The sequence below is a fragment of the Aeromonas sp. 97A genome, from assembly GCF_051919185.1.
GTDB classification, from domain to species: Bacteria; Pseudomonadota; Gammaproteobacteria; order Enterobacterales; family Aeromonadaceae; genus Aeromonas; species Aeromonas veronii.
This window is the reverse complement of record NZ_JBQBFF010000001.1, coordinates 3,575,001-3,632,671: the sequence shown is the minus strand read 5'-3', so window position 1 is coordinate 3,632,671 and position 57,671 is coordinate 3,575,001. Positions and strand designations below refer to the sequence as shown.

Sequence of the window (57,671 nt, the reverse complement as noted above, 5' to 3'; positions counted from 1 at the left end):
TCGGTTCTGCCGGCAACCTTGGCAAGAGCAACAAGGCTACCTATCAGATGGACCCGGCCAACAGCAACGAAGCCCTGCACGAAGTGGCGCTGGATATTCAGGAGGGGGCCGACAGCGTGATGGTCAAGCCGGGCATGCCCTATCTGGACGTGGTTCGTCAGGTGAAGGATCAGTTCGGCGTGCCGACTTTCGCCTATCAGGTCAGCGGGTCAGCGGCGAGTACGCCATGCACATGGCGGCGATCCAGAACGGCTGGCTGAAAGAGAAGGAGACCATCATGGAGTCCCTGCTCTGCTTCAAGCGGGCCGGGGCCGATGGCATCCTCACCTACTTCGCCAAGCGCGTGGCGCAGTGGTTGAAGGAAGATGCCCGCTAAGCCGGGTTGAAGAGATAAACGAGAGGGGGAGCCGATGGCTCCCCCTCTGTCGTTATGGCTCTCTTTTGGTCACGAGCGGCTGATTACAGCTTGATCCAGGCATCGCTCCAGTGGCTGCCGGTACCCGGTGCATAGTGGCTGGCCACACCACCGCACCAGCCGCTGTAGGGCCAGGGTTTGCACTCGTAGTCGCCACCGGCATTGCTGACCCGATCACCGGCCTGATAGCTGGTGTTGGGGGCATAGGCCGGGTAGTCACCTTCGCTACCGCCGCTGTTCTCTTCAGCCAGGGTGACCGGGAAGCGCTGTACCACCGGCTGCTGGCCATCTGCCAGACCGGTGATGACCACTTCGTAGCTGCCATCGGTGACATTGCTGCCCTGCAGTACCTGGGTGCTGGTGCCGTTCACCTGGCTGCTGGTGGTACCGTGGCTGTGGCCGCTCTGCTCCAGAGTCGCGGTGATCTGTACCGGGTTGGCGGTGGTCAGGTTGAAGCGGATGCTGACCTGACCGTTGACTATGGTGTACTCGCTCGCCATGGCGCTGACGGTGAAGTCGCTGCTGCCTTCTGCGGGGGGCGTTGTGCCGCCGCAGTCGCTGTCGCCCTGTACGCGCCAGACGCCCCAGTCACCCGTGGTGCCCGGCTCTTCGTTCTGGGTCCACCAGCCTGCCAGCCAGTTCTTGCCGTTGTGGCTGACGATGTCGCCACCCACGTAGACCTTCTTGGCATCCCAGCTGTTTTCACAGACGGCGCCCTGCTCCCTGACGGTCACGTTGCGCTGCTGGGTTACCTGCTGACCGGCGCTGTCGCTCACCTGATAGGTGAGGGTGTAGCGGCCGACCTTGCTGCTGTCGACGTTGCCGCTGACCTTGATTTGGGCGGTCAGGTCGCCATCTTCTTCATCATGGGCACTGACGCCGGTCATCGGATCGAAGGGGGTACCCAGCTCCAGCGTGGTGTCGGTGACGCCGCTGAATACCGGCTTCATGCTGTAGACCTCGATGGTACGTACCTGCTCGGTGACGTTGTTGTCGCGATCGCTCACCTTGTAGGTGAGGGGGTAGAGGCCGATGCGCTGGCTGTCTACCGAGCCTTCCACCTGGATCTGGCCAGTCAGGTCGCCATCTTCCTTGTCGTTGGCGCTGACACCTGCCAGCGGATCAAAGGCGGTACCCTGCTTGATGCGGGTATCGCTCAGGCCGCTGAACACCGGCTTGCCGTTGTCGACCGGGGGCGTGATCTCCTGATCGTGGATGAAGGGGCCGTAGCTCTTGATGAAGGATTCGTTGTAGGACTGACCGGCGGCGTTGCGGCCCATGTCCCAGTTGATGGACCAGGTCATCACGCCACGCAGCGGTTGCCCCTCGCTCTTCAGGCGGTTGAAGGCGTTGTAGAGCTTCTGCGGATCCTGCACATAGCCGGTGGCGGCGGCGTCGATGTTGGTCGGAATGCCGAACACCAGCTTGTCATGGGGGATCTTGTAGAAGCCGCGGGTACCGTTGCTCAGCGAATCCGCCATGTAGTAGATGAACTCTTCTTTTAGGGCATCGTTGTTCTGGGCAATCCAGCCGATCCCATCGATGTAGATACCGTCGCCACCCTGGTTGTAGAACTGGGGGTTGATCCAGTCGTAGTAGCCTTCCAGATTGCGGATATAGGGGATGTAGGCGCCAGTCTGGGTCAGATAGGGGAACTCCGGCGCCATGGTGATGAGGAAGTTTTTCCCCTGGGCGCGGTAGTGATCCTTGACCAGACGCAGGGCCGCCGGGATCACGGTCTGGTTGTCGGCGGCGGTGATGGCGGCCTGCTCCAGATCGATATCCAGCCCGTCGAAGCCATAGGTCTCCACCAGACGGATGATCTCGTCGGTAAAGGCCTGCTCCTGACCCTTGCGTAGCTCGATGTGCGCATCGGCACCGCCCAGCGCCAGCAGCACGGCACGGCCCTGACGGTTCAGCTCGGCAATCTGCTCGATAAACTGGCTTTCGCTCATGCCGATGGCCGGGTCGAGTTTGAAGGTGGGGATGGGATCGCTGCCATAGACCTTCATGAAGGAGACATCGACCACGTTGTATTGCGGGTTGACCTGATCGAGCTTGACGCAGGGGGCGATACCGCCCTTGTAGCCCGAACCGTCACACCAGTTGTGCCAGTAGCCGACCACAACGCCGGACTGGGGGTTGACCATCGCCTGACCGGCACTGGCGGCATATGCCATGGGGGCGCCCATGCCGAGCAGACAGCCCAGCAGGGATAACTTCAATTTGTTCATCTTGATATCTCCATACAGTACAAACGGAGCGAACAGCTATGGCCGAACGCTCCCGGGGGCAACCCCGCTGTCATAGGTGTTTTCCCTTAGACCGGTGGCTTTGCGTCGCGCCCTTTCGGGTCACTTTGCCTTTTTCACCCGATTTCTGTGCAGCACAGAGAATCAAGTGACCTGAGTAACAGGCTGCTTATGATATGCACTTAAAAATAAATTAATCAACTTATGTGCATGATTTGTTTTGGTTATTAATTTGTTGATTAGTTATTTTCCAAGCATGGAAAGGGCCGGTGATAGGCCGCTGTAACCTACTCTTTTGTCGATTGGATTTGCTCTGCTCCCTTGTGGTTCGAGAGTTGAAAAAGCCGCAAAAAGAGCAAAAAAGTACCGATTATTCATGCTGTTGCCGTCCAGTATCTGGCAGAGAGGTGTTTGAGCTCACAAAGAGGGGAAAACAGTGCCGAGAGGTGGATTCCCGCTTGATTATTGCGTGGCTTGGCCACATGTTAGAAAGCCATACAGAGCTGCTAAAGCGGTCTGTTCAAGACCAAACAAGAGGTAACCGGGATGAATAACCCTTTGCTGACAATGGATTCTCTGCCCCCTTTCAGCCAGATCAAGCCGGAGCAGGTTCAGCCTGCCGTGATTCAGGCGATTGCTGACTGCAAGCAGAAGATCAGCGATGTGCTGGCCCAGCGTGATCCCCATACCTGGGATAGCCTGATTGCCCCGCTGGAAGAGGTAAATGACCGCCTGTCACGGATCTGGTCGCCGGTCAGCCACCTCAACTCCGTACTCAACAGCGAAGCGCTGCGCGAGGCCCATGACGCCTGCCTGCCGCTGCTCTCCGAATTCCAGACCTATGTCGGTCAGCATGAAGGGCTCTATCAGGCCTATCTGGCCCTCTCCCAGAGCGATGATTTCCCGCTGCTCAGCGGCGCCCAGCGCAAGGAGATCCAGAACACCCTGCGTGACTTCCGTCTCTCCGGCATCGGTCTGCCTGCCGAGGCGCAGCAGCGTTACGGCGAAATTCAGGCCCGCCTCTCCGAACTGGCCTCCCGTTTCAGCAACAACGTGCTGGATGCCACCCAGGGCTGGCACAAGCTGGTGGCCGATGAAGCCGAACTGGCCGGTCTGCCCGACAGCGTGCGTGCCGCTGCCCGTCAGATGGCTGAACTTAAAGGCAAAGAGGGGTGGCTGTTCACGCTGGATATCCCCTCTTATCTGCCGGTGATGATGTATGCCGACAACCGCGAGCTGCGCGCCGAGATGTATGAGGCCTTCACCACCCGCGCCTCCGATCAGGGCCCCAATGCGGGCAAGTGGGACAACTCCGCCATCATGAGCGAGCTGCTCACCCTGCGTCGCGAACTGGCTCAGTTGCTGGGGTTCGCCAACTATGCCGAGCTCTCCCTGGCCACCAAGATGGCGGACAAGACCGAACAGGTGGTGAGCTTCCTCACCGATCTGGCGGCCAAATCCCTGCCGCAAGGCAAGGCCGAGCTGGAGGAGATCCGCACCTTCGCCGCCGAGCAGCATGGTCAGAGCGAGCTGGCAGCCTGGGATCTCGCCTACTACGCCGAGAAGCTCAAGCAGCACAAGTTCTCCATCTCCGATGAGCAGCTGCGCCCCTACTTCCCCGCCAGAAAGGTGGTGAAGGGGTTGTTCGAAGTGGTGAAGCGGGTGTTCGGCATGAAGGTGCGCGAGCGCCTCGGCATCGACACCTGGCACCCGGACGTGCGCTTCTACGATATCTTCGATGCTGACGACGAGCTGCGCGGCAGCTTCTATCTCGACCTCTACGCCCGCGAGCACAAGCAGGGCGGGGCCTGGATGGATGTCTGTCTGGGTCGTCGCTACCGTCAGGATGGCTCGCTGCAAAAACCGGTGGCCTACCTGACCTGCAACTTCAACGGCCCGGTGGATGGTAAACCGGCGCTGTTCACCCACAACGAAGTGGTCACCCTGTTCCATGAGTTTGGCCACGGCATTCACCACATGCTGACCCGCATCGATGTGGCCGGCGTGGCCGGTATCAACGGCGTGGCCTGGGATGCAGTGGAGCTGCCGAGCCAGTTCCTCGAGAACTGGTGCTGGGAGTCCGAGGCACTGGCCTTTATCTCCGGCCACTACGAGACCGGCGAGCCGCTGCCTGCCGATCTGCTGGAGAAGATGCTGACCGCCCGCAACTTCCAGGCGGCCATGCAGATGCTGCGCCAGCTGGAGTTCGCCCTGTTCGACTTCCGTCTCCATCAGGAGTTTGACCCGGCCAATCCGGCGCAGCTTCCGGCGCTGCTGGATGAGGTGCGCAGTCAGGTGGCTGTGATGACGCCACCGGCGTTCAACCGCTTCCAGCACAGCTTCTCCCACATCTTCGCGGGCGGCTATGCGGCGGGCTACTACAGCTACAAGTGGGCCGAGGTGCTCTCTGCCGATGCCTTCTCCCGCTTCGAGGAGGAGGGGATCTTCAACCCGGCGACCGGCCAATCCTTCCTGAAGAATATTCTGGAGAAGGGGGGCTCGAAGGAGCCGATGGAGCTGTTCCGAGCCTTCCGTGGTCGTGAGCCCAAGGTGGATGCGCTGTTGCGACACAGCGGGATCGCTGCCTGAGATTCCTGACCCGCCGCCTGTGTGAGCTTCAACCAGGTACACTATTTTGCGGCATAGTGGGATCGAGTCGTGATTTCTGCGACAAAAAGGGACCTTTTGGTCCCTTTTTTCAAGGCTTTTTAATATCTTGCTGATTGCATATTTGCACTGCTCACAGCTCTTCAGTAGAGTCGTGTTCTAACCTTCAAGGAGAGAAAGCCACTTGCCATGAGGCGAGCACTCGATTCCGTCTATCAAATCATCTCCAGTCTGGCTCATTCGAGCGGCCAGGGATATTTCGATACCTTTGTGAGTGAAATCGCCGCTGCTGTGATGGCTGATGTCGTCCTGATCGCCAGCAGGGAATCAAATGCTACCCACCTGACGGTTCAGGCTGCCCATCCCTCCTCTCTCGACCCCGATACCCTGACGCTGCCAATCACTGACTCTCCTGATGCCATTACCTGGCAGGAGGGGGAAGCCTGGTTCAGCGATCGTCTGTTGCAGCTGTTCCCCGCGATGCCGCTTGCCGATGCGTGGCAAGCCCAGGCCTACGCCGGGATCGCCCTCAAGGATGCGGATGGCGAGACCATAGGCATCTGCTGCCTGCTCTATCGTCAGCCGCAGGCCAATATGACCAAGGTGATGGGGCTGCTCCGGTTGCTGGGGCCGCTGGCCGGTCGCGAACTGGCGCTGATGCTGCAACGCCAGTTGCCGCAACTCTTGCCTGATACCCCTCATGTGCTGCAGAGCATGCTGTTTCAGGCCCCGGTGGGGATCGGCAAGCTCGATCTCACCGGCCGCATTCTCTGGGCCAACCCGGCCATCGAGAAGATGCTGGGCTATCCCCTCGACGAGCTGCTTCATCGCTCCATCTCCGATATCAATCACCCGGAGGATTGGCAGCGCAGCCTTGAGTGCTACGAAGAGATCCGGCGCGGCGAGCGCAGCAGTTTCACCCAGGAGAAGCGCTACTTCTGCAAGGGGGGCGAGATCCTGTGGGGGCGGGTGACTGTCACCCTGATCCGCGACGAGCAGCAGCAGCCGGACTACCTGATGGTGCTGCTGGAGAATATCGATCCTCTCAAGCGTCATGCGGAGCAGCTCAAGCTCTCTCACCGGGTCTACGACAATCTCTCCGAAGCGATTCTGGTATGCGATGCCGACAGCCGCATCATCTCGGTCAACCCGGCCTTCGAGCAGATCACCGGCTACAGCAGCGACGAGGTGCGGGGCCAGCGTCCCAGCATGCTCAAGTCCGGGCTGCACGATCAGACCTTCTATGCCGACATGTACCATGCGCTGGAGCGGGTGGGGGTGTGGCGTGGCGAGGTGTGGAACAAGCGCAAGAACGGCAAGCTCTATCCGCAGCAGCTGATGATCAGCACCCTGCGCGAAGCCGGCAAAATCCAGCAATATATCGCCATTTTCAGCGATCTTTCCCAGACTAAGGTGGCCGAGCAGAAGATCGCGACCCAGGCCAACTACGACAACCTCACCAGCCTGCCCAACCGCTGGCTGTTTGGCCGCTGCCTCACCCGCTTCTGCGAGCGGGGCGAGCGCTTCGCGCTCATGGTGCTCGACCTCAACAACTTCAAGGCGGTCAACAACAGCATGGATCACCATGCTGGCGATGCCCTGCTGCGAGAGGTGTCGGATCGACTGGTGAGCCGGGTGCGCACCGAAGATCTGGTGGCCCGCATCGGTGGCGATGAGTTCGCGTTCCTGGTGCCCGGCATCGTCACCCGCCGTCAGGCCGAGGTGTTTGCCAAGCAGGTGATCGGCAGTTTCGCCCGCCCCTTTATGCTGGCCAACCAGCACCTCTATGTGACCGCGACCATCGGCATGACCCTCTGCCCGGTCGATGGCAGCGAGAGCGACGAGTTGCTGCGCAACGCCGAACAGGCGCTGTTTGCGGCCAAGCGGCAGGGACGGTTGCTCGGTGCCTACTGCTCATCCATGCGGGAAGAGGTGCGCCAGCGCCACCAGATGCAACAGGATCTGGCCGAAGCGATCAAGCTGGAGCAGCTGACCATGGCCTACCAGCCGATCTGGGACAATCGCAGCGGACGGGTCGCCAAGCTGGAGGCGCTGGTGCGCTGGTATCACCCCCACTGGGGGCAGGTATCCCCTGCCGAGTTTATTCCGCTGGCGGAAGAGGCGGGATTGATTCAGGGGCTGGGTGCGCTGGTATTGTGGCAATCGTGCCGGGATCTGGCGCGGTTGCAGCAATCCGGCTTCCCTGATCTGCAGATGTCGATCAACCGTTCCACCATGGAGTTCCAGACCATCGACCCCGAGGCGAGTGAGTGGCTTAAGGTGATCCAGCACTTCGGGCTCGATCCTGCCGACATCGTCATCGAAATCACCGAATCTCTGCTGATGGAGAGCAGCGATCAGCACAGAGTGCGGATCGATTCCCTGCGCGAGGCGGGCTGCAAGCTGGCCATCGACGATTTCGGTACCGGCTACTCGGCCCTCAACTATCTGCGTACTTTCCCGGTCGATCTGGTCAAGATCGACCGCTCCTTCGTGCGCCATATCCCCTTCAACGAGCAGGATCGGATGCTGCTCGACGGCATCATCAACATAGTGCACAACCTCGGCATGCAGGTGGTGATCGAGGGGGTAGAGACCCGCGAGCAGCTCAACTTCCTCTGCCAGAAAGGGTGCGCCTTCACTCAGGGTTATCTGCTTAGCCGCCCGCTGGCCTATGACGATCTCATTGATTACCTCGCTCTCAACCGTCAGGGGATGAACCTCACTGTCGTGAGCTGATCCACCGCTTCTGTTATCATGGCCGCTTCTGTACGTGCCATGAGTCTGCCTCCTATGCCCCATATTCAGGTTTTCAGTGAAGTCCCCGCCCGTGATGGCGAGCTCGACGCCCTGCGTTTACGCCTTGCCGACGTGGAGTTTCCGGCTCCGTTTGCGCTGGTACTGACTGAAGAGAGACTGGAACTGCGCAAGCTGGACGAGCCCAAGCTGGGGGCCGTCTATGTGGACTTCGTGGAAGGGGCGGTGGCACATCGTCGCAAGTTTGGTGGTGGTCGCGGCCAGTCCATCGCCAAGGCGGTGGGGCTCAAGGCCGGTGCCACACCGACCGTGGTGGATGCCACTGCCGGTCTGGGGCGCGATGCCTTCGTGCTCGCCTCTCTCGGTTGCAAGGTGACCCTGATCGAACGCAGCCCTGTGGTGGCTGCCCTGTTGCAGGACGGGCTGGCGCGGGCGGCACAGGATCCCGAGATTGGCCCCTGGGTCAGCGAGCGGATGCTCCTGCTGCAAGGCCCGGCGGTGGACAACTTGCTGGCGCTGCCGGAGCGGCCCGAGGTGATCTACCTCGACCCCATGTTCCCTCACAAGCAGAAGTCAGCTTTGGTGAAAAAGGAGATGCGGGTGTTCCAGTCGCTGGTAGGTCCGGATCTCGATGCGGATGCCTTGTTGCCTGCCGCGCTCAAGATGGCTGAGAAGCGGGTGGTGGTGAAACGCCCCGACTACGCCGGCTGGCTCAATGAACAGAAGCCCAGCATGGCCATCGAGACCAAGAGCAACCGCTTCGATGTCTATGTGATGGCGGCATTGGCGGCGGGTTAACGGCAGGTGTGATCCGCAGACGCAAAAAGGAGGGCCAACATCATGTTGGCCCTCCTTTTTCGTAATGGATTCAGTTGGTTGGCGAGAAGCGGATCAGCTTTTCTTCCCCTTGCCAGTTCAGGCGCAGGGTCGCTAGTTCTGCCAGACTGAGCCGCTCGCCACTGTGCAGCAACAGATACTCGACCCCTTCGCTGGCTTCGATAGTGCGGATCTTGTCATCCCGCTGGCGACCATCGCGGCTGGTGAGGGTCACCGGCAGTTGCCAGCTGGCAGCAATTTCGAGCCAGTCGTAGAGATCGCAGCTGATGGGTTGATAATCCGGCATGATCGGCTCCAAAACAGGCAGGTTGCTGAGTCAGGCTTCCTGTACGCGGGTCGGCCAGCCCATCTTCTGCTGGCGCTCCACTTCAAAACGCAACTCGCTGGCGCGCAGGTAGTGTTCATCCATCCAGCCCTTGGGCAGGGTCAGGGTCAGTGACTCCTCTTCTGCCTGCAGGGTGAAGCTGGGCACAGTTCCCTGGGTGCGGCGCATGCAGAGGATCAGCGCGATGCGCAGGATACGGGCCAGCCGGATCGCCTGACGACCGGTGACGGCACCCTGTTTCTCCAGCGGTTCCAGCTTGAATTCGTCCCGCTGGTTGAACAGCAGGGCCGACAACAGCTTCTTTTGCGCGGGGGTAAAGCCCGGCATGTCGATGTTGTCGATGATGTAGGCGGCGTGTTGCGGCGCCTTCTTGTATTCGATACAGAGGCCGATCTCGTGCAGCAGGGCGGCATAACGCAAGATTGGGCGACCGTAGCGTTTGGAGAGTCGCCAGGCCGGTTGCAGCTGGTTGAACGCCTCGACGGCGGTATCGCGTACTCGTTCGGCGTGCTCTTTATCCAGCTGATAGCGGCTGATCAGGCTGTCGGCGGTGCGATCCCGGGCATCACAGTCGTGATTGTTGCCAAGCAGACCGTAGATCAGTCCTTCACGCAGGGCGCCCCCCGCGAGGGTCATGCTCTCGATATCGAGGGTTTCGAAGATGGCAATCAGGATGGCGAGGCCGGAGGGGAACACGGTCAGCCGCTCGGCCGCCAGCCCTTCCAGTTGCAGCCGGTCGAGCTTGCCGCAGGCGATGGCCTGACCCATCAGCTCCTGCAGTTTCGGCAGGGTGACCCGCTCGCTCTTCCCTTGCGCCAGCATGATCTCTTGCAGCGCCTGCACCGTGCCGGAGGCGCCAACGCAGGTGCGCCAACCGAGGGCTCGGTAATCTTCCGCCACCTTCTCCAGCACCGCCTTGGCGGCAGCAATCGCCTGCTCGAAACGGGCTTCGGAGAGCTCGCCATCACCAAAGTGATTGTTGAGCCAGGTGACGCAGCCCATGTGCAGGCTGTTGAGCAGTTTTGCTTCGCTGTGCTCGCCAATCACCAGTTCGGTACTGGCACCGCCGATGTCGATCACCAGCCGGTTTCCTTCCCCGGCAGAGGTCCAGGAGACCCCTTCATAGATGGTCTTGGCCTCTTCCTCGCCCGAGATGATCTCGATGCTGTGGTTGAGTACCCGTTCCGCTTCGCTGAGGAACTCATCGACGTTGGTGGCAAGTCGTAAGGTTGCGGTGCCCACCACCCGGATATTGTCGGCCGGAATGTCCTGCAATTGTTCGGAGAAGAGACGCAAACAGTCCCAGCCCCGCTCCATGGCGGCACGGCTGAGACGAAATTCCGGATCAAGCCCTGCTGCGAGGCGAACCTTGCGCTTGACCTTGGCGACGGTGCGCAGGGCACCGGCGACCTCGCGCACCACCAGCATATGAAAGCTGTTGGAGCCGAGGTCGATGGCGGCATAGAGAGGCGAGTTGTGCAACGGGCCTGTCCTTAGCTCTTGCGCGGCGGACGACGACGGTTGTTGCTGTTGCCACCCTGGCGATCCCGCATGTTGCGGTTCACCGGCTGACGGTTGCGGAACACCCGTTTCGGCGGGGTCACGTCATCCAGCAGCGCTTCGCGATCATATTTGCTGACCGGAATGGCGTGGTGGATGTACTCCTCGATGGCCGGCAGGTTGAAGGCATAGTCTTCACAGGCCAGGCTGATGGAGTGACCGCTCTTGCCGGCACGACCGGTACGACCGATACGGTGTACATAGTCTTCGGCGTCGTCGGGCAGGTCATAGTTGAAGACGTGGGTCACGTCAGGGATGTGCAGGCCACGGGCGGCCACGTCGGTGGCGACCAGAATATCGAGCGCACCCTTGGTGAAATCCTCGAGGATCTTCATCCGCTTCTTCTGCGGCACGTCACCGGTCAGCAGACCGACGCGGTGGCCGTCATTCTCCAGCCAGGCATGGACGTCTTCACAGACATGCTTGGTGTTGGCGAAGACGATCGCTTTTTCCGGCCACTCCTCTTCCATCAGGGAGAGCAGCAGCAACATCTTGTCTTCGTTGGAGGGGTAGAACAGCTCCTCCTTGATCCGCACGCCGGTCATCTGCTCCGGCTCTACCTGCACATGTTCCGGGTGGTTCATGTGTTCGTAGGCCAACTCCTGCACGCGCAGGGAGAGGGTGGCGGAGAACAGCATGCTCAGACGCTCGGTCGCGGGCGGCATGCGGCGGAACAGGAAGCGGATGTCCTTGATGAAGCCCAGATCGAACATGCGATCAGCTTCGTCCAGAACCACAACCTGAATGTTGCTCAGATCGATCACCTTGGACTTGAAGTAGTCGATGATGCGGCCGGTGGTGCCGATCAGGATGTCGACGCCCTGCTCCAGCACGGCCAGCTGCTTGTCGTAACCTTCGCCACCGTAGGCGAGGCCGAGTTTCAGGCCGGTAGAGGCGGCGATGCTGTCGGCATCGTTATAGATCTGTACTGCCAGTTCCCGGGTGGGTGCCATGATGATGGCTCTGGGTTGATTAACCAGACGGGGCTTGGTCAGCGGGTGAGTCAGCAAATAGTTGAATGTCGCGGCCAGGAAGGCAATGGTCTTGCCGGTTCCTGTCTGGGCCTGACCGGCGAGGTCATGACCTTCTACCAGCAGTGGCAGAGACAGTGCCTGGATGGGCGTGCAATAGTGAAATCCCTTTGATTCCAGACCAGCCAGAACTTCGGGTTCGAGGCCCATTTGGGCGAATTTGTCGGTCGTTAAGTGTGTTTTGCTCATGGCGGTAGGTTATCAGGTTAGGCTTGCAATAATAAACAGGATCATTTCAAATAGGGCAACTATTGCCTTTGTTGATATGTCAATAAAGCCTTAATTACTGACTGGAGTTGGAGATGAGTGACAAGATTGTTCAGCTGAGCGATGCCAGCTTCGAGGCAGATGTAATCAAAGCCGATGGCGCCGTTCTGGTCGACTTCTGGGCCGAGTGGTGTGGTCCGTGCAAGATGATTGCCCCGATCCTGGAAGAAGTTGCCCAAGAGTACGAAGGTCGCGTGACCGTAGCCAAACTGAACATCGACCATAACTCTGATACTCCGCCCAAGTACGGCATTCGTGGTATCCCGACCCTCTTGCTGTTCAAGAATGGCGAAGTGGCAGCGACCAAGGTCGGTGCACTGTCCAAGACTCAGCTGAAAGAGTTCCTGGACGGCAACCTGTAATAATTAAAGAGGAGCGCATTGCAATAATGCGCTCCTTGTGTTTTATCACCTAGACGCTCATCCCGATTGGTGCTAGTTTATCGCTCGTTTGCTAACCTTTTTGCCTGACTCTTTGCTAACCACAGCCTGGCAATCAAATCCGATCAGCATCAATCCAGCAGACTGTCTCCTCATTTCAATCCTTGCTTACAGACTTTCACCACTATGAATCTGACTGAATTAAAGAACACTCCTGTGTCCGAGCTGGTCAAGCTTGGCGAATCCATGGGGTTGGAAAATCTGGCTCGGGCGCACAAGAAAGATATTATTTTTGCAATCCTCAAGGCGCACGCCAAGGGTGGTGAAGATATCTTTGGCGACGGTGTGCTGGAAATCCTGACCGATGGTTTCGGCTTCCTGCGCAGTGCAGACGGCTCCTATCTGGCAGGCCCTGACGATATCTACGTCTCCCCGAGCCAGATCCGCCGCTTCAACCTGCGTACCGGCGATACCATCTCCGGCAAGATCCGGCCACCGAAAGAGGGCGAACGCTACTTCGCGCTGCTCAAGGTCAACGAGGTCAACTACGACCGTCCGGAAAACTCCCGCAACAAGATCCTGTTTGAAAACCTTACCCCCCTGCATGCCAACGAACGTCTGCGTATGGAACGGGGTAACGGCTCTACCGAAGATATCACCGCTCGTGTACTGGACCTGGCTTCCCCCATCGGTAAAGGCCAGCGTGGCCTGATCGTGGCGCCGCCCAAGGCCGGTAAGACCATGCTGCTGCAGAACATCGCCCAGAGCATCGCCTACAACCACCCGGACTGTGAACTGATCGTTCTGCTGATCGACGAGCGTCCGGAAGAAGTGACCGAGATGCAGCGTATGGTGAAAGGTGAAGTGATCGCTTCCACCTTTGACGAACCTGCTTCCCGTCACGTTCAGGTTGCCGAAATGGTGATCGAGAAGGCCAAGCGTCTGGTCGAGCACAAGAAAGACGTGGTGATCCTGCTGGACTCCATCACCCGTCTGGCCCGTGCCTACAACACCGTTATCCCGTCATCCGGCAAGGTACTGACCGGTGGTGTGGACGCCAACGCCCTGCACCGTCCCAAGCGCTTCTTCGGCGCCGCGCGTAATGTTGAAGAGGGCGGCAGCCTGACCATCATCGCCACCGCGCTGATCGATACCGGCTCCAAGATGGACGAGGTTATCTACGAAGAGTTCAAGGGTACCGGCAACATGGAACTGCACCTCTCGCGCAAGATTGCCGAGAAGCGCGTCTACCCGGCTATCGACATCACCCGCTCAGGCACCCGTAAAGAAGAGCTGCTCACCTCAGGTGACGAGCTGCAGAAGATGTGGATCCTGCGCAAGATTGTCCACCCGATGGGCGAGATCGACGGTATCGAGTTCCTCATCGACAAGTTGGCGATGACCAAGACCAACGACGAGTTCTTCGACGCCATGCGGCGCCAGCAGAAGTAAGTCCGGTCAGAAAATGACGAAACCGCGGCCTTGGTCGCGGTTTTTGTTTATCTGTTTTCCGGTCGCCCTAGTAGTATGAGATCCCGATGTCACATGGATGGAGACGTCATGAAGCCTGTTTTCTGGTTATTGCTGGGGTTGCTGAGTGCAATGCCTGCCTGCGCGCAGAGTGCTCCGGTCGCGGTGACAGCCGAGACGTTGCAGACGCACCAGCGCTATCTGGCGGGCCGTCTGCAGGAGGGGCAATTTGCAGCCATCGACTCTCTGCTGGCGACCCTGAGTCGCGAGCGGCGGGAGTTCCTGCTGTCGCAACTGCTGCGGGATATTCCCGCGACCACCCCTGCATCTCCTGCGTTGCAACAGTGGGTCGAGGCTCAGGCCGATAAGGCCCCCGAGTGGCTCATGGAGCAGCAGGTCGACGGTTTTCTGGTGCAGCAACCGGTTTATGATTTTGCCGCGCGTGCCCGTCAGTTGCTGGGGGAGTGGCAACTGCAATCACTGGTGCAGCGCTATCGGCTGCAGCTTACTCAGGGCAGCTTCCAGCTAAAGTCCGTCTACTACAGCAGTAACCCCGATCTCGCCATGCAGCAGCAAGCCCTGTTGCTGGCCCTCGACACCTTGCCGCAACCGATCTGGATGCGGGAGGCGCAAGCGCTGGCCAGCCAGAATATCTATCTGCCGGACAATCATCTGTTGTTCCATCTGTTGCAGCGCACCGGCGAACCGGCGCTCTATGGCATGCTGTGGCGGCGGCCGGCAGATCAGGATGCGCTGCGTGCACTCTCTACCATCAACCGCTTCCATCACGGCAGCGCTGCCAGCGATCTGCTGATTGCCGCCAGTGGCAACGAAGGGTTGAAGGGGGCCGCCCTGCGTCAGCTGAGCGCGCTCTCGCCCTTGCCACCGCAAGCCCAGAAATACCTGCTGGCGGAACTCTCCAACCGTCAATACGGGGCGCTGGTAGCCGGTCTGTTGATGGAGGTGGACGAGCCCCTGCTGCTCTCTGCACTGGCCAGACGCCTTGGCCAGCGTGACATGCCACCCATTGCACCGAGTCTGCTGCCCGATTCGGGTACACCCGATGGGCAGCCAGGGTTATAATGCGTGACCTCCTGAACCCGGTTGGGAACTTGCATGAAATACAAGGATTTGCGTGATTTCATCGCGCAGCTGGAACAAAACGGACAACTCAAGCGTATCACCCGCGAGATAGATCCCTATCTGGAGATGACCGAGATCAGCGACCGCACCCTGCGTGCGGGTGGCCCGGCTCTGCTGTTCGAAAATCCCAAAGGCTACACCATGCCGGTGCTGACCAACCTGTTCGGTACCCCGGATCGGGTTGCCATGGGCATGGGGCAGCCCGATGTGGGCGCCCTGCGTCAGGTCGGGGTCTGGCTCTCCTATCTCAAGGAGCCCGAGCCGCCCAAGGGATTCAAGGAGCTGATGGAGAAGCTGCCGATCTTCAAGCAGGTGCTCAACATGCCGACTAAACGCCTCTCTTCTGCCCCCTGCCAGCAGGTGGTACAGGAGGGAGATGCGGTCGATCTCGACCAGATCCCGATCCAGCACTGCTGGCCCGGCGATGTGGCGCCGCTGGTCACCTGGGGCCTCACCATCACCCGTGGCCCCTACAAGAAACGCCAGAACCTCGGCATCTATCGCCAGCAGAAGATCGCCAAAAACAAGCTGATCATGCGCTGGCTGGATCATCGCGGCGGAGCCATCGATTTTCGCGAGTGGCAGGAGGCCCATCCGGGCGAGCGCTTCCCGGTGGTGGTAGCGCTTGGCGCCGATCCGGCGACCATCCTTGGTGCCGTGACGCCAGTGCCGGATACTCTCTCCGAATATGCCTTTGCCGGTCTGCTGCGCGGCAGCCGTACCGAAGTGATCAAGGCCATCAGCTGCGATCTGGAGGTGCCCGCCAGTGCCGAGATCGTGCTGGAAGGCTATCTTGAGCCGGGTGAGATGGCGCCGGAAGGCCCCTATGGCGACCACACCGGTTACTACAACGAGGTGGACGAGTTCCCGGTCTTTACCATCACCCACATCACCAAGCGGCGCGATGCCATCTATCACAGCACCTACACCGGCCGTCCGCCCGATGAACCGGCGGTGCTGGGTCTGGCGCTGAACGAGGTGTTTGTGCCGCTGCTGCAGAAGCAGTTCCCCGAGATTGTGGACTTCTATCTGCCGCCGGAGGGGTGCTCCTACCGGATGGCGGTGGTGACCATCAAGAAGCGTTACCCGGGCCACGCCAAGCGGGTGATGCTGGGGGTCTGGTCCTTCCTGCGCCAGTTCATGTACACCAAGTTCGTGGTGGTGTGTGACGACGACGTCAACGCCCGCGACTGGAAGGATGTGATCTGGGCCATCACCACTCGGATGGATCCGGCACGGGACACCACCTTGATCGAGCACACCCCGATCGACTATCTGGACTTCGCCTCGCCGGTCTCCGGCCTCGGCTCCAAGATGGGGCTGGATGCCACCAACAAGTGGCCGGGCGAGACCAATCGGGAGTGGGGTCAGCCCATAGTTCAGGATGAGGCGGTGAAGCAGAAGGTCGATGCCATCTGGGATGAGCTCAATATCCTCGGATGAGGCAAACATGACAGCTTTGCTGCAAAAAGTGATGCGATCCGCACTGATTTGAGTATTCTCGACTAACGGGGCCAGGGCTGCTGGTCGTCACTCCATAGTGAAACAATGAGCGAAGCGGGCCGAGCGAGCCCGCCACAAGGACAAGAATGCAACGTATCAAATGCCGCGTAGAGGAACTGCGCGAATATGTCGACACCATCTGGCATGTGGCCCTGACGCCGCAGCAAGAGGCCAGCTTCAAGCCGGGCCAGTATCTGCTGGTGGTGATGAGCGATTCGGACAAGCGTCCCTTCTCCATCGCCAACTCGCCGACCCGCCCGGGCGTGCTGGAGCTGCAGATTGGTGCGACTCCCGAGAACGCCTATGCCGGTCAGGTGCTGGCCCGCATGCGCGAACAGGGGGAGATCGAGGTCGAGCTGCCCGCCGGCAAGGCATTCCTGCGCAACGAATCCCCCCGCCCGCTGATCCTGATGGCCGGCGGCACCGGTTTCTCCTATGCCAAATCGATTCTGGAGTACCTGATCGACAGCGGCAGCAAGCGGCCGGTCTTCTTCTACTGGGGGGTGCGTCAGGCGCACTGGCTCTACGAGCTGGAGCAGATGCAGCAGTGGGAGCGTGACTACGCGCCGCTCACCTTCATCCCGGTAGTACAGGAGCCGGAGAGCGACTGGAGTGGCCGTACCGGTCTGGTACACAAGGCGATCATGGATGATTTCGTCAGCCTCCATGAGTACGACATCTATGTCGCCGGTCGCTTCGAGATGGCGGGGGCGGCCCGCGAGGAGTTCAAGATCCTCGGCGCCGAGCCGGAGCGCATCTTTGGTGACGCCTACGAATTTATCTGACGGGATCCCCGCTTGGATGACGCAGTCCCCGGTTTTGCCGGGGGCTTTTGTTTTTAGGGCTGCCGCAGTACCTGATCATCCCGAATGAGCGGATTATCGCGGCGTTATCCCATTATTTTTCAATATTTTGGCTATGAGTGGCTACTAATCGAGCCTAGCTGATGGCATCTTTGTGGGGGATTGACAAGAGCATCCATAGAGCAAGCACAAGGAGGCGCAGTGTTGAGTGAAGAGGGCAGGGCATCTGCGGAGGATGACAGGGGAGAGACCGGCTCTGTCGAGCGGGTCGCAACGCTGATCCCGTCCCCTCATGGCGGTGAAATAGCCCGTTTGCAGGCAGAAATCGCCGCTTTGCAGCATGAAAATGGCTTGCTGCAGGAGAAGCTCAATGCCGCCCTCGATGGCACCGGCATCTGTCTCTGGCAGGGCACCATTCCCACCGGCGAACTGCGGGTCTTCAATCTGCAGAACTTTCAGGCCGGTGACATGGCCCCTCATTTCGATCAGTGGAGCGCCAAGCTCCATCCCGACGATCGCGCCCATGCCATGGGCAGCTACTTTGCCCACCTTGAGGGGAAAACCCCCTTCTATGAAGCCGAATACCGCACCATCAACCCGCAAGGCGAGGTTACCTGGCTGTGGGATAGGGGCCGGGTCGTTGATCGGGATGGCGATGGCAAGCCGCTGCGGATCATGGGCTCCCATATCGATATCACCCAGCGCAAGGCTTATGAGCAGCGACTGGCGGAGCGCGCCAACAGCGACGCGCTGACCGGCTTGCTCAACCGGCAGGGGTTTGGCAAGGCGTTTGCCCAGCTACAGCCGCAAGGGGCGGGGGCGCTGCTCTTTATCGATCTGGATGATTTCAAAGGGATCAACGACCAGCTGGGGCACGCCTGCGGCGATCTGGTGTTGCAGCAGATGGCGGACTGGTTGCGCCTCATCATGCCTGGCTCGGCCCTGTGTGGCCGTTACGGCGGCGACGAGTTTGTGGTGCATCTGCACCGGGATGTGTCGAGCCATGGCCTGGCGCAACTGGCTGACGCCCTGATCAGCCGGATGCATGGCTATGTGCCCAAACCCGGTTGCTCGCAACGGGTGGGGCTGAGTATCGGCATCGCCCTTTGGGAGGAGGAGCCATTGAGCTTCCGACAGGCGCTGGAGGTGGCCGACAGGGCCATGTATGAGGCCAAGGCGCGCGGCAAGCGAGCTTGGTATCTGCTTCAGGTGTGATGCTTTTTACAGGTTCAATTCAAAGCAAAAACCCCAGCCGAGCTGGGGTTTTCGTTATTCGCCTTTGGCGCCGAGCTGCTGCTCGAGCTGAGCCAGCTTGCTTTCGAGGGCGGCCAGTTTTTCACGGGTACGCAGCAGCACCTTGGTCTGCACGTCGAACTCTTCGCGGCTGACCAGATCCAGCTTGCCCAACTGGGCTTGCAGTACCTGACGCATCTTCTTCTCGGCCTCTTCACCCATGCTGCGAATGCCGGGCGGCAGGGAGTTGTGCACCTGCTTGGCGATCTCTTCCAGTTTCTTCGGGTCGATCATGATGTCCTCCTTAAGCGTTGGCGGACATTCTACCGACAATTCCCTCACTTTGCCGAGATCGCGGCGGCTTTTTAGTCGTGATGGTGCCCGCTGGCTGGTCGGGTCTGGTGATGGGGCCACAACTGCTACCCTTGCGCCCCTTTGTTAACCTGAAACCATGACATGCACCACAAAGCTGAGCCAGAACTGTCCGGCATGAGTCTTATTTGGTGTTGGTTTTATGTTAACGTTTTGCAGTCGAGGTCGTGATGACCCCGTTGGCTTGTGATGGATAACAACCTTATAAAAAGAGAATAAAAAATGAAGAAGAAGCTAATTTATGCAGCTGTTGTCAGCGCCCTGCTGGCCGGATGTGGTGGAGATGACAACAAGGGAGACACCACCAGCTCCCTCGACTACGTCCTGAGTGGTGCCAACGGGGTGCGCCCGAGCGTGCTGGCCCCCCGTGCCAGCGACGGTACCCTGAAGTTTTCGACAGAAACTGCGGATCTGTCGAACCCGGTATCTGCCCTCTCCACTCTCGATGGCTGGTCAACCACCCAACCGGTCCAGCTGGTACCGGCGACCGTGACCGGTGTCTCTGTGCCGGCACCGGCGGCCAGCGAGTATGCCTCTGCCGTTGCGCCCCTCTACCTGCTCGAGCTCACGCTGGATCCTGATACTCTGCAACCCAACGGAGTCAAGGGCGGCAAGCCACTGGTTTATGGGACCGACTTTGTGGTCACCGGCGGGGACGGCAAGCTTAATCTGGTTCCGCTCAAGCCGCTCAATCCCTCTTCTTACTACATGATCGTGGCGACCGATGCCCTCAAGGACAGTCGTGGCACTCCGCTCAAGGCGGGCGGAGATTACAGCAGCTTCAAATCGACAGCTGGCGCAACCACTCAGGAGCAGACCATCAACAGCCTGATCTCGCTGCAGGAAGGTCTGTTCAAAGCGGCCACCGGGATCACCAGCGATCGGGTGATCTTCTCCGACTGGTTTGCCACCCAATCTGGTGCCGATGTGCTGCTGGCAGTGAAAAGTGCCGCCGCTTCGGTGCTGAAGAGCCCGAGCCTGGACGCCGCGGCGCTGTGGAAACAGGATGCCAAGGGCAGCACCAGCCTGCCAGCAACCTATACCATCAACGGTCTTAATGGCGGGGTGGATTTTCTGACCCAGCTGGCGAATGAGCCATTTTTGCCGCAGAAAGATCGTGATGCGATTGCTGCCGCTGTGGCGGCTAATACCACCCTAAACGGAGTTGCAGCGGTGACCAAGGTGTATACCGGTACCGTCAAGCTCCCTTACTTCCTCTCTACTCCAGCGATAGCCGGCTCCTGGGACAAGGCTAAGACCCAATCCTGGCACGGCGCCATTCCCAGCCTCTATGCCATCGCCAACGCGCTGAAAGCGGGCGATAGCGAGGTGATCGGTGGACTGGTCGGGGCGGGCGTGGACCCGGCATTGCTGGGTGAGCTGATCGCCGACCCGAGCCGTCAGAGTGAACTGCTGACCGAGGCAAGCAAGCTGATCGGGGTGACCCTCACCTCTGGTGGCAAGCCGCTGGATGCCGAGCGCAATATCGGCCGTTTCAACCCGTTGCCGACCCTGAGCGAAGTACAATCGGTACCGCTGCGGATCTTCGCCGCTGCACCGCTCAATACAATTACCGATGTGATCATCTATCAACACGGGGTTACCTCCATTAAGGAGAACGCCTATGCGCTGGCGCTGGGCCAGATTGGTGCTGGTCTGCAAGTCACACCAACAGCCAAAAATGTCGCTGTGGTAGTGATCGATCATCCGCTGCACGGCGAGCGTGGTTATGCCCTGAGCAACAGCATGGCGACGGTGACCACATCGGAGAACCCGCTCCCCTATCTGAACCTCAACTATCTGACGGTGGCGCGGGACAATCTGAAACAGAGCGTGGCGGATCTGCTGGGACTGCGACTGGCTGTCGGTCTGGCCAACACCCAGGGATTGGGTGGCCAATTGGGTGGTGCCGGTCTGAAAGTTCACTTCCTCGGTCACTCACTCGGTGCCATTACCGGGGCCAATCTGCTGGCTGTCGCCAACCAGACCACCGGCAGTGCTCAGGCTGATGCCCTGTTCAAGTTCGATACCGGTGGTCTGGCGATGCCGGGTGGCGGCATCGCGCCGTTGTTGCTCAACTCGCCGAGCTTCGGGCCGACCATCAAGATGAGCGTGCTTACCTCGGGCAGTCCGGCGCTGAAAGCGGGCTTTACCGCCTATGCACCGAATTGCAAAACGGCTGCCGCCACTTGCTTCGTCAACGAGTTCCTGCCCAGTCTGGATGCGGCCACGCAGGCGGGTGCGGCGAGCACCTTGCAGAGCTATACCTTTGCCGCACAGTCAGTGCTGGACTCTGCGGACCCGATCAATCTGGGCAGTGGCGTCCCCAAGAGCTTCCCGCTGTTCGCCACCGAAATTGTGGGTGATGGTGCGCTCAATCTGCCGGATCAGGTGATCCCCAACAGCATCGCCTCTGCGCCGCTGGGTGGCACCGAGCTGCTGTTCCGGGTGCTGGGTTTGCAAGAGCTGAAGGGTTCCGGCGTGCTCCCGGCGGGTCACCATGCTGCGCGCTTCCTGAAAGGGGGCCATAGCTCGCTGCTGGCCCCTGACGAGAACTTCGATCCGGCTGGTGCGGTCACCACCGAGACCCAGACCCAGTTCGCCAGCTTCTTTATGAGTGGCGGTGCGGCGGTCAAGGTGACTGACGACACCCTGATCAAGCAGTAACTGCCCATCGCGTAAAAAACGCCGCCCCTCGGGGCGACGTTCTCGTTTCTGCGGCTGCTGAAAAATCAGGTCGGCTGGTGGTTGCGATCCAGCCAGCCTTGCAGCAGGCCGACCAGCAGACCGGTCAGGTGGGCGATGTTGGCGGTGCTGGTGCCGAGCATGTCGAAGAAGCCGAGCACCATCCAGAACAGCATAAAGCCCATCAGTGCCGGTGGCAGAGTGAGGCCGCAGGCCGGTTGCAGCTTGCTGCGCAGCCAGCAGTAGCCGAGCAGGGCATAGACCACGCCGGAGAGGCCGCCAAACAGCGGGCCGCTGGCAAAGAACTCGGCGATATTGGGCAGGGCGGCGCCCACCAGCAGCAGGATCAGCAGCTTGCCGCTGCCAAGGCGCTGCTCGATCTGGCCGCCGAGATACCACCACCAGAGCAAGTTGAACACCAGATGGAGCACCGAGAAGTGGATCAGGGCGGGGGTGAAATAACGCCACGCCTGCCAGTCGGTGAACTGGGCCAGCGTCGGGTGGAATGCCAGTTGATCAAAAATGGGCAGGCCGATGGCCTCGATCCCGTAGATGGCGAGACAGGCGATGATGACCACCAGCGTCAGTGGCCCCGCCTGATGGAGGAAATCGGTGATGGGGTCCGTCATCCCCTTGCTGTAGTCGATGCGGGCATCGGCGCGGCCGGATTGCCAGGAGGCTTCCATATAGCGCGGGTGGCCCGGCTCGGCCAGAAAGCGCTTCACCTCCAGCTGGGCCTGGGCGAGGCGTAGCTCGTCCGCCAGCCAGATGGTGACCCCCAGCTCGGACTGGGTCAGCTCGCAGGAGATCCCCAGGGTCGCCAGATAGTCCACCAGCGCCTGCGCCATGCGGGCGTTGTCGAGTACCAGCAGCTGGATCATGCCTCGCCTGCCTCGATGGGAAACTCCCGGCGCCACGCCTCGAAGCCGCCATCCAGACTGTAGACCTCGTCATAGCCCTGTTGCAGCAGGTATTGGGCGGCCCCCTGACTGCTGTTGCCGTGATAGCACATCACGATGACCGGGGTATCGAAATCCACTTCATTCATAAAGCGCACCAGGGTGCCGTTGGTGAGGTGGAAGGCGCCGACCGCGTGGGCCGCTTCAAAGGATTGCGGGTCGCGAATATCCACCAGACGGGCTTCACCCGCGCTCAGTTTCTGGTGGGCATCATGGGCATTGATATGGGCAAACTGGTCCATCGGGATGTCCTGCGAATAGGTTGATTACGGGCCAGTGTACCGCAAGCTTGGGCGCAAACTAACCCCACAAAAGATAAGGGAGCCAGCGGCTCCCTTGTCGATATGGCATGCGGGTCAGTGAGTTAACCGCCCAGATAGGCCTGCCGCACCGCCGGGTTGGCCAGCAGGGCGGCGCCCGTGTCTTGCAGCACCACGTGGCCGTTCTCCAGCACATAGCCGCGATCGGCCAGCTTGAGCGCCTGGTTGGCGTTCTGCTCCACCAGAAAGATGGTCATCCCCTTCTGCCGCAACTGTTCGATGGTGTCGAAGATCTGCTGGATGACGATGGGGGCCAGCCCCAGCGAGGGTTCATCCAGCAGCAGCAGGCGCGGTTTGCTCATCAGGGCACGGCCGATGGCCAGCATCTGCTGCTCGCCGCCGGACATGGTTCCTGCGCGCTGCTCCAGTCGCTCATGCAGGCGCGGGAACAGGGTGAACACCTGATCCAGCAGGCCATGCTGCTCGGACTTGTCGACGAAGAAGGCGCCCATCAGCAGGTTCTCCTCCACCGTCAGGCGGGCGAAGATGCGACGCCCCTCCGGCACCACGGCGATATCTTTGCGCATGATGCGGGCTGTGGTGAGGGAGCTGATCTGTTCCCCCTCAAACCAGATGGAGCCGCTGCTGGGCTTGGGTTCGCCGCAGAGGGTCATCAGCAGGGTGGTTTTGCCCGCGCCGTTGGCACCGATCAGGGTGACGATTTCCCCCTCTTTCACCTCGACGCTGACATCGTGCAGTGCCTGAATTTTGCCGTAGTGGGTCGATACGTTGCGAAGTTCTAACATCTTGTTTTCCTTACGACTCGCCCAGATAGGCCTTGATCACTGCCGGGTTGTTACGGATCTCATCCGGCTTGCCATGGGCCAGCGGGGTGCCCTGGCTGACCACGAAGATGCGGTTGGAGATGCCCATCACCAGCTTCATATCGTGCTCGATCAGCAGCACCGAGACCCCGAATTCGTCCCGCAGGCTCATGATGAGCTCGTCCAGCTCGTCGGTCTCCTTCGGGTTGAGGCCGGCGGCCGGTTCGTCCAGCATCAGCAGCTCGGGACGGGTCGCCATGCAGCGGGCGATCTCGAGGCGGCGCTGCTGACCGTAGGCCAGGTTGCCGGCAGCGCGGTTGGCGAGATCTTTTAGCCCCACTTTATCCAGCCAGAAGGCGGCCCGCTCCAGCCCCTCTTGCTCGGCACGGCGGAAGGCCGGGGTCTTGAACAGGCCGGCGATAAAGCTGGTGTTGAGGTGCTGGTGCTGGGCAACCAGCAGGTTTTCCACCGCCGTCATCTCCTTGAACAGCCGCACGTGCTGGAAGGTACGCACAATCCCCTTGCGGGCGATGAGGTGGCCGGGCAGCCCCTGGATCTCTTCACCCTTGTAGCGGATGGTGCCGCCGCTCGGACAGTAGAAACCGGTCAGGCAGTTGAAGATGGTGGTTTTGCCCGCGCCGTTGGGGCCGATGATGGAGATCACCTCGCCCTTGTCGATATCCAGTTTTACCCCGTTGACGGCCAGCAGGCCCCCGAAGCGCATCGACAAATCAGAGACTTCCATTAACTTCTGATGTGTACTCATTTCTTCAACTCCAGATGCGGACGGGTCATCGGCAGCAATCCTTGTGGCCGCCAGATCATCATGAACACCATCAAGAGGCCGAACATCAGCATGCGGTACTCGTTGAATTCGCGGGCCAGCTCCGGCAGCACCGTCATCACGATGGCAGCCAGCACCACCCCGATCTGGGAGCCCATACCACCCAGCACCACAATCGCCAGCACAATGGCCGACTCGATAAAGACGAAGGATTCCGGGCTGATAAAGCCCTGCCGGGAGGCAAAGAAGCTGCCGGCAAAGCCCGCGAAGGTAGCGCCTATGGTGAAGGCGGTCAACTTGATGATGGTGGGGTTGAGCCCCAGCGATTTGCAGGCGATTTCGTCCTCCCGCAGCGCTTCCCAGGCGCGGCCCAGTGGCATCCGCAGCAGGCGGTTGATGACGAACAGGGTCACCACCACCAGCACCAGTGCCATCAGGTAGAGGAAGATCACTTTGTGGTTGGCGTTGTAGGTAATGCCGAAGAAGTTGTGGAAGGTATCAAAGCCCCCATCCTTGACGGTGCGGTTGAACTCCAGACCCCCCAGCGTCGGCTTGGGGATGCCGGATATGCCGTTCGGGCCGCCGGTCAGGGTAGTCATATTGTTGAGCAGGATGCGGATGATCTCGCCAAAACCCAGGGTGACGATGGCCAGATAGTCCCCCCGCAGCCGCAGCACCGGGAAACCGAGCAGGAAGCCGAAGGTCGCGGCCATCAGCCCGGCGATGGGCAGGCACTCCCAAAAGCTCAACCCAAAGTAGGTGTTGAGCAGGGCATAGCTGTAGGCGCCGACCGCGTAGAAGCCGACATAGCCGAGATCGAGCAGACCGGCGAGGCCGACCACCACGTTCAGGCCCAGCCCCAGCATGATGTAAATCAGGGTGAGGGTGGCGAGATCGATGGCGCCGCGAGAGGCCATAAAGGGCCAGCTCACCGCGAACAGCAGCACCAGCACGGCGGTGAGGTTATAGAGCTTGGGCGCCTCTTCCGGACTCGGCAGCACCAGCTTGGTGAAGCCGACCGAGAAGCCGCTGATGGAGGCCTGAAACAGCTTGGCGATCTGGCCGCGCAGCATCTGGAACCAGAAAACGAGGGTGGCGCCCCCCAGTAGCCAGGCCAGCGACACATCGAGGCGGCTCATTACCTGCAGGCTGGAGCCATCGGTCTCCAGCTTGAAGCCGAGCAGCCAGAAGGAGAGTACCAGCAGTACCAGGCTGGCGATACAGGCGTGGATAAATTGATGTTTCATCACACTTTCTCCACTTCCGGACGGCCGAGAATGCTGCGTATGGACATAAACAGCAGCACGAGAGCATGCATAAATTGGCGTTTCATACCTTCTCGACCTCCGGACGACCCAGGATGCCAGTAGGCATAAAGAGCAGCACAAAAATGAGCAGGGCAAACGCCATCACATCCTTGTACTCGGTGCTGAGATAACCGGCGGTGAGCGCTTCAACCACGCCGAGCAGCAGGCCGCCCAGTACGGCTCCCGGAATGCTGCCGATACCGCCCAATACAGCGGCAGTGAAGGCCTTCAGACCGGCCATAAAGCCGAGGTAGGGGTTGATGACACCGTAATACATACCGAGCAGCACCCCGGCGACGGCGGCCAGCGCGGCCCCCAGCACGAAGGTGATGGAGATGACCACGTGGGTGTCGATGCCCAGCAGGTTGGCCATCTTGATATCTTCCGAACAGGCGCGGCAGGCGCGGCCCATGCGGGAGCGGCCGATGAACTGGGTCAGCGCCAGCATGGTGATGAAAGTCACCACGAAGATGATCAGCTGCATATAAGAGAGGCTGGCCTGAAAACCATCCTCACCCCCCAGGGTCCAGCCACCGGAGATCAGGCTGGGCATGGCGATATCCCGTGAGCCCTGAGCCATCCGCATCATGTTCTGCAGGAAGATCGACATGCCGATGGCGGAGATGAGGGGGATCAGCCGGTTGCCACCACGCAGTGGCCGGTAGGCGACCCGCTCGATGCTCCAGCCATAGGTGCCGGTGATGATGATACTGACCAGGAAGGCGCCCCCCAGCAGTAGAAAGGTGCTGTCGATGCCCATCATCATGAGCCCCGCCATCACCATAAAAGCGACATAGGAGCCGATCATGTAAACCTCGCCGTGGGCGAAGTTGATCATGCCGATGATGCCATAGACCATTGTGTAGCCAATGGCGATCAACGCATAGGTGCTGCCTATGGTTAATCCGTTCAGCAGTTGCTGAACCAGATAGAGGAGGTGTTCGGACATACTGCGTTCCCTGTACTTGCCCGCAAAGAGAGGAGGGGGTGAGCGTACTCACCCCCGATCGGCAGATTATTTGACTTGGCTGGAAGTACCGTCAGCGTGCCACTGGAACACACCGAATTCGAAGCCTTTCAGGTCACCGTTCGGTGCCCAGGTCAGGGGGCCCATCACGGTATCGATCGGCGCAGCCTTGATGGCGGCGGCAACGGCGGCCGGGTCATCTTCACCCGCCTTGGCGATACCGGCTGCCAGGCTCTGCACCGCGGCATAGGTAGTCCAGACGAACGGGCCGGAGGAGTCCTGACCCTTGGCCTTGAACGCCGCCACCAGCGGGGCGTTGGCAGGCACCAGATCGTATTTGTTCGGCAGGGTCACCAGCAGGCCTTCGGAAGCCGGGCCACCGATGGCGGAGATATCCTTGTTACCCACTCCTTCCGGGCCCATGAACTTGGCTTTCAGCCCCTTCTCGCCAGCTTGACGCAGGATCAGTCCCAGCTCCGGGTGATAGCCGCCGTAGTAGACGAAATCGACGTTCTCTTTCTGCAGTTTGGCGATCAGGGCGGAGAAGTCCTTGTCACCGGCGGTGATCCCTTCAAAGGCCACCACTTTCACGCCAGCCTTGTCGAGCGCAGCTTTGACGCTGGAAGCGATCCCTTCGCCATACTGCTTCTTGTCGTGGATAACGGCGACGCGCTGGGGTTTGACCTGCTCGATGATGTATTTGGCGGCAGTCGGGCCCTGATCGCTATCCAAGCCGATGGTGCGCAGGGTCAGCTGGTAACCGCGCTCGGTGATCTTGGGGTTGGTGGAGGCGGGGGTGACCATCAGGATCCCCTCGTCTTCATAGATGTCGGAGGCGGGCAGGGTGTTGTCGGAGCAGAGGTGACCGACCACGAACTTGACGCCGTCGTTCACCACCTTGTTGGCAACGGCCACCGCCTGTTTGGGATCGCAGGCATCGTCATAGACGACTGCTTCGATCTGCTTGCCATTGATGCCGCCAGCCTTGTTGATCTGCTCTACCGCCATCTTGCCGCCGGTGAACTGCATGTCCCCGTACTGGGCAACCGGGCCGGTAACCGGGCCTGCGATACCTATCTTGATGGTGTCTGCCGCGTGGGCGATGGAGATCGATCCAAACAGAGCCAAAGAAACCGCTGCGCCAACTGTGATTTTGCTCAACTTATGCATTGATTCGTCCCTTAATCAGTGGATTGTTTCATTTCCGTGTGCCATTCCGGATCTACATCCCGTGCATCCGGCTATAGGTATGGTTCTATCATTCCTCACGGGGCAATAACAAGCTGTTAAAGATACTAACCAGAGGGGGTTGGATGGACGGATTTTGAAATAAATGACCTGTTATTTTCGGCTAATCAGAGCTTAATTTTGATTTGTTGACTTAACATCTTGGTAACGAGAGGCGATTCTGACAAACGCCAGAGGATTAATCTGGCGATATTTTACTCTGACAGCGCTCCCATTTTGACCAGAATCCATTTGCGCAAACAGAAATGAGCGCCTAAATTAGCCGGCATTGACAATTCCGTGGCAGAGCTCGTTAAAACCAAGCCTTTATTCGGGAAATCTGCTAATGTTCCGCCTTTGACAGTCAGGAGACAGAGATGGCCACTATCAAGGATGTCGCCTCGCGCGCAGGCGTATCCATCTCCACCGTCTCACATGTGCTCAACCACACTCGGCGGGTCAGCGAAGACGCGACCCAGAAAGTGATTGAGGCGGTGGCAGAACTCAACTACGCGCCCAACTCGGTAGCGCGCAGTCTTAAAATAAATTCGACCAAGACCATTGGCATGCTGGTTACCACCAGCGTAAACCCCTTCTTCGCAGAAGTGGTGCAAGGGGTTGAAGCGTACTGCTTCGAACAGGGCTACAGCCTGATCCTCTGCAACACCGAAAACCAGCCGCCTCGCCAACAGCATTACCTGAGAATGCTGATGGAAAAACGGGTGGATGGACTGCTGGTATTGGGTACCGATATCGACACCCCGTTGCGTGACATGCTGCGCATCCACAAGAACGTGCCGCAGGTGGTACTGGATTGGGGCACGGAGTGCGATTTCGCCAACGTCATCAACGACAACGCCCGCATCGGCGCCCGCATGGCCGTTCGCCATCTGCTGGAGCTGGGGCACCGCGACATCGTCTGCATCACTGGCCAGCTCTCCAAGCCGACCACCCAGCAGCGACTGGACGGGGTACGTGATGCGCTGGGCGAGCACGGTCTGACCCTCAAAGATGAGCAGGTCTTTGAAGGGGATTACGAGAGCCAGAGCGGCTTCGATGCCATGCAGCGCATCCTGGCCCTGCAGCCTCGTCCGACCGCGGTCTTTGCCTTCGACGATCCCATGGCGATCGGCGCGATTTGCGCTGCCTGGGAAGCCGGAGTCAAGGTGCCGGACGATATCTCCATCATCGGCTACGACGATGTGGAGATGGCGCGCTTCTCCAGCCCGCCGCTGACCACCATCCGTCACCCGAAGGCCGAACTGGGCCAGCTGGCGGTGAAGCATCTGGTCAGTCGGATCCGCAACAAGGAGCTGGAAGTGGAATCGATGACGGTACAGCCCGAGCTGATTGTCCGTCGCTCGGTCAAACCGTTGCGTTAATCCGCACCAGTTGCCAAGACGAAAAACCCCCTCTGTCACGAGGGGGTTTTTGTTTATGGGCGGGTTATTTCAGTTCCGGCCAGTAGGCTTTGTTGGCCTCTATCAAGTCATCCAGAATGGACTTGGCCACCGATGCACTGGGCACTGTCTTGGAGAGGGTGATGGCTTGCCACAGTTTCTGGTAAGAGTGCTCAACCCAGGCTTCGACCACCAGTTTCTCGACCGCGACCTGCTGGCCCATCATGCCCTGCTGGAACAGCGGGATGCTGCCCACTTGCAACGGCTCTGGCCCGCTGCTGCCGACCAGGCAGGGGATCTCGACCATGGCTTCCGGGTCAAAGTTGGGGATGGCGCCGCGATTGGGAACGATCAGCAGCATCCGCTCCTGAGTGTTGAAGGCGATGGCGGTTGCCAGGTCAACGATATAGGAGGCGTGTTCATCGATCTCCAGCTCGCCCGCTGCTGAATTGCCTGCCTTGGCGATGTCGGTACAGGCGGTGAAGACCTGCTTCTCGCGGTGCTCCATCACCTCGTTGGCGCGGGTGTGTTCCGGGTTGGAGTGGGCCACCACATAGTCCGGGTAGAGGTAGTACTTCAGATAGGTGTTGGGCAGGGTATCCGGGTCGAGCGCCCATACATCCTTCCTTGGCGAAGGTATCGTTCCAGCTTGCTTCGGCATGGCTGGCGCTATTGGGCACATAGCCGTGGCGGGCGACGTGCTCCTTGATCTTCGGCATCAGGTCGTTACCTTCCAGATCCTCGATGCGGGTCCACCAGCCAAAGTGGTTGAGGCCGTAGTAGCGTACTCGCATCTCTTTGCGGGATTTGAGACCGGCAATCTGGGCCATGCGTCCCTCGATCCCGATCGGCATGTCGCAGATGTTGAGGATTTTGGCGTTGGGACGCAGGCGACGGGTCGCTTCGGCCACAATGGCGGCCGGGTTGGAGTAGTTGAGCATCCAGGCATTGGGTGAGTACTGCTCCATATAGTCGACCAGCTCCAGCACTCCGCCGATGGAGCGCATGCCATAGGCGATACCGCCCGGGCCGCAGGTCTCCTGACCGACCACGCCATGACGCAGCGGGATCTTCTCGTCCAGCTCGCGCATCGGATATTTGCCAACCCGGATATGGGCCATGACGAAATCTACATCGCTAAACGCTGCTTTGGGGTCGGTGCCATAGCTGAAGGCGATCTCGGGAGCCTTCTCTTTCAGCAAGATTTTGCAGGCTTCGGCGATGATCTCCTGACGGGCACCATCGTTGTCGTAGAATTTGATCTCCTTGAGCGGGAAGCGATGTTGATTTTCCAGCAACATCAGAACGATACCAGGAGTAAAAGTGCTGCCACCACCGGCAATGACTACAGAGAATTTTTTCATGATCATGACTCCATTACTAAAGACGATTGTTGATGACTGTTGTTCATAATCGATTCCATATTTTCACGTACCTGAGGTACATACAGACCGATAATTACCTGGATACTATCGCCATGGCGGACGACCCCATGGGCACCCAATTTAATAAACTCCTCATCTGCTGCTGCCAGCTTGCTGTTAACCAACGATATTCTTAAGCGGGTGGCGCAGTTATTCAGACTGCGTATATTTTTGACTCCACCAAGCGCTTCGATAATTTGTGTTGCACTATCACTGCCACGCTGGCTTTTGGCTGCCTGATAATCTGACTTGGAATAAAGCTTTATTTCACTGTCTTCCCGGCCCGGTGTTTTAAGATTGAGCCTGATAATCAGCGCGCGGAATATCAGGAACCAGATGCCGGTAAAGACCAATCCTATAGCGATCTGGGTGAACATCATTCCCGCATGGTTGTGGAACATGGGTATCCAGTTCTGCGGCAGGAACTGGTCGAGCAGACCTCCACCCATGTTGCCGACCACACCAAACAGGTACATCACAGTCGACATGGTGGCTGCCAGCAGGGCGTGGATGGCAAACAGCAGCGGCGAGATGAAGAGGAAAGTGAACTCCAGCGGCTCGGTGATGCCGACCAGAATGGCGGTCAGGGTGGCCGGGATCAGCAGGCCTGCCACCTTGGCCTTGTTCTCTTTGGCTGCCGTGGCATAGATGGCCAAGGCAATCCCCATGGCACCGAAAATCTTCGAGTTGCCATGCAGGGCAAAACCACCCTGAGGGAACTGCTCAATCAGCGGGCGAGTGCTCTGGCTGAACTCCAGCATGTGCTGCGCCCAGTAGAGTTGAATGCCCCCCTCTACTGCCGCTGGGCCGAAGATGAATGGGCCGTAGATAAAGTGATGCAGGCCGGTCGGGATCAAAATCCGCTCGAGGAAGGTGTATACCCACACCCCGACCGGACCCGAGACCAGCATGAAATTCTGCAGGGAGGCGATGCCCATCTGTACTTTTGGCCAGCCAAGCAGGGTCAGCCAGGCGCAGGGGATCATCACGAAGAAGGCGACAATGGTGACAAAGGAGCTGCCCTGAAAGATGCCGAGAAAGACCGGCAGTTGGCGATCAAACAGGCGGTTGTGTAGTGCCGTCACGATGCCGGAGATGACGATGGCCCCTATGATGCTGGTATCCAGGGTTTTGATCCCCGCCACCATGGCGAGGCCACTTTCACCCCCCACATCCTGACTGAAGTCGACCCCGAAATAACTGCCCCAGGTCATGCCCATAGCGTTGATAAAATAGTTCCAGGTCATGAAACTGACCAATACAGCCAGACAGGCTCTGGCTTGTGCCTTATTTGCCAGACCGATTGGCAGGCCAATCGCAAATATAAGCGGCATATTCCTGAATACTGTCCAGCCACCCTCTTCAATAATATGGATGATCTGGAAGAATAATCCCTGTTGGTTTGCCAGTGATTCACCGACAAACATCGGGTTTTTCAGCATAATTGCAATGCCTACTACCATACCTGCAAAAGGAAAAAGCAGTACAGGAGTGAACATTGCTCCGCCAAAACGTTGAATTTGACTGAGCATATATTGTCCCTTGGTTGAAATAGCTAATCGAATCCTTGCCGGTGTTGCCTGATGCAAATTAGCAACGATAAAAAGAGACCTCATGAAATATCTTGGAATAATGTGATCTGACGCATGCAGTTATTTAGACAAAGATGTCTAACTTTTGCGATATTGTTGTACCTCTTGGTTTTGTGATGTTCTTGCAGCTTTAGTTGAAAGTTAAGTTATTGTTTTTAAGCAATTTAGCTACTTGATTCAGAATAAGATGGTTAGCGTTGTGACCACAGGAGATGTCTAGCAGTGATCTATAAATCGGTGGCTGATCGACTCAGGATCAGGGTAAACGGTGCCGAGTGCCGGGTGGGAGATGTGTTGCCGGGCGAAAAAGCGCTGGCAGAACAGTATGGTGTCTCCCGCATGACCATTCGCAAAGCGGTAGACATGTTGATCGAGTGGGGATTGGTCGAGCGGCGCCACGGCAGCGGCACCTATGTGACGAAAAAGGATGTCCAGCATGAGACAAAAGGGCTGAGCGGGTTTACCGAACTGATGCGCGAGCAGGGGCGCACTTTGACCAGCCAGGTATTGGAATTTCACACCATGCCTGCGCCACCGGCCATCGCCAGTCAGCTGAGGGTGAAGGTGAATGAATCCGTCTATTACTCCAGCCGGATCCGCTCGGTGGATGGTCGGGCTCTGCTGCTGGAAGAGAGCTATATGCCGGTCAGACTGTTTCGTAATCTGTCGGTCGCCCATCTGGAAGGGTCCAAATTCGACTACATCGAACGGGAGTGCGGCATCGCGATTGCGGGTAACTATGAGTGCTTCAGTGCCGTGCTGGCGGATCGGGTTACTGCCGAGCTGCTCCATATCGAGCAGGGGACCCCTATCCTGCGGCTCACCTCGCTCTCATACAGCGAGAGCGGAGAGTTCCTCAACTACTCCATCATGTTCCGCAATGGTAACGACTACCATGTCGACTACCACCTGCACCGTTTTCGTTAATCCGTTCGCCAGCCTGCGGGTTGGTTATTGTCTGGATGCAGGGCCTCTCACGAAGCAGGGAATGGCCCTCTATCTGGTGGATATTCCCCCCGTTTGACCCACCTCGCATTTTGCCTGTTAATCGTTTGATCAATATCAACAAAGGGTTAAGTTATGATGGACTCCCGACTTAACCGTTCCATCCTGTAGGTTGGGTATGACTGTCAAGGATGGTGTCTTATGTTCCCCCCTCGCAAGCTGGGTCACCAGATCACGCTGCTGGCAATCGGCGGCATCGTATTGCTCGCCGTGGTGCTGCTTACCTTTAATCTGTTTGAAAATCGCCAGCGGGCGCTCGCGGCCGAGCAGGCTGCACTGCGGAGCCAGCTCCAGAACGTGGAAGCGGTGATCAAAAACACCAGCCATGAAACCGTGCTGGCGGCGACTCTGATCGCCCAGCGGCCGGATGCAGCCAAAGCGGTGGCCGACAAGGATTGGCAGACCCTCGCCAATCTGTTTGATCCGCTCTGGCCCGCCATCAAGGCGCAGGGGATCGAGCAGTTTCACTTTCACATTCCCCCGGCTACTTCCCTTTATCGGGTACACAAGCCCGCAAATCATGGCGACGACCTCTCTACTACACGGTTGGCAGTGGTCGAGGTGAACCGCAATCATCAACCGGTCGGCGGGTTGGAGACCGGTCAGGGCGGCACCGGGATCCGCGGCGTAGTACCGGTCACTTTCAATGGTCAGTCGGTCGGCTCGGTGGAGTTTGGCCGCGCCCTCGACACCTCGCTGTTTGCCGATCTGCTGGGCAAGGACAGTCGCCTTGCCATCTATCTGTTTGAACAGGGTAAACCCGTTATGCTGACTGGTACCTCCATGCTTGGTGAGTCGGTGGACTGGTATCAGGAGGTATTGGCGGGAGAGAGCCGCTTCACCACCATCAAGCAGCAGGGGAGCGATTTTCTGGTGATGGCGGCACCGTTGCGCGACTTCTCCGGCAAGGCGGTCGGGGTGATCGAGTTGGCGCGTGATCACAGTGAGGTGGCAGCCGCGCTGGTACGCCAGAGCTGGCAGATGGTAATGATCGCGCTACTTGGCACCGCTCTGATTGCGGTGGCGCTGGTGGTGGTGCTGGCGCGTCTTAGCCGTCCGCTGCTCGACAGCGTCAAGGCGCTGGAGGCGCTGGCCAATGGCTCCGGCGATCTCGGCAGCAAGCTGCCGGTGGCAGGGCCGGAGGAGATCCGCCGGCTCGGGTCGGCGTTCAATGGCTTTGTTGCCAAGATCCGCGATACCATCAGCCAGCTCACCACCACTCTGGGTGAACTGGCTGGCGAGAGTGAGCGGTTGTCGCGCAGTGCGGCGGGCAACCTTGGCAGCATGACGCGCCAGCAGGAGCAGACCACCCAGCTCGCCACCGCCATGACCGAGATGACCAGCACGGTACACGAGGTGGCCAACAACACGGCACAGGCGGCCGAAGCGGCCAACGAAGCGGACAATCAGGCGGTCACCGGTGATGAGGTGGTGCAGCAGAGCGTCAACATGATCGAACAGCTGGCGGAGGAGATCGCCAGCGCGGGCAACACGGTGAAAGAGGTCGCCAAGGCCAGCGAGCAGATTGGCTCTGTGCTGGCGGTGATCCAGTCCATCGCCGAGCAGACCAACCTGCTGGCTCTCAACGCTGCCATCGAGGCGGCCCGGGCCGGTGAACAGGGGCGCGGTTTTGCGGTGGTAGCCGACGAAGTGCGCTCGCTGGCCGGGCGCACCCAGCACTCCACCGCCGAGATCCGCGGCACCATAGAGCAGTTGCAACGGGCGGTGGGCACCACGGTGACCATGATCGAACACAGCGTCTCGCGGGCGGGGGAGTCGGTGGAACGGGCCAATCAGGCGGGAGATGCCCTCGGCCGGATCAAGGGGGCGGTCAACAGCATTCGCGACATGAATACCCAGATCGCTGCCGCTTCGGAGGAGCAATCCTCGGTGAGCGACGAGATCACCCGCAATATCGTCAGCGTCCACGAGATCTCCCAGGCCACCACGCTGGTGGCGCGGGATACCGCCCATATCGCCAGCCATGTGGCGACCCTGGTGGACAAGCTGGGGGATCTGGCCGGGCAGTTCCAGGATGGTTCCAACGTGCGGATGGTGCTGAGTCGCGCGCGCGCCGCTCATATGGGCTGGAAGACCCGGGTGCGTGCCTATCTGGATGGGCAGGAGGGGCTGTCGCGCAGCGAGGCGGTCAGTGACAAGGAGTGCCGCCTTGGCCACTGGTACTTCAGCGAAGGGCAGGCATGCTGCGGCGATCAACCCGCCTTCAGGGCGATCGCCGCCCCCCACGCCAGATTGCATCAGGTGATCCAGCAGATTATCGAGCTGAAAAATCAGCACAAGCATGAAGAGGCGGAGGCTCTCTACCGCGAGATAGAGCAGAACTCAGAGCAGGTCGTAGGCTGCATCGATCAGCTGCTGCGGGAGATGACCAAGCCGGAGCGTTAATGACGAGCGGATCGGATAGCCAAAGGGCTGACAGCGATGTCAGCCCTTTGTCATGGTGCGGGTCTGGGGCGAGGTTACTGCTCCAGACGCAGATCCTGATAACGGGCGGCGGTGATGAACTGGCCGAAGGTTTCACACCAGACGATCACGCTGCTGTAGCGGGCCGGATCGATCGTGGCGGGCAGCGGCACGATAAAGTTGTCGAAGGTCTTCACTGGCCCGACTCGCACCATCTGATCCTTGAGGCGGGCAAAATCGGCTTCGGTCTCGACAAACTCGGGGGAGAGGTAGAGCTGGTAGTCCGGCCCGGGGGCCAGCTTGCCCATCAGGCTGACGGCATCCGGCCCTATGCTCACCTTGCCTTCCCCCCAATGCAGCCGATCGCTGTCTTTCAGATCCCGGCGAAAGGTGCCGTGGAATCTCGCTTGCTGCTGGCTGGCCGCTACCTGCTCGGTATCAGGGGCGGGTGGCGCGATCAGGATCGGCAGGGTGTAGACACCGGCGGCAAAGCCTGCCGCCGCGACCAGCAGATGGGTGCCCAGCAGCAGGGCCATGGTTTTGCGTTTCATGATATCTCGGTCGTTGATGAATTGATGGCAAAACCATACCAGTCCGGGGGCCCGCTGCCCAGATTGCTCAGGCCAGAGGTGTAGTTATCCATCTATGGTGACGTGGGGTGTGGTCACGTCAATGGCTCAAGGCCGGATAGTGCCGTCCTGGCCTTTGTTGATCTCGCTGGCGGCGTGTACCAATTGCTCCAGCTGGTGGTGGATCTGGGTGCGATCCAGCTGCTGCAAGGGCTGGCGACTCCACAGTACCGGTGTCAGGCTCTCGGTATCGAAACCCAGTACCGGTTTGCACGGGTCCTGACTGAAGAGGTTCTGGGCGGCGGCCTGAGCGCTGGTGGCCGCGTCGAGGCGGGTAAACATCAGCAGATAGTCGGCCGGGTGTTCGGTCAGATGGCAGGTCAGTTCGCCGATCTGCAGGCTGGTGACGCTCTCCTCCTGTTGCGGCGCAGGCAGCGAGAGGGAGAGAAACAGCTGGTGGATGGCGGCGTGATAAAGAGAGTTCATTGATGGCTCCAGATTGATGATGGCGCCATTAGAGCAGGTCACCGCCAGCGGCACTGTTAATGGTGGCTCTCTTTTTTTAGCTTTTCGGTCAGCGAAATAGCGCACCGCGCTCAGTACAAAAATCGCGACCAATCCCGATAGTCCCTGTTGATGGCCTCTCCTAGACTGGCGGCGAAACATCACAAGAAGACAATCATCATGCAGATTCAAGCAAACACCGTCGGCACACAGGCCGTCGCTCACCACAGTGATGCAACCACAGGGGTTGGCCGGATGGGCCAGCTGGAGGCACGTCAGGTTGCCACCGGACAAGATGCGATCTTGCTGGGCAACCGCAGCGAACCGCAAAAAGGGCAGGGGCTGCTTTCGCGATTGGGGGCCCAACTGGCCCGTCCGTTCGTGGCCATCAAAGAGTGGATCGGCAACCTGCTGGGGAGCGGCAAGAGTGCTGCTGCGCCGAAGGCGCAAACCGCCACGTCCCCCGAGGATCTTCAGCGCCTGATGAAGCAGGCTGCATTTGGTAGCTCGCTGGGTGGCTTTGCCAAGGCGGACGTGTTGAACAACATCGCCGCCGAACAACTGGGCAAGGAGCACGCCACTCTGGCGACCGGCAACGGCCCACTGCGCTCGCTCTGCACCGCGTTGCAGGCCGTTGTCATCGGCTCCGAGCAGCCGCAACTTCGTGAGTTGGCTGCCGGGCTGCTGGCCCGCCCCATCGCCGGTATCCCGCTCCAGCAGTGGGGCACTGTGGGGGGCAAGGTGACCGACTTGCTCGCCAGCGCCACCCCCGAACTGCTGCAGGATGCGATGAGCCAGCTGCACACCGCGATGGGTGAAGTGGCCGACCTGCAGCGGGCCGTCAAGGCTGAAATCGCTGGCGAACCGGCGCAAAGTGCGGCCACCACTGCGGATGCGGCACCCGTCCAAAGCGGTGAGAGCAAAGGGGCTGCCCGCGAACAGGTCGCCATGGCGCGTCAGACCCCGGCCACCGGCTACAAGCTGGCGCTGGATCTTATCAGCTATCAGGCCAGCTACCTGCTGCGGGATCAAACCTCGACCGAGGTGACCCTGAGCAGCAGCGATCTCAACGCCCTGCATCAACACATTGCCGATGGCTCCATCAACAGTTCCCACATGGCCAAGTTGCAGACCCGCGGCGATCTGCAAACCCTGCGTACTCTGGCGCTCTCTCTGGCCAGCGGCAGCGACGCCAAGGGCTCTTCCCTTGGTCATGCCCTCGACAGTCTCGCCTCGGCGCGTCCCAACCAGCGGTTGGTGCTGGGCGGCCTGATGCAGTTTGCCGGTCAGACCGATCAGGCGTGGGTGAACCATACGGCTGGCAAGCTGGAGGATCGGCTCGATGCCGGGGCGCGACTGCGCTTTGACACCGGCCATATGCAGGCGGAGCTGGGGCGTCTCGGCGACAGCGAGGCACGGCAGGTGCTGCAACAGCTGGAAGGGGCTTTTGGTGATCGGGCCAGGGCTATCTGCGACTTCGCGGTGGCTCAGGTCTCCGGCTTTGCCGATAGCGAAAGCAGCCCTGAGGCTGTGCTGGTCTCCCGCCTGACCCGCATGGGCAATCTGGTGGGCAGCCTGACCGATGCGCTCAAGGAGCGGCTGCAACTGCCCGGGTCCGCCCGTGGCGAGCCGACCATGATCGACTCCGCCAGCCAGCTGACGCCGCTCGAACTGGCTGCGCTGGCTCATATCGGCGTCGATGAGAGCTATCTGTAAACCGTCAGCACATAGCCCCTCGGGGCAAGGTGATATGACATAAAAACGGACACCCTCGGGTGTCCGTTTTCTTATTCGGGCGGGAGTAGGCTGAGGGGGTCAGTGCAGGCCGATTTGCTTACAGGCTGGCGAAATCCACCTCGGGCAGGGTTTCGAAGCCGGGGCGGGCAAACAGATAGCCCTGCATCAGGCTGATGCCCATCTCCCGCAGACAGGCCATCTCTTCGCGGGTCTCGATCCCCTCCGCCAGCGGGGTGATCTGCAACTCGGCAAACAGCGCCAGACAGTGGCGCACTATGGCTTGCCGAGTCGGGTCATGGTCGATGCCGCGCAGCAGGTGCATATCGAGCTTGACGATGTTGGGGTGAAAATCGGCCAGCAGGTTGAGGCCCGAGTAACCGGCGCCAAAGTCATCGATCGCCGTTTTGAAGCCGAGGGCCTGATAGTGATCGACGATACCGCGAAGATGCTGGCTATCCTGCACCTGCTCCACCTCGGTCAGCTCGAACATGATCTGCTCGATGGGGAAGTGGTGCTCGCGGGCCGCCTGCAGGGTGGTGCGGATGCAGCGCTCCGGGCGATAGACCGCATTGGGCAGAAAGTTGATGCTCAGCATGCCCCGCATATCGAGGCGGGCGGCCAGTGCGATGGCCTTGATCCGGCACAACTGATCGAAGCGGTAGCGATTGCCATCGTTGACCCGGGCAATCACGCTCTGCGCCGGCTCGTTGTTGAGCCCCCGCACCAGCGCCTCGTAGCCGAAGATGGTGCGCTGGCTGCAATCAACGATGGGCTGAAAGGCCATGGTGAAATCGAAGTCGAGATCGGCTTTCTCCTGACACAGCTGGCAGATGGCGGGGGACGGGGCGGCAGGTATATCCATGACTTTCCTCTTGGGCGTGGCGGCGCTGGGCACTGTCTCAAATGATAACAGCTCATTACCCCCCTGTAGGTTCGATTAGCGCAGCGTAATCGGACGATCGAGAGGCTTTGATTGCGGTTGTTGCCGTGATTCAGGGGCGGCCAGCCGGAGGGGAAATCGGCTGGCCGTGATGGCGATAGAACCTATTTACGCGAACGTCCGATTACGCCTGACGGCTAATCGAACCTACCGCCTACATATTATTAGAGAATGAAAAATTATAACCAGCCACCCTTTTTCTTCGCTAATTGAAACTCAAGCACTGAGCGTGCAATTCCATCTATTCCTGGGAATAATGTTGCCGAAGAAATATGAAACTTCCCACATAGCTTAAATAGTTCTGGGGCAAAATTATTTGGCAGTGTTATTTTGTAGGTTTTTATATTTAGTTCATCCAATGTATTGTTTGTTAGGTTCTCATATGTTCCTTTTAGAAACTTATCGTTTCGTGTTACACCATGTTCTTTGCGGCAAATCATAAAACAACCTTTTTGGGCTGCTAAATTCTTGCTTGTACCTCCGGGAACACTGATTATTTCTATTCTTTTACTACTATTAGCAAGAATATCCTCTTTATCTATTATCCAGACAGCTAAAGGATGCTCGCTATTCTGCATGTTGAGAGTTTGAGATGTAGCAAAATATGATGCGACGATGGGGTTATATGTCCAGTCTAGAAGACGAGTAGGAATCCCGTGATGCTGTGCGAGAGCTAAAATAGAATAATATTTATTAGATGGCCAATCAGATGCATTTCTATGATGTTTATCCGCAAAAGTGGAGAGGTCGATAGACCTTCTAAAGTCGTCAGACTCTGCTGGTATATCATAACCAGCCTGATCACACATATTTACAAAGTCTGCAATCATTAAATATTCGAAAAGTATAATGAAATCCGTTTCTGAATGATGTGCTATATGGCGAGAGTCTAGATATTTATCTATTAAATCTGAACGTAATACGGACGGAGTGAGAGGCCAAGATGCATTTCCTTGGCCTCTATATATTGGCCTCCTAAGTTTTGAAGCGAATTTCCCTATCGGTGAGATATATTCCCAAAATTCCTCAACAGAACTTGTGTTTATTGTCTCGATCGCCATTTTTAATCCTCATTGCGGAGTATTTCGCTATTCTAAACAAAAAACGGCGCCTTACGGCGCCGTTTCTAATATCACTTACTCAACCAGAATCACTGCAGCAGGGAGATATCCGCGACTTGCAGGAACAGGTTGCGCAGGTTGTTCAGCAGCGCCAGACGGTTGGCCTTGAGGGCCTCGTCGTCGGCCATCACCATCACCTCGTTGAAGAAGGTATCGACCGGCTCGCGCAGGGCGGCCAGACGGGTGAGGGCAGCCTGATAGTCACCGGCGGCGAACAGCGGGGCCAGTTCGGCTTGCAGTTCGGCAACCTGGGTGGCCAGCGCCTTCTCGGCGGCATCGACCAGCAGTTCCGGTTTGACGGTAGTCGGCAATGGAACCTCAACCTTGGCCAGAATGTTGCTCACGCGCTTGTTGGCGGCAGCCAGAGCCAGTGCGGCATCCAGCGTGCGGAAGTGGCTGACGGCCTTGACGCGACGATCGAAGTCGAGCGGACGGGTCGGGCGGCGGGCCAGCACGGCCAGCACCACGTCGGCACCGATGCCTTCGTCCTGATAGGCGGCGCGGAAGCGGCCCAGCATAAAGTCGACCACGTCGGTGACGACGGTTTTGTTGGTCAGCTTGTCGCCGTAGACGCGTACCGCTTCTTCAACCAGTTCAACCAGATCCAGATCCAGCTGCTTCTCGGTCATGATGCGCAGGGCACCGATGGCGGCGCGACGCAGGGCGAACGGGTCCTTGTCACCCTTCGGCAGCATGCCGATGCCGAAGATACCGGCCAGGGTGTCGAACTTGTCGGCCAGAGCGACGGCGCAGGCAACCAGACCGGACGGCAGGGCATCGCCGGCAAAGCGCGGCATGTACTGCTCGTTGAGGGCCACGGCAACCGCTTCGTCTTCGCCATCGTGACGGGCGTAGTGCATCCCCATGACACCCTGGGTGTCGGTGAACTCGCCGACCATGTTGGTCATCAGGTCACACTTGGAGAGCAGACCGGCACGCTTGGCCTGAGCCACGTCGGCACCGATACGTTCGGCGATAAAGCCGGCGACGGTCTCGATACGCTCGACCTTGGCCTTGACGGTGCCCAGCTGTTGCTGGAACAGCACGGTTTCAAGGCGCGGCAGGCGGGAGGCCAGGGTCTGCTTGAGGTCGGTCTTGAAGAAGAATTCGGCGTCAGAGAGACGGGGGCGAACCACCTTCTCGTTGCCGCTGATGATCTGGCTCGGGTCTTTCGACTCGATGTTGGTGACGAAGATGAACTTCGGCAGCAGCTTGCCGTTCTTGTCGTAGACCGGGAAGTACTTCTGGTCACCCTTCATGGTGTGCACCAGCGCTTCAGCCGGCACGGCCAGGAACTTCTCTTCGAAGTTGGCGGTCAGCACCACCGGCCACTCGACCAGTGCGGTCACTTCCTCCAGCAGGGCGTCGTCCAGATCGGCCACGCCACCGAAGGCGGCTGCGGCCGCTTCGACGTCAGCCTTGATCTTGGCCTTGCGGGCCATAAAGTCGGCAATCACCATGCCGCGCTCCTGCAGGATCTGCGGGTACTGGCTGGCGTTGTCGATGGTGAACTCGCTCTCGCCCATAAAGCGGTGACCGCGGATGGTGCGGGCAGAGTCGATACCCAGAATGTGAGCGGGAACCAGCTCACCATCCAGCAGCAGGGTCACGGTGAACACTGGACGCACGAACTGGATGGTCTTGTCGCCCCAGCGCATCATCTTCGGGATCGGCAGTTTGGCCAGCGCAGAGGCGACCAGTTCACCCAGCAATTCTTTGGCCGGACGGCCTTCGACCTTGGCGGTGTGAACCAGCCACTCGCCCTTGTCAGTGACCAGACGTTCGGCCTGCTCAACGGTGATGCCGTTGCCACGGGCCCAGCCTTCGGCAGCCTTGGTCGGTTTGCCTTCGGCATCGAACGCCTGAGCCACGGCCGGGCCGCGCTTCTCGACGCTCTTGCTCGGCTGTTCGCCAGCCAGCTCGCTTACCTTCAGCGCCAGACGGCGCGGTGAAGCAAACCACTCGACGTCGCCGAAGGCCAGATCGGCCTTGGTCAGTTCGGCTTTGAAGTTGTCGGCAAAGGCTTCGGCCAGGGAGCGCAGGGCTTTGGGCGGCAGCTCAGCAGTACCGATCTCTACCAGAAATGTATGTTGTGCCATGTCCGTTCCTTAACCTTGCTTGTTCTCACTGCGCTGACACATAGGGAAGCCCAGCGCTTCGCGGGAGGCGTAGTATGCCTCTGCTACGGCCTTGGTCAGGGTGCGAATGCGCAGGATGTAGCGCTGACGCTCGGTGACCGAGATGGCCTTGCGGGCATCCAGCAGGTTGAAGGAGTGAGCGGCCTTGAGGATGCGCTCGTAGGCAGGCAGCGGCAGCGGTTTTTCCAGTGCCAGCAGATTCTGGGCTTCCTTCTCGTACTGCTCGAAGCAGTGGAACAGGAACTCCACATCGGCGTGTTCGAAGTTGTAGGTGGATTGCTCCACTTCGTTCTGGTGGAACACGTCGCCGTAGGTGGTCTTGCCCAGCGGGCCATCAGACCAGACCAGATCGTAGACGCTGTCCACGCCCTGAATGTACATGGCCAGACGCTCGAGACCGTAGGTGATCTCGCCGGTGACCGGCTTGCACTCGAGGCCGCCAACTTGCTGGAAGTAGGTGAACTGGGTCACTTCCATGCCGTTCAGCCACACTTCCCAACCCAGACCCCAGGCACCCAGGGTCGGGTTTTCCCAGTTGTCTTCCACGAAGCGGATGTCGTGGATTTCAGGATCCATGCCCAGCTCTTTCAGGGAGCCCAGATAGAGTTCCTGAATGTTGTCGGGGGAAGGCTTGATGATCACCTGGAACTGGTAGTAGTGCTGCAGGCGGTTCGGGTTTTCACCGTAGCGGCCGTCAGTCGGACGGCGGGACGGTTGCACGTAGGCGCAGGCGATGGGCTCCGGGCCCAGGGCACGCAGACAGGTCATGGGGTGGGAAGTACCGGCACCCACTTCCATATCCAGCGGCTGAATGATGGTACAGCCCTGGCGGGACCAATAGTCCTGCAGCTGCAGGATCAGGCCCTGAAAGGTTTTGACATCGAATTTTTGCATAATTTTTTTCGCGCGAAGTGAAAATCAGAGCAAGATTTGCTGAATGTGAACCGAGGGAGTATACCGTCTGGCATGGTCGGATAATAGGCGAAATTGCAGCGGATTCGCGGGATGGTGCTGCGCTGTAGCTGGTCGGGCGGGATGTCCGGTATATGATGTGAGCAGTGCCGCCTGCACAGTGGGCAGGGTCGGGCACACCGCTGAAATAACAAGGGAGAGGAAATGGAACTGCGCTGCGCCTGGGTGACCAAAGACCCGGAATACATTGAATACCATGACAAACAGTGGGGCAGGCCGGTCTATGACGCCCGTGAGCTGTTTGCCAAGCTCTGCCTCGACGGCCAGCAGGCTGGGCTGTCGTGGATCACCATCCTCAAGCGCACCGAGAGCTATTACCGCGCCTATGCCGACTTTGATCCGGTGCAGATTGCCCGCTTTGACGAGCAGGATGTAGAGCGGCTGATGCAGGACACCGGCATCATCCGCAACCGGCTCAAGGTGCAGTCGATCATCAGAAATGCCCGCGCTTATCTGACGTTGCAGGAGCAGGGGATCGACTTCGCCGACTACCTGTGGGGCTTTGTCGGCGGCGCCCCCATCGTCAACCAGCGGCAAGGCAACGGCGATATTCCGGCGACCTCGCCGGAGTCGGATGCCATGTCTAAAGCGCTCAAGAAGCTCGGCTTCAACTTCGTCGGCAGCACCATCTGTTACGCCTTTATGCAGGCGGTGGGGATGGTGAACGATCATCTGGTCAGCTGTCCTTGCCACGCCGAGTGTCAGTTACCGCGCTGACAGCCCGCCGATTGCCCAAAAAAACACCACTCTCGCCGTCTGTTCAGGCTTGCGTCAGACAATGGCGTGCCAGCGCGTTACAATCCGGCCCCCGGCATGGTGCCGGATTGTTTTCACAGAGGTTTTTTCATGCGAGCCAAGATCCTGGTGCCTGCTCTGGCACTGACCGTTGCCCTGAGCGGCTGTACCACCAACCCCTACACAGGTGAATCCCAGACCTCCAAAGGTGCCTGGGGCGCGCTGGCTGGCGCCGCTGCCGGTGCGGCCGTAGGTGCGCTCTCCTCCAGCAAGGGTGACCGCAAGAAGGGCATCCTGACCGGCGTTGCTGCCGGCGCGGCGCTGGGTGGCGGTATCGGCTACTACATGGACGTGCAGGAGGCCAAGCTGCGCGAGAAGCTGCAGGGCACCGGCGTCAGCGTGACCCGCAATGGCAATGAGCTGATCCTCAACATGCCGAACAACGTCACCTTCGACAGCTCCAGCTCCCAACTGAAAGCGGCCGGTGCCAACACCCTCTCCGGCGTGGCCATGGTCGTTGCCGAGTTCGACAAGACCCGCCTGAACGTGGTCGGTCACACCGACAGCACAGGTTCCCGCGACCTGAACATGAAGCTCTCCCGCGATCGTGCCGATGCCGTTGCTGCCCAGCTGATTGGTCAGGGCGTAGCAGGTAGCCGCATCTCCACCACCGGCGTAGGCCCGGATCAGCCGGTTGCTACCAACAGCACAGCCGCTGGCAAAGCCCAGAACCGCCGCGTGACCATTACCCTGACCCCGACCGCCTAAGTCGCTCAGGTTTCGGTAACGAAAAGGCCCCGCCAGTGATGGCGGGGCCTTTTGCTATCTCAAGCTCAAGCCGGGAAAGGCTTAGACAGCTGCAGTCAGCTGCACTTCCACCTTGTAGCCTTCGTGGGCCAGACGGGCTTGTACGCAGGCGCGCACGGGGGCGGTGCCAGCCGGGATCCAGGCATCCCACTGCTCGTTGAAGGCCGCGATGTCACCAATGTCTTTCAGATAGATATTGGCCATCAGAATTTTGTCTACGCCGGAGCCGTTGGCTTCCAGCAGGCGCTGCAGGCTTGCCAGCACTTCGCGGGTCTGCTGGTGGATGTCGGCCTCTTCGCTGACGGGCACTTCCACCACGTAGAGGGTGCCATTGTGGATGACCACGTCTGACCAACGCTGGGTGGTGCCGATTCGGGTAATGGTTGTCATGGAGTGCTCCGGTACGGGGGCTTATTGACCCTTGCGGATCAGGTAGCGATAGGGGGCCTGCTCTGTCTCGCTGGCGACCAGGGTGTGATCCATAAAGCGGCAGAAACTGGGGATGTCGCGGGTGGTTGAAGGATCGTCGGCGCTGACCAGCAGGGTCTCGCCATCCGCCATCAGCCGCACTTTCTTGCGAACCATCATAACGGGTTCCGGGCAACGAAGCCCGATTGCGTCCAACTCGTGAGTTGCGCCGCAGAATAAATCACTCATCTATTATCAACCTTCAACCTATTCGGCTGCCAATGATACTCAGGGCTAAAAAATAATCAAACAAACGACCCATTCACCAGCATATGTAACCGAAATGTTATTCAACCCTATCCAGCTTGCGCCGGACGAGTAATATAAAAATTGAACCATATTCAACAAGGAGGTGAATATGCAGGTCTCCTACGGCAGATTACAAGCCTATGCAGGCATGGGGTTCTTGTCCTTCGCCATGATAGTGATGGGCAGCCCGATCGGGAATACCGGTACCTGGTTCGGCTCCATGGTGATGGTCGGGTTGGGTCTCTGGATCGAGCTCAGCGATTACTATGACGAGGATGAGGACGAGAACGATCAATCCTGAATCGGATGACGATTCAACAACAAAGGCGGAGCAATTCCGCCTTTGTCAGTTCTGCCGTTTGGCAATGTGCCCGGATCAGCGGGTCGAGCGCATGGCCCGCTCCAGATGCAGCGCCGTCTGCTCCGGGTTGGCCTTGGGATCGTTGAAGAAGTTGCTCAGCACATCGAGGATCGCCTGCCGCATATTGGTCGGCGTCGCCATCCCCTCCGCCATGCTGGGCAGCAGGTTGTCCTGCTTTTCCGCCAGCAGGAAATCCTGATAGGAGCGGACGGCGCAGCGGTCGAACTTGCTCATGTCGGGATTGGTCAGAGCCGGAATAGACCCCTTAACCCGATTGAACTCCTCCTGGAATTTCGGCGTCATCAGCAGCTGGGCCAGATCGCCCTGCGCCTGCAGCTGGGCCGGATCCCGCTGTTTGAACATGGCGATGGAGTCGAGGTTGTAGCTGAACAGTCCGGCGCTGCCCGGGCTCGGCAGACAGGCGATATCCTCACCCGGTCGGTAGTTGCCCGCGCTCAGCTCCCCTTTTACCCAGTCGCCCATCACCTGCATGGCGGCGCCACCGCTCTCCAGCAGGTTGGTGGCCTGATGCCATTTCAGACCGGCGTATTTTTGCGGCACATAGGCGCGCAGCTGCTGGAAGCGGGTCAGCACCCGCACCATGTCGGGGCCGGTCAGGGTGGCGCTGTCCTGCTCGAGGAACGCCTTGCGATAGAATTCTTTTCCGCCCTCACCGAGTGCCACCGTTTCAAACAGTACCGCCAGCTGCCAGGGCTCGTTGCCGATGGCGAGCGGGGTGATGCCCCGTTTTTTAAGCTGGTCGGAGACGGTGACAAACTGGGCCCAGCTGGTGGGTGGAGTCAGCTTGTTGCGCTCGAAGATCTTGCGGTTGAGCCACAACCAGTTGACCCGGTGGATGCCGGTGGGCACCGCCATCAGGGCGCCATTCTGGCTGAGGGTGGCACGCACCATGGGCGGCATCTGACTGTACCAGCCGAGGTGTTCGGCCATCGGGCTGAGATCGCGCAAAAAGCCGAGTCCGGCCCACTCCTTGAGCTCGTAACCCTTGAGGTGGGCCGCTTCGGGCGGGTTGGCCGCCAGCGCCCGGCTCTTCAATACCGTCATGGCGCTCTTGCCGCCGCCGCCCTGCACTGCGAAGTCGTTCCACTGATTGCCCTGTTTGGTCCACTCGGATTTGAGCACTTCGACCGCTTTCGCTTCGCCGCCGGACGTCCACCAGTGCAGCACTTCCACCTGGGAGGCGGCAACGGGAGCAGAGAGCAGGGCGATGACAGAAAAAGACAACCACTTCATAAGGTTACTGCCTTGGTAGGGAGAGCGTGGCCTGCAGGCCACCTTGCGGACGATTTTCCAGCACCAGATCGCCGCCGTGGGCGTGGGCTATGTTGCGGGCGATGCCAAGGCCGAGGCCGGTGCCAGCCTGATCCGTGCTGAGCCGGTAATAGGGTTCGAAAATGCGCTCGAACTGATCGTCCGGCAGGCCGGGGCCCTCATCCATGATAAAGAGGATCAGCATCTCCTCGTCATCCATGATGATGATGCGAACCTTCTGGCCGTACTTGATGCCGTTGTCCACCAGATTGCCGATGCAGCGCTTGAGCGCCAGCAGCTTGCCGCGATAGGGCCACTTGCAATGGCCTTCGATGGTCAGCCGCTCGTCGTGCAGGTTCATCGACTCCGCCATCTGCTCAAGCAGGGCGTTGATGTCGATCTCCTCGATATTCTCGTGAATGTCGGTCTCTTTGACCGTCTGCAGCGCCCCTTTCACCATCAGCTCCAGCTCGTCGAGATCCTTGTTGAACTTGGCGATCTGTACCTCGTCATCGAGCAGTTCGACCCGTAGCCGCAGCCGGGTGATGGGGGTCTTGAGGTCGTGGGAAATCGAGCTGAACAGCCGCTCTCTATCGTCGATATAGCGACGAATGCGGTGCTGCATGATGTTGAAGGCGCGGGTCGCCGCCACGATTTCCGACGCTCCTTCCTCCTTGAGCGAAGGCTGATCAATATCCTTGCCCAGATTCACCGCCGCCTTGGCGAGACGGCGCAGCGGCCGGGTCTGCCAGCGCACCAGCATAAAGGTGAAGAAGCAGAGGAACACCGTCATCAGGGCGATGAAGCGCACCTGGTTGCTCGGCATCACGGTATCGTCGAGGGTCATGTAGGGGGCGGGCAGCAGGGCCGCCAGATAGAGCCACTCCCCCTTTTCAATCTCGATCTGGGTCACCAGTACCGGTGGATTGAGCGGCTCCAGCGACAGGGTGTAGCGGGCCCAGGAGGAGGGGAGATCCGCCAGCAGGGTGTCGTTGTTGAAGACGTGGAGGTCATCGGGTCGGGAGAAGTCCACCTTGATCGCCATGGCGTCGGAGAGCTTGCGGGTCAGCACTCCCTGAACCTCCTCCAGCACCTGCGTCTTGCGTTCGCTGTCGGGGATGGCGTTGATGTGGATCTCTTCCTCGTTGAGCGAGACGAAGAAGCGGCTGCCCCCCATGTTGCGCAGCTGGTCCAGCGCTATGTGGCGATATTGCAGCGGCAGGGATTTGAAGAAATTGACGGTGGAAGCGGCAGACATGGCGAGGTTGCGGGTGGTGCTGAGCATCCCCTCCAGCTCCCGCTTCTGGATCTGCTGCATCCAGATGCCGGTCAGAATGGTCTGGGAGAGCAGGATGGCCAGCAACAGCAGCAGGATCATCCGTGACAACAGGGAGCGGGGCACCAGCGCCCCCCAGGACCACTTGTTGCTCATGGCAGCTCGTGCACCTCGGCAATCAGCATGTAGCCACTGCCGCGAATGGTCTTGATAATACGCGGGCTCTTGCCGTTATCGCCCAGCTTCTGGCGCAGACGGCTGATCTGTACGTCGATGCCGCGCTCCATCGGCAGGCTTTCGCGGCCGCGGGTGGCATCCGAGATGGTGTCCCGATCCAGCACCACGCCGGGCTGTTGCAGGAACATGCCGAGCAGCATGGCGTCGCTGCCGGAGAGATCCAGCAGGCTGCCATCATCATGGGTCAGCTGGTGGCTCAGGGTGTCGAGGGTCCACTCGGCAAAACGCAGGCGGCGGCTCGGCTCTTTCTCTTTTTCCGGCTGGCGGAATTCGGCGCGGCGCAGCAGTGCCTTGATGCGGGCCTGCAGTTCGCGGGGGCTGAACGGCTTGGCGATATAGTCGTCGGCACCGAGTTCCAGGCCGATCACCCGATCCGCTTCGTCGGAGGCAGCGGTCAGCATGATGATGGGCACCTGGGAGTCACGACGGATCTGCTGGCAGAGGGTAAAACCGTCCTCGCCGGGCATCATGATGTCCAGAATAATCAGGTCCGGGCTGTGCTGGGCGAGTTGCTGGCGCATCTCATTGCCCTCCGCCGCCGTCAATACCTGAAAGCCCGCCCGGGTCAGGTACTCATTGAGCAGCTCGCGGATCTCTTGGTCGTCATCGACGATCAGCAGTTGTTTGCTCATTGACATATGTATGTGCATCCACCCATTTTTTTGTGCAGATTGAACCTGTCGGGGGAGTAAAAAGCAAGCAAGCCCCCCATCTAATGTGAGGTTTAAGGCAATAACAGCCTATTGATAAGATTAAAACGAAAAAAGGCCGACCCAAACGGGACGGCCAACAGACAGCTTCTGACCACTGACGAGCACCCCGTGTGGCGATCGTCACAGACTTGAAAAGGGGCCAGTCAGACTGGCCCCGAAAAGGGACAACTCTCAGTAGTGCATCCCGTCGATCCGGTTGGTTATCACACCCGTTCAAACACGGTGGCGATGCCCTGACCCAGACCGATACACATGGTGGCAACCCCCAGGGTGGCATCCTTCTCCTCCATCAGATTGATGAGGGTGGTGGAGATGCGGGCGCCGGAGCAGCCGAGGGGGTGGCCCAGCGCAATGGCGCCGCCGTTCAGGTTCACCTTCTCGTCCACCTGATCCTGCAGACCCAGATCCTTCACGCAGGGCAGGGACTGGGCGGCAAACGCCTCGTTCAGCTCGAACAGGTCGATATCACCGACAGTCAGACCGGCACGCTTGAGCGCCTTCTGGGTGGCCGGTACCGGGCCGTAACCCATGATGGCGGCATCACAGCCGGCGATGGCCATGGCACGTACCTTGGCGCGCGGCGTGAGGCCGAGGGCCTTGGCGCGATCCGCGCTCATCACCAGCATGGCGGCGGCGCCATCGGACAGGGCCGAGGAACTGCCGGCGGTGACGGTGCCGTTGACCGGGTCAAACACCGGGCGCAGTTGGCTCAGGGTTTCGACCGTGGTCTCCGGGCGGATCACCTCGTCATAGTCGTAGAAGAAGCGGGCGCCGCTGGCGTCATGGCCTTCCAGCCCGACGATCTCCTTGGCAAAACGCCCTTCCACGGTGGCGGCGTGAGCGCGGCGATGGGAGCGGGCGGCAAACTCGTCCTGCTGTTGGCGGCTGATGCCGTGCAGCTTGCCGAGCATCTCGGCGGTCAGCCCCATCATGCCGGAGGCTTTCGCCACCGACTTGGCCATGCCGGGATGGAAGTCAACGCCGTGGCTCATCGGCACGTGACCCATATGCTCAACGCCGCCGATGATGAAGATATCCCCGTCACCCACCTGAATGGCGCGGGAGGCGTCGTGCAGCGCCTGCATACTGGAGCCGCACAGGCGGTTGACGGTGACCGCCCCCACCTGCTTCGGAATACCTGCCAGCAGTGCGGCGTTGCGGGCGATGTTGAAGCCCTGCTCCAGGGTCTGCTGCACGCAGCCCCAGTAGATATCCTCGATCTCGTTTGGGTCGAGGTTGGGGTTGCGCAGCAGGATGGATTTCATCAGGTGCGCGGACAGATCTTCTGCACGCACGTTGCGGAAGGCGCCGCCCTTGGACCGGCCCATCGGGGTCCGGATACAGTCGACAATGACTACGTCTTTCATGAATGGATCTCCTTTCCGCAATCAGTAGAAGGTTTTGCCCTGGGCGGCCATCTCGCGCAACTTGTCGCTGACGCGGTAGAGCGGGCCCAAGTCGGCATACTGGTCGGCCATGGCCACGTAGCGATCCAGACCGATAGTGTCCAGATAGCGGAACACGCCGCCGCGGAAGGGAGGGAAGCCCAGACCGTAGACCAGTGCGATGTCGGCTTCGGCTGGCGTGGCGACAATGCCCTCTTCCAGACAGAGCACCACCTCGTTGATCATCGGGATCATCATGCGAGCGATGATGGCGTCCTTGTCGAAATCCTGTTTCGGCTTGGCGATGGGGGCCAGCAGCTCGTAGCTGGCGGCGTCGGCCACCTTCTTCGGCTTGCCCTTCTTGTCCTGTTCGTAGGCGTAGAAGCCCTTGCCGTTCTTCTGACCGAAGCGGTTCACTTCGTACATCACGTCGATGGCGGTGCGACCTTCCTTGCTCATGCGTGCCGGGAAGCCCTGCGCCATCACGTCACCGGCGTGGTGGCCGGTGTCGATGCCGACCACGTCCAGCAGGTAGGCGGGGCCCATGGGCCAGCCGAACTCCTTCTCCATCACCTTGTCGACGGCCGCGAAGTCGGCACCATCGGCGACCAGCTTGTTGAAGCCGAAGAAGTAGGGGAACAGCACGCGGTTGACGAAGAAGCCAGGGCAGTCGTTGACCACAACCGGGGACTTGCCCATGGCGGCGGCGTAGGCCACCACACGGTTGATGGTTTCATCGGAGGTCTGCTCGCCGCGGATGATCTCCACCAGTGGCATGCGGTGCACCGGGTTGAAGAAGTGCATGCCGCAGAAGTTCTGCGGGCGCTTCAGCCCCTTGGCCAGCAGGGAGATGGGGATGGTGGAGGTGTTGCTGGCGAGCACGGCGCCTTCGCCAATGATCCCTTCCACTTCGCCCAGTACGGCGGCTTTCACTTTCGGGTTTTCAACCACAGCTTCGACGACGATGTCCACGCCTTTGACGTTGTCATAGCTGAGAGTCGGAGTGATGGCGGAGAGCACCTGGCCCATCTTGATGCCATCGATGCGGCCCTTCTCGAGCTGGCCATTGAGCAGCTTGGTGGCTTCGCCCATGCCAAGTGCCAGCGCCTTCTCGTTGATATCCTTCATCACCGCCGGAATGCCCTTGCTGGCAGACTGGTAGGCGATGCCGCCGCCCATGATGCCGGCACCCAGTACGGCGGCGTGGCCAGTGGCCTTGCTCGCCTGTTTGGCCGCCTTCTTGGCCAGCGCCTTGATGTGCTGATCATTCAGGAAGATGCCGACCAGCGCCTTGGCGACATCGGTCTTGGCCAGCTTGATGAAGCCCTGTGCTTCAACGACTAGCGCTTCGTCACGGCCCATGCCAGCAGCGGCCTCGACGGTTTTCACCGCGGTCATCGGCGCCGGATAGTGTTTGCCCGCCACGGCGGCAACCATGCCGGCGGCGGTGGTGAAGCTCATCATGGCTTCCAGTTTGGAGAGGCGCAGCGGCGCTTTCTTGGCTGCGCGACGGCTCTGCCAGTCCAGCTTGCCCGCGATGGCGTCCTTGATCATCTGCAGCGCAGCGCTCTGCAGTGCGTCCGGGGCGACCACGGCGTCGATAGCGCCCACCTTGAGGGCGTCATCGGCACGGTAATCCTTGCCGGTGGTGATCCACTCAAGCGCATTGTCGGCGCCGATCACCCGCGGCAGACGGACTGTGCCGCCAAAGCCCGGCATGATGCCGAGTTTGGTCTCGGGCAGGCCGATTTTGGCTGTGGTGTCGGCCAGGCGGAAGTCGGTGGAGAGAATGGTCTCGCAACCGCCGCCCAGAGCGTGGCCCTTGATGGCGGAGAGGGTCGGAACAGGCAGATCTTCGATGGCATTGAAGATGTCGTTGGCCTTTTTCAGCCAGCCGAGCAGATCTTCTTGCGGCAGATCGAACAGTTCCAGGAATTCGGTAATGTCGGCACCGACGATAAAGGCGTCTTTGCCGGAGGTGAGGATCAGACCTTTTAGTTCACGTTCTTGTTGTAATGCGGCGATCGCTTCGCTCAGGGAGAGCAGGGTAGCGCGATCCAGCTTGTTGACTGAACCCGGGGCATCAAACCTCAGTTCGGCAATGCCGTTTTCGAGGTAGCTGACCGACAGGGTTTCGCCTTGGTAGATCATGAGAGTGTCTCCTTGTTCCCACTCAGTGGGGAGTGGTGCTCCTTAATCCCCAGCAGGGGGCGAGGCTCACTATTGATCCAAAAGGAGACATTTTCAACACCTATTTAAAACATTTGTTTAACAGATCTCGAGTAAAAGCTCTTCATCACAGAACGGGTACAAGAGAGGCGCCTTGCGGCGCCTCGGATGGATGTGAGTTTGTTATCAACTGGCCAGTTCCGGCCGGTTGCGATACTGGTTCAGCACCTCGGGATCGGCGAGGGCATGAGTATTGTTGACGGGTCTGTTGTGTACCACTTCGCGCACCGCCAGTTCGACGATCTTGCCGGACTTGGTGCGGGGGATGGCATCCACCTGCAGGATGCGGGCGGGCACGTGGCGGGCGGTGCAGTGCTGCTTTATTTGCTGGCGGATCCGCTCGCGCAGCGGCTCATCCAGCTTGCAACCCACCTTGAGCTTGACGAACAGCACCACCCGTTCGTCTTGCTGCCACTGCTGGCCGATGACGATGCTCTCCTCCACCTCGTCCAGCTGCTCGACATAGCGGTAGATCTCGCTGGTGCCGATGCGCACGCCGCCCGGGTTGAGGGTGGCGTCGGAGCGGCCGTAGAACAGAATGCCGCCAGTCGGGGTCAGCTCGATCCAGTCGCCGTGGCACCAGATGTTGTCGAACCGCTCGAAGTAGGCGGCGTGGTACTTGTCGCCATTCTCGTCGCCCCAGAAGTAGATAGGCTGGGCTGGGAACGGCTTGGTGCAGACCAGCTCGCCTTTCTCTCCCTGCACCGGCTGGCCCGCCTCGTTGAATACCTGCACCGCGAGGCCGAGGCCGCGCCCCTGGCTCTCGCCGCGATAGACAGGGCTGAGCGGGTTGCCGATGACGAAGCAGGAGCAGATATCGGTGCCACCTGAGATGGAGCCGAGTTGCACATCCTGCTTTATCTGCTGATAGACGTAGTCGAACCCCTCCGGCGACAGCACAGATCCGGTGCTGCAGATCAGCCGCAAGTGCGGCAAATCGTGGGTCTTGATGGGGGCATAACCCTGCTTGTGCAGTGCATCGAGATATTTGGCCGAGGTGCCGAACAAGCTGACCTGCTCGTCGCGGGCCAGATCCCACAGCACGTTGCCATCCGGATAAAATGGCGAGCCGTCATAGAGCACCAGGGTGGCACCGGAGGCGAGGGCGCTCACCAGCCAGTTCCACATCATCCAGCCACAGGTAGTGAAGTAGAAAATCCGCTCCCCCGGTTTGATGTCGCAGTGCAGCTGGTGTTCTTTCAGGTGTTGCAGCAGGGTGCCGCCGATGCCGTGCACGATGCACTTGGGTTTGCCGGTGGTGCCGGATGAATAGAGGATATAGAGCGGGTCATTGAAGGCCATCGGCTCGAACTGGAGGCTGGCGTCCGGCTGGCTCGCCAGCACTTGCTGCCAGTCGTGACCAAGCTGCAGCGGGTTGCCGAGCAGGGGGATCATCACCGTCTGCTCTATGCTGCCGATCTGGCTGACGACCCCTACTACTTTGTCCTGAATATCGATAGCTTTGCCGTTGTAGCGATAGCCATCCACCGCAAACAGCACCCGCGGTCGGGTCTGGCCGAAGCGCTCCACCACGCTGGCCTCGCCAAAGTCGGGGCTGGTGGAGGTCCAGATCGCCCCCAGACTGGTGGTTGCCAGCATGGCTACCACGGTTTCCGGGATATTGGGCAGATAGGCGGCAACCACATCGCCACGACCAATCCCCTGATTCCGCAGCCATTGAGCCAGCCGGGCAACCTGATCACTCAGTTCACCCCAGCTCAGAGTACGGCTTGGACCCCCTTCGATGCGGGAGATGATGGCCGGGCTCTCGTCCTGACGGCGCAGCAGGTTTTCGGCGAAGTTGAGGCGGCTATCGGGGAACCAGCGGGTGCGCTGCATATCCTGACGGTTCTCCGCCACTATGTTGCCGAGCTCGCCCTTGACGCCGCAGTGCTGCCATACCAGCGGCCAGAAACGGGTGGTCTTCTCCACCGACCATTGATAAAGCTGCGGGTAGTTCTGCAACTGCAAGCCGTGGAAACGGTTCACCTCCGCCATAAAACGGTAGAGGTTGGATTGCTGCATCCCGAGCGGATCCGGTTGCCACAGGCAGAGGTTGTCCATGAGTAATCCCTGACTTCATGTATCTACCGGCAGTGTATTGAATTGTTTTTGATTTGTTAATAATTGGTTTTCCGTTGATAACAAACACGTTTGTAACGTATGCGTTACCTCACGAAGCGGCAGCTTGACGGGTCGAGCCGCCAAGCGCTTGATGTTATGCTGCAATCACATTCACCTCGGAGCAGGACGCCATGAGCAGCTACAGCCAACTTTTTGCCCAGCACCTCGATACCTTGCAGCAGCGCACCCGCGACATTCTGCAACAACAGGGGCTCAGCGGACTGGCCATCCACTCCGGCCAGACCCACCGCATCTTCCTCGATGATCAGGATTACCCGTTCAAGGTAAACCCGCACTTCAAGGCCTGGTTGCCGGTGCTGGACAATCCCCACTGCTGGCTGCTGGTGGACGGGGTGAACAAACCGGTATTGCTGTTCTACCGCCCGGTGGATTTCTGGCACAAGGTAGCGGATCTGCCCAATGCCTTCTGGGTCGAGTTCTTCGATATCCGTTTCCTGACCCGGCCGGAACAGGTGGCCGACCATCTGCCTGCCAACAAGCAGGAGTGGGCCTATCTGGGGGGCCATCTGGAAGTGGCCGAGCTGCTGGGGCTGACCCAGCCCAATCCCGAGGCGGTGCTCAACTACCTGCATTATCACCGTGCCTACAAGACCCCCTACGAGCTGGAGTGTCTGCGCGAGGCGAACCGGATCGGGGTTCGCGGCCATATCGCTGCCAAGGACTCTTTTATGGCGGGGGCGAGCGAGTTCGAGATCAATCTGGCCTACATGAAGGCGGTCGGGCAGGGGGCCAATGAGGCACCCTACGGCAATATCGTCGCCATCAACCGCAATGCGGCCATCCTTCACTACACTCATTTGTCTGCCGTGCGGGTGCCCGATGCGGAGCGCCACTCTTTCCTGATCGATGCCGGTGTCGATTTTCACGGTTATGCCTCCGACATCACCCGCACCTGGGCGTGGCGGCGCGGCGAGTTTGCCGATCTGATTGCTGCCCTCGACGAGCAGCAGCAGGAGATCATCAAGGAGATCAAACCGGGTCGCCGTTACAGCGAGCTGCATCTACAGATGCACCACAAGCTGGCGCGCCTGCTGCAAGCGACCGAGCTGGTGGACATGTCGGTAGACGAGATGATCAACACCGGGGTGACCAACGTCTTCTTCCCTCACGGCCTAGGCCACTTCCTCGGTTTGCAGGTGCACGATGCGGGCGGTTTCATGCAGGATGAGCGCGGCACCCATCTGGCGGCGCCCGAGCTGTTCCCCTATCTGCGCTGCACCCGGGTGATGGAGGTGGGTCAGGTGTTCACCATCGAGCCGGGGCTCTACTTCATCGACAGTTTGCTGGAGCCGCTGCGTCAGGGCGAACAGGGCAAGCGGGTCAACTGGAACAAGGTGGAGGCGCTGCGTCCGTTCGGCGGCATCCGCATCGAAGACAACGTGGTGCTGCACGCCAATGGGGTGGAGAACATGACCAGACAAGCAGGGCTCTGATGGCGGCAGCGTACTCCATTCCAGCTGCCCCGCTGGAGTTGACCGAAGAGATAAAGAAGAGCCGCTTCATTACCCTGATCGCCCACACCCCGACCGTCGAGGCGGCCAAGGGGTGGGTCAACGAGATCAAGCGCCAACATCCGACCGCTCGCCACCACTGCTGGGCGTTTGTGGCGGGTGCGCCGCAAGATAGCCAAGTCTATGGCTTCAGCGATGATGGTGAACCGTCCGGTACGGCGGGCAAGCCGATCCTGGCCCAACTGATGGGGTCGGGGATCGGTGAAATCTGCGCCGTGGTAGTGCGTTACTACGGCGGCATCCAGCTTGGTACCGGTGGGCTGGTCAAAGCTTATGGAGGCGGCGTCGGTGCGGCCCTCAAGCAACTGCCCACCCTGCTCAAGGTGCCACGCACTCCCTCTCTCATTCACTGCGATTACGGTGACATGGGGACGGTCGAGTCGCTGATCAGCAGCCATAATGGCGAATTGCTGGCAGCGGATTACGGTCAGCAGGTCACCTTGCAGGTGGCGTGGGAGTCCTCGGTTTGGGCTCAGGTGGACCGTGAAT

Annotated in this window: 46 protein-coding genes, 2 pseudogenes and 1 riboswitch (2 of these 49 cut by a window edge); of the genes and pseudogenes, 20 read left to right on the top strand and 28 right to left on the bottom strand. The window is 59.6% G+C overall.

The window, feature by feature from the left end:
* Window positions 1–376: pseudogene (gene hemB, locus ACTG27_RS16475) on the top strand (porphobilinogen synthase); it begins 649 nt to the left of the window's first position.
* 83 nt (window positions 377–459) lie between these two features.
* Here hemB and ACTG27_RS16470 read toward each other — a convergent pair.
* Window positions 460–2,649, bottom strand: coding sequence for an immunoglobulin-like domain-containing protein (locus ACTG27_RS16470; protein WP_439979979.1), 2,190 nt, complete (start codon window positions 2,647–2,649; stop codon window positions 460–462).
* Between the two features lie 54 nt (window positions 2,650–2,703).
* A riboswitch (cyclic di-GMP riboswitch) is annotated at window positions 2,704–2,789 on the bottom strand.
* 424 nt (window positions 2,790–3,213) lie between these two features.
* On the opposite strand from ACTG27_RS16470, the gene prlC reads away from it, so the two are divergent.
* The 3 genes from prlC (at window position 3,214) to ACTG27_RS16455 (ending at window position 8,829) form a co-directional block, all read left to right on the top strand.
* Window positions 3,214–5,256: an oligopeptidase A gene (gene prlC, locus ACTG27_RS16465; protein WP_439979978.1), complete on the top strand. Its 2,043-nt coding sequence runs from the start codon at window positions 3,214–3,216 to the stop codon at window positions 5,254–5,256.
* A 207-nt stretch (window positions 5,257–5,463) separates the two neighbouring features.
* Window positions 5,464–8,013 carry a putative bifunctional diguanylate cyclase/phosphodiesterase gene (locus ACTG27_RS16460; RefSeq protein WP_439979977.1) on the top strand — a complete coding sequence of 850 codons (2,550 nt, stop codon included), beginning with the start codon at window positions 5,464–5,466 and terminating at the stop codon, window positions 8,011–8,013.
* 54 nt (window positions 8,014–8,067) lie between these two features.
* On the top strand, window positions 8,068–8,829 hold the full coding sequence (locus ACTG27_RS16455) for a class I SAM-dependent methyltransferase (RefSeq protein ID WP_205759359.1): 762 nt from the start codon (window positions 8,068–8,070) through the stop codon (window positions 8,827–8,829).
* A 70-nt stretch (window positions 8,830–8,899) separates the two neighbouring features.
* On the opposite strand, the gene ACTG27_RS16450 is transcribed toward ACTG27_RS16455, so the two are convergent.
* The 3 genes from ACTG27_RS16450 to rhlB are packed head-to-tail and all read right to left on the bottom strand — an operon-like array spanning window position 8,900 to window position 11,973.
* Window positions 8,900–9,154: a Rho-binding antiterminator gene (locus ACTG27_RS16450; RefSeq protein ID WP_139403574.1), complete on the bottom strand. Its 255-nt coding sequence runs from the start codon at window positions 9,152–9,154 to the stop codon at window positions 8,900–8,902.
* A 30-nt stretch (window positions 9,155–9,184) separates the two neighbouring features.
* Complete coding sequence (gppA, locus tag ACTG27_RS16445) at window positions 9,185–10,675, bottom strand: guanosine-5'-triphosphate,3'-diphosphate diphosphatase (protein WP_005355894.1); 1,491 nt, start codon at window positions 10,673–10,675, stop codon at window positions 9,185–9,187.
* A gap of 11 nt (window positions 10,676–10,686) precedes the next feature.
* Window positions 10,687–11,973 (bottom strand): ATP-dependent RNA helicase RhlB, encoded by a 1,287-nt coding sequence (gene rhlB / locus ACTG27_RS16440; protein WP_236348666.1) that lies wholly within the window; start codon window positions 11,971–11,973, stop codon window positions 10,687–10,689.
* Window positions 11,974–12,086: 113 nt separating this feature from the next.
* On the opposite strand from rhlB, the gene trxA reads away from it, so the two are divergent.
* From trxA to ACTG27_RS16410, 6 genes are all read left to right on the top strand, one after another.
* Entirely contained in the window at window positions 12,087–12,413 is a 327-nt protein-coding gene (gene trxA, locus ACTG27_RS16435) for a thioredoxin TrxA (protein WP_005339416.1), read from the top strand.
* A 204-nt stretch (window positions 12,414–12,617) separates the two neighbouring features.
* Window positions 12,618–13,883, top strand: a complete 1,266-nt coding sequence (gene rho, locus ACTG27_RS16430) for a transcription termination factor Rho (protein WP_005339417.1) — start codon at window positions 12,618–12,620, stop codon at window positions 13,881–13,883.
* A gap of 108 nt (window positions 13,884–13,991) precedes the next feature.
* Complete coding sequence (locus ACTG27_RS16425) at window positions 13,992–14,984, top strand: hypothetical protein (protein ID WP_439979976.1); 993 nt, start codon at window positions 13,992–13,994, stop codon at window positions 14,982–14,984.
* A 33-nt stretch (window positions 14,985–15,017) separates the two neighbouring features.
* Window positions 15,018–16,487, top strand: coding sequence for a 4-hydroxy-3-polyprenylbenzoate decarboxylase (ubiD, locus tag ACTG27_RS16420; protein ID WP_005339421.1), 1,470 nt, complete (start codon window positions 15,018–15,020; stop codon window positions 16,485–16,487).
* Window positions 16,488–16,633: 146 nt separating this feature from the next.
* Entirely contained in the window at window positions 16,634–17,332 is a 699-nt protein-coding gene (gene fre / locus ACTG27_RS16415) for an NAD(P)H-flavin reductase (RefSeq protein ID WP_139396174.1), read from the top strand.
* Between the two features lie 219 nt (window positions 17,333–17,551).
* Window positions 17,552–18,565 (top strand): diguanylate cyclase domain-containing protein, encoded by a 1,014-nt coding sequence (locus tag ACTG27_RS16410; RefSeq protein ID WP_439979975.1) that lies wholly within the window; start codon window positions 17,552–17,554, stop codon window positions 18,563–18,565.
* A gap of 54 nt (window positions 18,566–18,619) precedes the next feature.
* Here ACTG27_RS16410 and ubiK read toward each other — a convergent pair whose 3' ends face one another.
* Entirely contained in the window at window positions 18,620–18,877 is a 258-nt protein-coding gene (ubiK, locus tag ACTG27_RS16405; protein WP_005339429.1) for a ubiquinone biosynthesis accessory factor UbiK, read from the bottom strand.
* Between the two features lie 300 nt (window positions 18,878–19,177).
* Between ubiK and ACTG27_RS16400 the strand changes: the two genes are divergently transcribed.
* Window positions 19,178–21,622, top strand: a complete 2,445-nt coding sequence (locus ACTG27_RS16400) for a VolA/Pla-1 family phospholipase (RefSeq protein WP_439979973.1) — start codon at window positions 19,178–19,180, stop codon at window positions 21,620–21,622.
* Window positions 21,623–21,687: 65 nt separating this feature from the next.
* On the opposite strand, the gene glpG is transcribed toward ACTG27_RS16400, so the two are convergent.
* From glpG to ACTG27_RS16365, 7 genes are all read right to left on the bottom strand, one after another.
* Window positions 21,688–22,521: a rhomboid family intramembrane serine protease GlpG gene (gene glpG / locus ACTG27_RS16395; protein ID WP_021229252.1), complete on the bottom strand. Its 834-nt coding sequence runs from the start codon at window positions 22,519–22,521 to the stop codon at window positions 21,688–21,690.
* Window positions 22,518–22,841 carry a thiosulfate sulfurtransferase GlpE gene (gene glpE / locus ACTG27_RS16390; RefSeq protein WP_005355913.1) on the bottom strand — a complete coding sequence of 108 codons (324 nt, stop codon included), beginning with the start codon at window positions 22,839–22,841 and terminating at the stop codon, window positions 22,518–22,520. Before glpE ends, glpG begins: the two co-directional genes overlap by 4 nt.
* Before the next feature lie 122 nt (window positions 22,842–22,963).
* Window positions 22,964–23,665: an ABC transporter ATP-binding protein gene (locus ACTG27_RS16385; RefSeq protein WP_323895864.1), complete on the bottom strand. Its 702-nt coding sequence runs from the start codon at window positions 23,663–23,665 to the stop codon at window positions 22,964–22,966.
* Between the two features lie 10 nt (window positions 23,666–23,675).
* Window positions 23,676–24,449 carry a high-affinity branched-chain amino acid ABC transporter ATP-binding protein LivG gene (gene livG / locus ACTG27_RS16380; protein ID WP_005339435.1) on the bottom strand — a complete coding sequence of 258 codons (774 nt, stop codon included), beginning with the start codon at window positions 24,447–24,449 and terminating at the stop codon, window positions 23,676–23,678.
* Window positions 24,446–25,714, bottom strand: a complete 1,269-nt coding sequence (locus ACTG27_RS16375; RefSeq protein ID WP_421279399.1) for a high-affinity branched-chain amino acid ABC transporter permease LivM — start codon at window positions 25,712–25,714, stop codon at window positions 24,446–24,448. The genes livG and ACTG27_RS16375 overlap by 4 nt, the downstream gene beginning before the upstream one ends.
* 82 nt (window positions 25,715–25,796) lie before the next feature.
* A complete protein-coding gene (gene livH, locus ACTG27_RS16370; RefSeq protein WP_005339439.1) occupies window positions 25,797–26,723 on the bottom strand; it encodes a high-affinity branched-chain amino acid ABC transporter permease LivH in 927 nt (308 codons plus the stop codon).
* A 66-nt stretch (window positions 26,724–26,789) separates the two neighbouring features.
* Window positions 26,790–27,911, bottom strand: a complete 1,122-nt coding sequence (locus tag ACTG27_RS16365) for a branched-chain amino acid ABC transporter substrate-binding protein (RefSeq protein WP_043825924.1) — start codon at window positions 27,909–27,911, stop codon at window positions 26,790–26,792.
* 434 nt (window positions 27,912–28,345) lie between these two features.
* On the opposite strand from ACTG27_RS16365, the gene ACTG27_RS16360 reads away from it, so the two are divergent.
* Complete coding sequence (locus ACTG27_RS16360; protein ID WP_005355925.1) at window positions 28,346–29,350, top strand: substrate-binding domain-containing protein; 1,005 nt, start codon at window positions 28,346–28,348, stop codon at window positions 29,348–29,350.
* A 64-nt stretch (window positions 29,351–29,414) separates the two neighbouring features.
* On the opposite strand, the pseudogene ACTG27_RS16355 reads toward ACTG27_RS16360, so the two are convergent.
* Both ACTG27_RS16355 and ACTG27_RS16350 read right to left on the bottom strand, forming a co-directional pair.
* Window positions 29,415–30,738: pseudogene (locus ACTG27_RS16355) on the bottom strand (6-phospho-alpha-glucosidase).
* Window positions 30,735–32,324, bottom strand: a complete 1,590-nt coding sequence (locus tag ACTG27_RS16350; protein ID WP_439980528.1) for an alpha-glucoside-specific PTS transporter subunit IIBC — start codon at window positions 32,322–32,324, stop codon at window positions 30,735–30,737. The pseudogene ACTG27_RS16355 and the gene ACTG27_RS16350 overlap by 4 nt, the downstream one beginning before the upstream one ends.
* 282 nt (window positions 32,325–32,606) lie before the next feature.
* On the opposite strand from ACTG27_RS16350, the gene ACTG27_RS16345 reads away from it, so the two are divergent.
* A complete protein-coding gene (locus tag ACTG27_RS16345; RefSeq protein ID WP_439979972.1) occupies window positions 32,607–33,311 on the top strand; it encodes a GntR family transcriptional regulator in 705 nt (234 codons plus the stop codon).
* A 219-nt stretch (window positions 33,312–33,530) separates the two neighbouring features.
* Entirely contained in the window at window positions 33,531–35,795 is a 2,265-nt protein-coding gene (locus ACTG27_RS16340) for a methyl-accepting chemotaxis protein (RefSeq protein ID WP_439979971.1), read from the top strand.
* A gap of 74 nt (window positions 35,796–35,869) precedes the next feature.
* Here the strand turns inward: ACTG27_RS16340 and ACTG27_RS16335 are convergent, their stop codons facing one another.
* Together ACTG27_RS16335 and ACTG27_RS16330 are read right to left on the bottom strand one after the other, a co-directional pair.
* Window positions 35,870–36,364: a DM13 domain-containing protein gene (locus ACTG27_RS16335; protein ID WP_127008331.1), complete on the bottom strand. Its 495-nt coding sequence runs from the start codon at window positions 36,362–36,364 to the stop codon at window positions 35,870–35,872.
* Window positions 36,365–36,490: 126 nt separating this feature from the next.
* Window positions 36,491–36,868 carry a CesT family type III secretion system chaperone gene (locus ACTG27_RS16330; protein WP_019446305.1) on the bottom strand — a complete coding sequence of 126 codons (378 nt, stop codon included), beginning with the start codon at window positions 36,866–36,868 and terminating at the stop codon, window positions 36,491–36,493.
* A gap of 198 nt (window positions 36,869–37,066) precedes the next feature.
* On the opposite strand from ACTG27_RS16330, the gene ACTG27_RS16325 reads away from it, so the two are divergent.
* A complete protein-coding gene (locus tag ACTG27_RS16325) occupies window positions 37,067–38,602 on the top strand; it encodes an ADP-ribosyltransferase (protein ID WP_439979970.1) in 1,536 nt (511 codons plus the stop codon).
* A 118-nt stretch (window positions 38,603–38,720) separates the two neighbouring features.
* Here ACTG27_RS16325 and ACTG27_RS16320 read toward each other — a convergent pair whose 3' ends face one another.
* The 4 genes from ACTG27_RS16320 to glyQ form a co-directional block, all read right to left on the bottom strand.
* Window positions 38,721–39,485, bottom strand: a complete 765-nt coding sequence (locus tag ACTG27_RS16320) for an EAL domain-containing protein (protein ID WP_439979969.1) — start codon at window positions 39,483–39,485, stop codon at window positions 38,721–38,723.
* 257 nt (window positions 39,486–39,742) lie between these two features.
* Window positions 39,743–40,624: an FRG domain-containing protein gene (locus ACTG27_RS16315; RefSeq protein ID WP_139405525.1), complete on the bottom strand. Its 882-nt coding sequence runs from the start codon at window positions 40,622–40,624 to the stop codon at window positions 39,743–39,745.
* An 89-nt stretch (window positions 40,625–40,713) separates the two neighbouring features.
* Entirely contained in the window at window positions 40,714–42,783 is a 2,070-nt protein-coding gene (gene glyS, locus ACTG27_RS16310) for a glycine--tRNA ligase subunit beta (protein WP_109112314.1), read from the bottom strand.
* A gap of 9 nt (window positions 42,784–42,792) precedes the next feature.
* Window positions 42,793–43,716, bottom strand: a complete 924-nt coding sequence (gene glyQ, locus ACTG27_RS16305) for a glycine--tRNA ligase subunit alpha (protein ID WP_005339464.1) — start codon at window positions 43,714–43,716, stop codon at window positions 42,793–42,795.
* Window positions 43,717–43,938: 222 nt separating this feature from the next.
* On the opposite strand from glyQ, the gene ACTG27_RS16300 reads away from it, so the two are divergent.
* Both ACTG27_RS16300 and ACTG27_RS16295 read left to right on the top strand, forming a co-directional pair.
* Window positions 43,939–44,511 (top strand): DNA-3-methyladenine glycosylase I, encoded by a 573-nt coding sequence (locus ACTG27_RS16300; protein WP_439979966.1) that lies wholly within the window; start codon window positions 43,939–43,941, stop codon window positions 44,509–44,511.
* 129 nt (window positions 44,512–44,640) lie between these two features.
* On the top strand, window positions 44,641–45,297 hold the full coding sequence (locus tag ACTG27_RS16295; protein WP_005339468.1) for an OmpA family lipoprotein: 657 nt from the start codon (window positions 44,641–44,643) through the stop codon (window positions 45,295–45,297).
* Window positions 45,298–45,378: 81 nt separating this feature from the next.
* Here ACTG27_RS16295 and ACTG27_RS16290 read toward each other — a convergent pair whose 3' ends face one another.
* Together ACTG27_RS16290 and tusA are read right to left on the bottom strand one after the other, a co-directional pair.
* Entirely contained in the window at window positions 45,379–45,726 is a 348-nt protein-coding gene (locus ACTG27_RS16290; protein WP_021229265.1) for a RidA family protein, read from the bottom strand.
* Window positions 45,727–45,747: 21 nt separating this feature from the next.
* Window positions 45,748–45,993, bottom strand: coding sequence for a sulfurtransferase TusA (tusA, locus tag ACTG27_RS16285; protein WP_005339470.1), 246 nt, complete (start codon window positions 45,991–45,993; stop codon window positions 45,748–45,750).
* A 169-nt stretch (window positions 45,994–46,162) separates the two neighbouring features.
* On the opposite strand from tusA, the gene ACTG27_RS16280 reads away from it, so the two are divergent.
* Window positions 46,163–46,354: a hypothetical protein gene (locus ACTG27_RS16280; protein ID WP_005339471.1), complete on the top strand. Its 192-nt coding sequence runs from the start codon at window positions 46,163–46,165 to the stop codon at window positions 46,352–46,354.
* Window positions 46,355–46,429: 75 nt separating this feature from the next.
* Here the strand turns inward: ACTG27_RS16280 and ACTG27_RS16275 are convergent, their stop codons facing one another.
* From ACTG27_RS16275 to ACTG27_RS16250, 6 genes are all read right to left on the bottom strand, one after another.
* A complete protein-coding gene (locus ACTG27_RS16275; RefSeq protein ID WP_376899299.1) occupies window positions 46,430–47,668 on the bottom strand; it encodes an ABC transporter substrate-binding protein in 1,239 nt (412 codons plus the stop codon).
* A gap of 4 nt (window positions 47,669–47,672) precedes the next feature.
* Window positions 47,673–49,118, bottom strand: a complete 1,446-nt coding sequence (locus ACTG27_RS16270; RefSeq protein ID WP_005357365.1) for an ATP-binding protein — start codon at window positions 49,116–49,118, stop codon at window positions 47,673–47,675.
* Window positions 49,115–49,837 (bottom strand): response regulator, encoded by a 723-nt coding sequence (locus tag ACTG27_RS16265; protein WP_005339475.1) that lies wholly within the window; start codon window positions 49,835–49,837, stop codon window positions 49,115–49,117. Before ACTG27_RS16265 ends, ACTG27_RS16270 begins: the two co-directional genes overlap by 4 nt.
* Window positions 49,838–50,115: 278 nt before the next feature.
* Window positions 50,116–51,279, bottom strand: a complete 1,164-nt coding sequence (gene fadA, locus ACTG27_RS16260) for an acetyl-CoA C-acyltransferase FadA (RefSeq protein WP_005355952.1) — start codon at window positions 51,277–51,279, stop codon at window positions 50,116–50,118.
* Window positions 51,280–51,300: 21 nt separating this feature from the next.
* The gene (gene fadB, locus ACTG27_RS16255; RefSeq protein ID WP_439979964.1) at window positions 51,301–53,448 is read right to left on the bottom strand and encodes a fatty acid oxidation complex subunit alpha FadB; all 2,148 of its coding nucleotides are present in this window, start codon (window positions 53,446–53,448) and stop codon (window positions 51,301–51,303) included.
* 204 nt (window positions 53,449–53,652) lie between these two features.
* Window positions 53,653–55,590 carry an acetoacetate--CoA ligase gene (locus ACTG27_RS16250; protein WP_439979963.1) on the bottom strand — a complete coding sequence of 646 codons (1,938 nt, stop codon included), beginning with the start codon at window positions 55,588–55,590 and terminating at the stop codon, window positions 53,653–53,655.
* A gap of 191 nt (window positions 55,591–55,781) precedes the next feature.
* Here ACTG27_RS16250 and pepQ point away from each other — a divergent pair, with 191 nt between their 5' ends.
* Both pepQ and ACTG27_RS16240 read left to right on the top strand, forming a co-directional pair.
* Window positions 55,782–57,104 (top strand): Xaa-Pro dipeptidase, encoded by a 1,323-nt coding sequence (pepQ, locus tag ACTG27_RS16245; RefSeq protein WP_129504971.1) that lies wholly within the window; start codon window positions 55,782–55,784, stop codon window positions 57,102–57,104.
* Window positions 57,104–57,671: the 5' portion of a YigZ family protein gene (locus ACTG27_RS16240; protein WP_005355964.1), read on the top strand. It continues 50 nt past the right edge of the window; only the first 568 of its 618 coding nucleotides appear in the window; it begins with the start codon at window positions 57,104–57,106; its stop codon lies beyond the right edge, outside the window. Before pepQ ends, ACTG27_RS16240 begins: the two co-directional genes overlap by 1 nt.

Excerpts from the sequence above, each read along its gene's own strand:
- ACTG27_RS16470 (WP_439979979.1), bottom strand. The coding sequence starts at position 2,649 with ATGAACAAATTGAAGTTATCCCTGCTGGGCTGTCTGCTCGGCATGGGC.
- prlC (WP_439979978.1), top strand. The coding sequence starts at position 3,214 with ATGAATAACCCTTTGCTGACAATGGATTCTCTGCCCCCTTTCAGCCAG.
- ACTG27_RS16460 (WP_439979977.1), top strand. The coding sequence starts at position 5,464 with ATGAGGCGAGCACTCGATTCCGTCTATCAAATCATCTCCAGTCTGGCT.
- ACTG27_RS16455 (WP_205759359.1), top strand. The coding sequence starts at position 8,068 with ATGCCCCATATTCAGGTTTTCAGTGAAGTCCCCGCCCGTGATGGCGAG.
- ACTG27_RS16450 (WP_139403574.1), bottom strand. The coding sequence starts at position 9,154 with ATGCCGGATTATCAACCCATCAGCTGCGATCTCTACGACTGGCTCGAA.
- rhlB (WP_236348666.1), bottom strand. The coding sequence starts at position 11,973 with ATGAGCAAAACACACTTAACGACCGACAAATTCGCCCAAATGGGCCTC.
- trxA (WP_005339416.1), top strand. The coding sequence starts at position 12,087 with ATGAGTGACAAGATTGTTCAGCTGAGCGATGCCAGCTTCGAGGCAGAT.
- rho (WP_005339417.1), top strand. The coding sequence starts at position 12,618 with ATGAATCTGACTGAATTAAAGAACACTCCTGTGTCCGAGCTGGTCAAG.
- ACTG27_RS16425 (WP_439979976.1), top strand. The coding sequence starts at position 13,992 with ATGAAGCCTGTTTTCTGGTTATTGCTGGGGTTGCTGAGTGCAATGCCT.
- ubiD (WP_005339421.1), top strand. The coding sequence starts at position 15,018 with ATGAAATACAAGGATTTGCGTGATTTCATCGCGCAGCTGGAACAAAAC.
- fre (WP_139396174.1), top strand. The coding sequence starts at position 16,634 with ATGCAACGTATCAAATGCCGCGTAGAGGAACTGCGCGAATATGTCGAC.
- ubiK (WP_005339429.1), bottom strand. The coding sequence starts at position 18,877 with ATGATCGACCCGAAGAAACTGGAAGAGATCGCCAAGCAGGTGCACAAC.
- ACTG27_RS16400 (WP_439979973.1), top strand. The coding sequence starts at position 19,178 with ATGAAGAAGAAGCTAATTTATGCAGCTGTTGTCAGCGCCCTGCTGGCC.
- glpG (WP_021229252.1), bottom strand. The coding sequence starts at position 22,521 with ATGATCCAGCTGCTGGTACTCGACAACGCCCGCATGGCGCAGGCGCTG.
- glpE (WP_005355913.1), bottom strand. The coding sequence starts at position 22,841 with ATGGACCAGTTTGCCCATATCAATGCCCATGATGCCCACCAGAAACTG.
- ACTG27_RS16385 (WP_323895864.1), bottom strand. The coding sequence starts at position 23,665 with ATGTTAGAACTTCGCAACGTATCGACCCACTACGGCAAAATTCAGGCA.
- livG (WP_005339435.1), bottom strand. The coding sequence starts at position 24,449 with ATGAGTACACATCAGAAGTTAATGGAAGTCTCTGATTTGTCGATGCGC.
- ACTG27_RS16375 (WP_421279399.1), bottom strand. The coding sequence starts at position 25,714 with ATGAAACATCAATTTATCCACGCCTGTATCGCCAGCCTGGTACTGCTG.
- livH (WP_005339439.1), bottom strand. The coding sequence starts at position 26,723 with ATGTCCGAACACCTCCTCTATCTGGTTCAGCAACTGCTGAACGGATTA.
- ACTG27_RS16365 (WP_043825924.1), bottom strand. The coding sequence starts at position 27,911 with ATGCATAAGTTGAGCAAAATCACAGTTGGCGCAGCGGTTTCTTTGGCT.
- ACTG27_RS16360 (WP_005355925.1), top strand. The coding sequence starts at position 28,346 with ATGGCCACTATCAAGGATGTCGCCTCGCGCGCAGGCGTATCCATCTCC.
- ACTG27_RS16350 (WP_439980528.1), bottom strand. The coding sequence starts at position 32,324 with ATGCTCAGTCAAATTCAACGTTTTGGCGGAGCAATGTTCACTCCTGTA.
- ACTG27_RS16340 (WP_439979971.1), top strand. The coding sequence starts at position 33,531 with ATGTTCCCCCCTCGCAAGCTGGGTCACCAGATCACGCTGCTGGCAATC.
- ACTG27_RS16335 (WP_127008331.1), bottom strand. The coding sequence starts at position 36,364 with ATGAAACGCAAAACCATGGCCCTGCTGCTGGGCACCCATCTGCTGGTC.
- ACTG27_RS16330 (WP_019446305.1), bottom strand. The coding sequence starts at position 36,868 with ATGAACTCTCTTTATCACGCCGCCATCCACCAGCTGTTTCTCTCCCTC.
- ACTG27_RS16325 (WP_439979970.1), top strand. The coding sequence starts at position 37,067 with ATGCAGATTCAAGCAAACACCGTCGGCACACAGGCCGTCGCTCACCAC.
- ACTG27_RS16320 (WP_439979969.1), bottom strand. The coding sequence starts at position 39,485 with ATGGATATACCTGCCGCCCCGTCCCCCGCCATCTGCCAGCTGTGTCAG.
- ACTG27_RS16315 (WP_139405525.1), bottom strand. The coding sequence starts at position 40,624 with ATGGCGATCGAGACAATAAACACAAGTTCTGTTGAGGAATTTTGGGAA.
- glyS (WP_109112314.1), bottom strand. The coding sequence starts at position 42,783 with ATGGCACAACATACATTTCTGGTAGAGATCGGTACTGCTGAGCTGCCG.
- glyQ (WP_005339464.1), bottom strand. The coding sequence starts at position 43,716 with ATGCAAAAATTCGATGTCAAAACCTTTCAGGGCCTGATCCTGCAGCTG.
- ACTG27_RS16300 (WP_439979966.1), top strand. The coding sequence starts at position 43,939 with ATGGAACTGCGCTGCGCCTGGGTGACCAAAGACCCGGAATACATTGAA.
- ACTG27_RS16295 (WP_005339468.1), top strand. The coding sequence starts at position 44,641 with ATGCGAGCCAAGATCCTGGTGCCTGCTCTGGCACTGACCGTTGCCCTG.
- ACTG27_RS16290 (WP_021229265.1), bottom strand. The coding sequence starts at position 45,726 with ATGACAACCATTACCCGAATCGGCACCACCCAGCGTTGGTCAGACGTG.
- tusA (WP_005339470.1), bottom strand. The coding sequence starts at position 45,993 with ATGAGTGATTTATTCTGCGGCGCAACTCACGAGTTGGACGCAATCGGG.
- ACTG27_RS16280 (WP_005339471.1), top strand. The coding sequence starts at position 46,163 with ATGCAGGTCTCCTACGGCAGATTACAAGCCTATGCAGGCATGGGGTTC.
- ACTG27_RS16275 (WP_376899299.1), bottom strand. The coding sequence starts at position 47,668 with ATGAAGTGGTTGTCTTTTTCTGTCATCGCCCTGCTCTCTGCTCCCGTT.
- ACTG27_RS16270 (WP_005357365.1), bottom strand. The coding sequence starts at position 49,118 with ATGAGCAACAAGTGGTCCTGGGGGGCGCTGGTGCCCCGCTCCCTGTTG.
- ACTG27_RS16265 (WP_005339475.1), bottom strand. The coding sequence starts at position 49,837 with ATGTCAATGAGCAAACAACTGCTGATCGTCGATGACGACCAAGAGATC.
- fadA (WP_005355952.1), bottom strand. The coding sequence starts at position 51,279 with ATGAAAGACGTAGTCATTGTCGACTGTATCCGGACCCCGATGGGCCGG.
- fadB (WP_439979964.1), bottom strand. The coding sequence starts at position 53,448 with ATGATCTACCAAGGCGAAACCCTGTCGGTCAGCTACCTCGAAAACGGC.
- ACTG27_RS16250 (WP_439979963.1), bottom strand. The coding sequence starts at position 55,590 with ATGGACAACCTCTGCCTGTGGCAACCGGATCCGCTCGGGATGCAGCAA.
- pepQ (WP_129504971.1), top strand. The coding sequence starts at position 55,782 with ATGAGCAGCTACAGCCAACTTTTTGCCCAGCACCTCGATACCTTGCAG.